At 60.5% G+C, this 51,003-nt stretch carries 76 protein-coding genes and 2 pseudogenes (2 of these 78 only partly in view); 4 read left to right on the forward strand and 74 right to left on the reverse strand.

The window, feature by feature from the left end:
• From DVR09_RS15525 to DVR09_RS15720, 40 genes are all read right to left on the reverse strand, one after another.
• Window positions 1-531, reverse strand: the 5' portion of a protein-coding gene (locus DVR09_RS15525; RefSeq protein WP_162815028.1) for a hypothetical protein. Its footprint begins 141 nt before the window's first position; only the first 531 of its 672 coding nucleotides appear in the window; it begins with the start codon at window positions 529-531; its stop codon lies beyond the left edge, outside the window.
• A 105-nt stretch (window positions 532-636) separates the two neighbouring features.
• Window positions 637-1,239 carry a DUF3820 family protein gene (locus tag DVR09_RS15530; protein WP_162815029.1) on the reverse strand — a complete coding sequence of 201 codons (603 nt, stop codon included), beginning with the start codon at window positions 1,237-1,239 and terminating at the stop codon, window positions 637-639.
• A gap of 201 nt (window positions 1,240-1,440) precedes the next feature.
• Complete coding sequence (locus DVR09_RS15535) at window positions 1,441-1,719, reverse strand: hypothetical protein (protein WP_162815030.1); 279 nt, start codon at window positions 1,717-1,719, stop codon at window positions 1,441-1,443.
• A 281-nt stretch (window positions 1,720-2,000) separates the two neighbouring features.
• The gene (locus tag DVR09_RS15540; RefSeq protein WP_115418179.1) at window positions 2,001-2,489 is read right to left on the reverse strand and encodes a hypothetical protein; all 489 of its coding nucleotides are present in this window, start codon (window positions 2,487-2,489) and stop codon (window positions 2,001-2,003) included.
• Window positions 2,490-2,539: 50 nt separating this feature from the next.
• Entirely contained in the window at window positions 2,540-2,887 is a 348-nt protein-coding gene (locus DVR09_RS15545; RefSeq protein ID WP_115418180.1) for a hypothetical protein, read from the reverse strand.
• A gap of 19 nt (window positions 2,888-2,906) precedes the next feature.
• Complete coding sequence (locus tag DVR09_RS15550) at window positions 2,907-3,470, reverse strand: hypothetical protein (RefSeq protein ID WP_115418181.1); 564 nt, start codon at window positions 3,468-3,470, stop codon at window positions 2,907-2,909.
• Between the two features lie 213 nt (window positions 3,471-3,683).
• Window positions 3,684-3,881 carry a hypothetical protein gene (locus tag DVR09_RS15555; RefSeq protein WP_115418182.1) on the reverse strand — a complete coding sequence of 66 codons (198 nt, stop codon included), beginning with the start codon at window positions 3,879-3,881 and terminating at the stop codon, window positions 3,684-3,686.
• Between the two features lie 65 nt (window positions 3,882-3,946).
• The gene (locus tag DVR09_RS15560; protein WP_115418183.1) at window positions 3,947-4,567 is read right to left on the reverse strand and encodes a cell wall hydrolase; all 621 of its coding nucleotides are present in this window, start codon (window positions 4,565-4,567) and stop codon (window positions 3,947-3,949) included.
• Window positions 4,568-4,843: 276 nt separating this feature from the next.
• Window positions 4,844-5,689 (reverse strand): hypothetical protein, encoded by an 846-nt coding sequence (locus tag DVR09_RS15565; RefSeq protein WP_115418184.1) that lies wholly within the window; start codon window positions 5,687-5,689, stop codon window positions 4,844-4,846.
• Between the two features lie 93 nt (window positions 5,690-5,782).
• Window positions 5,783-6,250 carry a thermonuclease family protein gene (locus DVR09_RS15570; RefSeq protein ID WP_115418185.1) on the reverse strand — a complete coding sequence of 156 codons (468 nt, stop codon included), beginning with the start codon at window positions 6,248-6,250 and terminating at the stop codon, window positions 5,783-5,785.
• A 53-nt stretch (window positions 6,251-6,303) separates the two neighbouring features.
• On the reverse strand, window positions 6,304-6,714 hold the full coding sequence (locus DVR09_RS15575; RefSeq protein WP_115418186.1) for a hypothetical protein: 411 nt from the start codon (window positions 6,712-6,714) through the stop codon (window positions 6,304-6,306).
• Window positions 6,714-7,091, reverse strand: a complete 378-nt coding sequence (locus DVR09_RS15580) for a hypothetical protein (protein WP_115418187.1) — start codon at window positions 7,089-7,091, stop codon at window positions 6,714-6,716. The genes DVR09_RS15575 and DVR09_RS15580 overlap by 1 nt, the downstream gene beginning before the upstream one ends.
• A 134-nt stretch (window positions 7,092-7,225) precedes the next feature.
• Window positions 7,226-7,714, reverse strand: coding sequence for a hypothetical protein (locus tag DVR09_RS15585; protein ID WP_115418188.1), 489 nt, complete (start codon window positions 7,712-7,714; stop codon window positions 7,226-7,228).
• A gap of 31 nt (window positions 7,715-7,745) precedes the next feature.
• A complete protein-coding gene (ybiA, locus tag DVR09_RS15590) occupies window positions 7,746-8,339 on the reverse strand; it encodes a riboflavin biosynthesis intermediates N-glycosidase (RefSeq protein ID WP_115418189.1) in 594 nt (197 codons plus the stop codon).
• A 699-nt stretch (window positions 8,340-9,038) separates the two neighbouring features.
• Window positions 9,039-9,458 carry a hypothetical protein gene (locus tag DVR09_RS15595; RefSeq protein ID WP_115418190.1) on the reverse strand — a complete coding sequence of 140 codons (420 nt, stop codon included), beginning with the start codon at window positions 9,456-9,458 and terminating at the stop codon, window positions 9,039-9,041.
• Between the two features lie 29 nt (window positions 9,459-9,487).
• The gene (locus tag DVR09_RS15600; protein ID WP_115418191.1) at window positions 9,488-9,841 is read right to left on the reverse strand and encodes a hypothetical protein; all 354 of its coding nucleotides are present in this window, start codon (window positions 9,839-9,841) and stop codon (window positions 9,488-9,490) included.
• Window positions 9,838-10,167, reverse strand: a complete 330-nt coding sequence (locus DVR09_RS15605) for a hypothetical protein (RefSeq protein WP_115418192.1) — start codon at window positions 10,165-10,167, stop codon at window positions 9,838-9,840. Before DVR09_RS15605 ends, DVR09_RS15600 begins: the two co-directional genes overlap by 4 nt.
• A 74-nt stretch (window positions 10,168-10,241) precedes the next feature.
• Window positions 10,242-11,678: a DNA cytosine methyltransferase gene (locus DVR09_RS15610; protein WP_115418193.1), complete on the reverse strand. Its 1,437-nt coding sequence runs from the start codon at window positions 11,676-11,678 to the stop codon at window positions 10,242-10,244.
• Between the two features lie 260 nt (window positions 11,679-11,938).
• Window positions 11,939-12,703, reverse strand: a complete 765-nt coding sequence (locus DVR09_RS15620) for a metallophosphoesterase (protein WP_162815031.1) — start codon at window positions 12,701-12,703, stop codon at window positions 11,939-11,941.
• 90 nt (window positions 12,704-12,793) lie between these two features.
• Window positions 12,794-13,177 carry a hypothetical protein gene (locus DVR09_RS15625; RefSeq protein ID WP_115418196.1) on the reverse strand — a complete coding sequence of 128 codons (384 nt, stop codon included), beginning with the start codon at window positions 13,175-13,177 and terminating at the stop codon, window positions 12,794-12,796.
• Between the two features lie 38 nt (window positions 13,178-13,215).
• Complete coding sequence (locus DVR09_RS15630; RefSeq protein ID WP_115418197.1) at window positions 13,216-13,437, reverse strand: hypothetical protein; 222 nt, start codon at window positions 13,435-13,437, stop codon at window positions 13,216-13,218.
• A 109-nt stretch (window positions 13,438-13,546) separates the two neighbouring features.
• Window positions 13,547-14,707, reverse strand: coding sequence for a deazapurine DNA modification protein DpdA family protein (locus DVR09_RS15635; protein WP_115418198.1), 1,161 nt, complete (start codon window positions 14,705-14,707; stop codon window positions 13,547-13,549).
• Window positions 14,708-14,796: 89 nt separating this feature from the next.
• Window positions 14,797-15,729, reverse strand: a complete 933-nt coding sequence (locus DVR09_RS17425; RefSeq protein ID WP_177822624.1) for a hypothetical protein — start codon at window positions 15,727-15,729, stop codon at window positions 14,797-14,799.
• 24 nt (window positions 15,730-15,753) lie between these two features.
• Window positions 15,754-16,653 (reverse strand): hypothetical protein, encoded by a 900-nt coding sequence (locus DVR09_RS15645; RefSeq protein ID WP_115418199.1) that lies wholly within the window; start codon window positions 16,651-16,653, stop codon window positions 15,754-15,756.
• A 119-nt stretch (window positions 16,654-16,772) separates the two neighbouring features.
• Entirely contained in the window at window positions 16,773-17,282 is a 510-nt protein-coding gene (locus tag DVR09_RS15650; RefSeq protein ID WP_115418200.1) for a Panacea domain-containing protein, read from the reverse strand.
• Between the two features lie 26 nt (window positions 17,283-17,308).
• Window positions 17,309-17,701 (reverse strand): hypothetical protein, encoded by a 393-nt coding sequence (locus tag DVR09_RS15655; protein ID WP_115418201.1) that lies wholly within the window; start codon window positions 17,699-17,701, stop codon window positions 17,309-17,311.
• A gap of 15 nt (window positions 17,702-17,716) precedes the next feature.
• Window positions 17,717-18,499, reverse strand: coding sequence for a ribonuclease H family protein (locus DVR09_RS15660; RefSeq protein WP_115418202.1), 783 nt, complete (start codon window positions 18,497-18,499; stop codon window positions 17,717-17,719).
• Between the two features lie 68 nt (window positions 18,500-18,567).
• Entirely contained in the window at window positions 18,568-19,032 is a 465-nt protein-coding gene (locus DVR09_RS15665) for a SocA family protein (protein WP_162815032.1), read from the reverse strand.
• Between the two features lie 3 nt (window positions 19,033-19,035).
• Window positions 19,036-19,446: a hypothetical protein gene (locus DVR09_RS15670; RefSeq protein WP_115418204.1), complete on the reverse strand. Its 411-nt coding sequence runs from the start codon at window positions 19,444-19,446 to the stop codon at window positions 19,036-19,038.
• 1 nt (window position 19,447) lies between these two features.
• On the reverse strand, window positions 19,448-20,695 hold the full coding sequence (locus DVR09_RS15675) for a macro domain-containing protein (protein ID WP_115418205.1): 1,248 nt from the start codon (window positions 20,693-20,695) through the stop codon (window positions 19,448-19,450).
• A gap of 173 nt (window positions 20,696-20,868) precedes the next feature.
• Window positions 20,869-21,222, reverse strand: coding sequence for a hypothetical protein (locus tag DVR09_RS17715; protein WP_234041652.1), 354 nt, complete (start codon window positions 21,220-21,222; stop codon window positions 20,869-20,871).
• 11 nt (window positions 21,223-21,233) lie between these two features.
• Window positions 21,234-21,389, reverse strand: coding sequence for a hypothetical protein (locus tag DVR09_RS17290; protein WP_162815033.1), 156 nt, complete (start codon window positions 21,387-21,389; stop codon window positions 21,234-21,236).
• A gap of 12 nt (window positions 21,390-21,401) precedes the next feature.
• Window positions 21,402-21,788, reverse strand: coding sequence for a hypothetical protein (locus tag DVR09_RS15685; protein ID WP_162815034.1), 387 nt, complete (start codon window positions 21,786-21,788; stop codon window positions 21,402-21,404).
• A 27-nt stretch (window positions 21,789-21,815) separates the two neighbouring features.
• The gene (locus DVR09_RS15690) at window positions 21,816-22,022 is read right to left on the reverse strand and encodes a hypothetical protein (RefSeq protein ID WP_115418208.1); all 207 of its coding nucleotides are present in this window, start codon (window positions 22,020-22,022) and stop codon (window positions 21,816-21,818) included.
• A gap of 13 nt (window positions 22,023-22,035) precedes the next feature.
• The gene (locus DVR09_RS15695; protein WP_115418209.1) at window positions 22,036-22,344 is read right to left on the reverse strand and encodes a hypothetical protein; all 309 of its coding nucleotides are present in this window, start codon (window positions 22,342-22,344) and stop codon (window positions 22,036-22,038) included.
• A gap of 18 nt (window positions 22,345-22,362) precedes the next feature.
• Window positions 22,363-22,935 (reverse strand): ImmA/IrrE family metallo-endopeptidase, encoded by a 573-nt coding sequence (locus DVR09_RS15700; protein ID WP_162815035.1) that lies wholly within the window; start codon window positions 22,933-22,935, stop codon window positions 22,363-22,365.
• A gap of 19 nt (window positions 22,936-22,954) precedes the next feature.
• The gene (locus DVR09_RS15705; RefSeq protein WP_115418211.1) at window positions 22,955-23,275 is read right to left on the reverse strand and encodes a hypothetical protein; all 321 of its coding nucleotides are present in this window, start codon (window positions 23,273-23,275) and stop codon (window positions 22,955-22,957) included.
• A 66-nt stretch (window positions 23,276-23,341) separates the two neighbouring features.
• Window positions 23,342-23,686: a hypothetical protein gene (locus DVR09_RS15710; RefSeq protein WP_162815036.1), complete on the reverse strand. Its 345-nt coding sequence runs from the start codon at window positions 23,684-23,686 to the stop codon at window positions 23,342-23,344.
• Between the two features lie 408 nt (window positions 23,687-24,094).
• Window positions 24,095-25,354 carry an ATP-dependent Clp protease ATP-binding subunit ClpX gene (gene clpX, locus DVR09_RS15715; protein ID WP_115418213.1) on the reverse strand — a complete coding sequence of 420 codons (1,260 nt, stop codon included), beginning with the start codon at window positions 25,352-25,354 and terminating at the stop codon, window positions 24,095-24,097.
• Window positions 25,355-25,491: 137 nt separating this feature from the next.
• Window positions 25,492-26,055, reverse strand: a complete 564-nt coding sequence (locus DVR09_RS15720; RefSeq protein WP_115418214.1) for a hypothetical protein — start codon at window positions 26,053-26,055, stop codon at window positions 25,492-25,494.
• 263 nt (window positions 26,056-26,318) lie between these two features.
• Between DVR09_RS15720 and DVR09_RS17985 the strand changes: the two are divergent.
• A pseudogene (locus DVR09_RS17985) lies at window positions 26,319-26,873 on the forward strand (hypothetical protein); the annotation flags it as partial.
• A gap of 440 nt (window positions 26,874-27,313) precedes the next feature.
• Here DVR09_RS17985 and DVR09_RS17815 read toward each other — a convergent pair.
• Entirely contained in the window at window positions 27,314-27,445 is a 132-nt protein-coding gene (locus tag DVR09_RS17815; protein ID WP_267899725.1) for a hypothetical protein, read from the reverse strand.
• Between DVR09_RS17815 and DVR09_RS17990 the strand changes: the two are divergent.
• Window positions 27,417-27,926 (forward strand): annotated as a pseudogene (locus DVR09_RS17990) (hypothetical protein); the annotation flags it as partial. The gene DVR09_RS17815 and the pseudogene DVR09_RS17990 sit on opposite strands and share 29 nt — an antisense overlap.
• Here DVR09_RS17990 and DVR09_RS15730 read toward each other — a convergent pair.
• Complete coding sequence (locus tag DVR09_RS15730; protein ID WP_115418216.1) at window positions 27,824-28,087, reverse strand: hypothetical protein; 264 nt, start codon at window positions 28,085-28,087, stop codon at window positions 27,824-27,826. The pseudogene DVR09_RS17990 and the gene DVR09_RS15730 overlap by 103 nt on opposite strands.
• Window positions 28,088-29,060: 973 nt before the next feature.
• On the opposite strand from DVR09_RS15730, the gene DVR09_RS15740 reads away from it, so the two are divergent.
• Window positions 29,061-29,372 carry a hypothetical protein gene (locus DVR09_RS15740; RefSeq protein ID WP_115418218.1) on the forward strand — a complete coding sequence of 104 codons (312 nt, stop codon included), beginning with the start codon at window positions 29,061-29,063 and terminating at the stop codon, window positions 29,370-29,372.
• Between the two features lie 65 nt (window positions 29,373-29,437).
• Here the strand turns inward: DVR09_RS15740 and DVR09_RS15745 are convergent, their stop codons facing one another.
• The 30 genes from DVR09_RS15745 to DVR09_RS15885 form a co-directional block, all read right to left on the reverse strand.
• Complete coding sequence (locus DVR09_RS15745; protein ID WP_115418219.1) at window positions 29,438-29,998, reverse strand: DUF4262 domain-containing protein; 561 nt, start codon at window positions 29,996-29,998, stop codon at window positions 29,438-29,440.
• A 92-nt stretch (window positions 29,999-30,090) separates the two neighbouring features.
• On the reverse strand, window positions 30,091-30,693 hold the full coding sequence (locus DVR09_RS15750; protein WP_115418220.1) for an NADAR family protein: 603 nt from the start codon (window positions 30,691-30,693) through the stop codon (window positions 30,091-30,093).
• Between the two features lie 393 nt (window positions 30,694-31,086).
• Window positions 31,087-31,398 (reverse strand): hypothetical protein, encoded by a 312-nt coding sequence (locus DVR09_RS15755; protein WP_115418221.1) that lies wholly within the window; start codon window positions 31,396-31,398, stop codon window positions 31,087-31,089.
• 332 nt (window positions 31,399-31,730) lie between these two features.
• Window positions 31,731-32,393 carry a hypothetical protein gene (locus tag DVR09_RS15760; protein WP_115418222.1) on the reverse strand — a complete coding sequence of 221 codons (663 nt, stop codon included), beginning with the start codon at window positions 32,391-32,393 and terminating at the stop codon, window positions 31,731-31,733.
• Window positions 32,394-32,690: 297 nt separating this feature from the next.
• Window positions 32,691-33,059, reverse strand: a complete 369-nt coding sequence (locus DVR09_RS15765; protein ID WP_115418223.1) for a hypothetical protein — start codon at window positions 33,057-33,059, stop codon at window positions 32,691-32,693.
• Between the two features lie 27 nt (window positions 33,060-33,086).
• Window positions 33,087-33,251, reverse strand: coding sequence for a hypothetical protein (locus DVR09_RS17295; protein WP_162815038.1), 165 nt, complete (start codon window positions 33,249-33,251; stop codon window positions 33,087-33,089).
• 171 nt (window positions 33,252-33,422) lie between these two features.
• Window positions 33,423-34,097, reverse strand: a complete 675-nt coding sequence (locus DVR09_RS15770; RefSeq protein WP_115418224.1) for a hypothetical protein — start codon at window positions 34,095-34,097, stop codon at window positions 33,423-33,425.
• Window positions 34,094-35,134 (reverse strand): hypothetical protein, encoded by a 1,041-nt coding sequence (locus tag DVR09_RS15775; RefSeq protein ID WP_115418225.1) that lies wholly within the window; start codon window positions 35,132-35,134, stop codon window positions 34,094-34,096. Before DVR09_RS15775 ends, DVR09_RS15770 begins: the two co-directional genes overlap by 4 nt.
• A gap of 13 nt (window positions 35,135-35,147) precedes the next feature.
• Window positions 35,148-35,546 carry a hypothetical protein gene (locus DVR09_RS15780; RefSeq protein ID WP_115418226.1) on the reverse strand — a complete coding sequence of 133 codons (399 nt, stop codon included), beginning with the start codon at window positions 35,544-35,546 and terminating at the stop codon, window positions 35,148-35,150.
• Window positions 35,547-35,650: 104 nt separating this feature from the next.
• Window positions 35,651-36,994, reverse strand: coding sequence for a hypothetical protein (locus tag DVR09_RS15785; protein ID WP_115418227.1), 1,344 nt, complete (start codon window positions 36,992-36,994; stop codon window positions 35,651-35,653).
• A 364-nt stretch (window positions 36,995-37,358) separates the two neighbouring features.
• Complete coding sequence (locus DVR09_RS15790; RefSeq protein WP_115418228.1) at window positions 37,359-37,757, reverse strand: DUF4326 domain-containing protein; 399 nt, start codon at window positions 37,755-37,757, stop codon at window positions 37,359-37,361.
• Window positions 37,758-37,804: 47 nt separating this feature from the next.
• A complete protein-coding gene (locus DVR09_RS15795; protein ID WP_115418229.1) occupies window positions 37,805-38,245 on the reverse strand; it encodes an HAD domain-containing protein in 441 nt (146 codons plus the stop codon).
• Window positions 38,246-38,269: 24 nt separating this feature from the next.
• Window positions 38,270-38,569 carry a hypothetical protein gene (locus DVR09_RS15800; RefSeq protein WP_162815039.1) on the reverse strand — a complete coding sequence of 100 codons (300 nt, stop codon included), beginning with the start codon at window positions 38,567-38,569 and terminating at the stop codon, window positions 38,270-38,272.
• Window positions 38,570-38,676: 107 nt separating this feature from the next.
• On the reverse strand, window positions 38,677-38,967 hold the full coding sequence (locus DVR09_RS15805; protein WP_162815040.1) for a hypothetical protein: 291 nt from the start codon (window positions 38,965-38,967) through the stop codon (window positions 38,677-38,679).
• A 160-nt stretch (window positions 38,968-39,127) separates the two neighbouring features.
• Entirely contained in the window at window positions 39,128-39,373 is a 246-nt protein-coding gene (locus DVR09_RS15810) for a hypothetical protein (protein WP_115418232.1), read from the reverse strand.
• A 63-nt stretch (window positions 39,374-39,436) separates the two neighbouring features.
• Window positions 39,437-40,486, reverse strand: a complete 1,050-nt coding sequence (locus DVR09_RS15815; protein WP_115418233.1) for an RNA ligase family protein — start codon at window positions 40,484-40,486, stop codon at window positions 39,437-39,439.
• 69 nt (window positions 40,487-40,555) lie between these two features.
• The gene (locus DVR09_RS15820) at window positions 40,556-41,128 is read right to left on the reverse strand and encodes an NUDIX hydrolase (protein WP_115418234.1); all 573 of its coding nucleotides are present in this window, start codon (window positions 41,126-41,128) and stop codon (window positions 40,556-40,558) included.
• 12 nt (window positions 41,129-41,140) lie between these two features.
• On the reverse strand, window positions 41,141-41,536 hold the full coding sequence (locus DVR09_RS15825; RefSeq protein WP_115418235.1) for a hypothetical protein: 396 nt from the start codon (window positions 41,534-41,536) through the stop codon (window positions 41,141-41,143).
• 1 nt (window position 41,537) lies between these two features.
• Complete coding sequence (locus tag DVR09_RS15830; RefSeq protein WP_115418236.1) at window positions 41,538-42,398, reverse strand: DUF262 domain-containing protein; 861 nt, start codon at window positions 42,396-42,398, stop codon at window positions 41,538-41,540.
• A 13-nt stretch (window positions 42,399-42,411) separates the two neighbouring features.
• Entirely contained in the window at window positions 42,412-42,915 is a 504-nt protein-coding gene (locus DVR09_RS15835; protein ID WP_115418237.1) for a Panacea domain-containing protein, read from the reverse strand.
• 200 nt (window positions 42,916-43,115) lie between these two features.
• Window positions 43,116-43,829: a hypothetical protein gene (locus DVR09_RS15840; RefSeq protein ID WP_115418238.1), complete on the reverse strand. Its 714-nt coding sequence runs from the start codon at window positions 43,827-43,829 to the stop codon at window positions 43,116-43,118.
• Window positions 43,830-44,042: 213 nt separating this feature from the next.
• Window positions 44,043-44,270, reverse strand: coding sequence for a hypothetical protein (locus tag DVR09_RS15845; protein WP_115418239.1), 228 nt, complete (start codon window positions 44,268-44,270; stop codon window positions 44,043-44,045).
• Window positions 44,267-44,761 carry a hypothetical protein gene (locus DVR09_RS15850; protein ID WP_115418240.1) on the reverse strand — a complete coding sequence of 165 codons (495 nt, stop codon included), beginning with the start codon at window positions 44,759-44,761 and terminating at the stop codon, window positions 44,267-44,269. Before DVR09_RS15850 ends, DVR09_RS15845 begins: the two co-directional genes overlap by 4 nt.
• 36 nt (window positions 44,762-44,797) lie before the next feature.
• Window positions 44,798-45,091, reverse strand: coding sequence for a hypothetical protein (locus DVR09_RS15855; RefSeq protein ID WP_234041628.1), 294 nt, complete (start codon window positions 45,089-45,091; stop codon window positions 44,798-44,800).
• Between the two features lie 35 nt (window positions 45,092-45,126).
• A complete protein-coding gene (locus DVR09_RS15860; RefSeq protein WP_115418242.1) occupies window positions 45,127-46,026 on the reverse strand; it encodes a hypothetical protein in 900 nt (299 codons plus the stop codon).
• Between the two features lie 67 nt (window positions 46,027-46,093).
• Window positions 46,094-46,825 carry a hypothetical protein gene (locus DVR09_RS15865; RefSeq protein WP_115418243.1) on the reverse strand — a complete coding sequence of 244 codons (732 nt, stop codon included), beginning with the start codon at window positions 46,823-46,825 and terminating at the stop codon, window positions 46,094-46,096.
• A 35-nt stretch (window positions 46,826-46,860) separates the two neighbouring features.
• Window positions 46,861-47,937: a hypothetical protein gene (locus tag DVR09_RS15870; RefSeq protein WP_115418244.1), complete on the reverse strand. Its 1,077-nt coding sequence runs from the start codon at window positions 47,935-47,937 to the stop codon at window positions 46,861-46,863.
• Between the two features lie 18 nt (window positions 47,938-47,955).
• Complete coding sequence (locus tag DVR09_RS15875) at window positions 47,956-48,327, reverse strand: hypothetical protein (protein ID WP_115418245.1); 372 nt, start codon at window positions 48,325-48,327, stop codon at window positions 47,956-47,958.
• Window positions 48,324-48,683: a hypothetical protein gene (locus DVR09_RS15880; protein WP_115418246.1), complete on the reverse strand. Its 360-nt coding sequence runs from the start codon at window positions 48,681-48,683 to the stop codon at window positions 48,324-48,326. Before DVR09_RS15880 ends, DVR09_RS15875 begins: the two co-directional genes overlap by 4 nt.
• A gap of 36 nt (window positions 48,684-48,719) precedes the next feature.
• Complete coding sequence (locus DVR09_RS15885; protein WP_115418247.1) at window positions 48,720-49,175, reverse strand: hypothetical protein; 456 nt, start codon at window positions 49,173-49,175, stop codon at window positions 48,720-48,722.
• A gap of 312 nt (window positions 49,176-49,487) precedes the next feature.
• On the opposite strand from DVR09_RS15885, the gene DVR09_RS15890 reads away from it, so the two are divergent.
• Window positions 49,488-50,120, forward strand: a complete 633-nt coding sequence (locus tag DVR09_RS15890; protein WP_115418248.1) for a response regulator transcription factor — start codon at window positions 49,488-49,490, stop codon at window positions 50,118-50,120.
• A gap of 1 nt (window position 50,121) precedes the next feature.
• Here the strand turns inward: DVR09_RS15890 and DVR09_RS15895 are convergent, their stop codons facing one another.
• Window positions 50,122-50,757 (reverse strand): alpha-ketoglutarate-dependent dioxygenase AlkB family protein, encoded by a 636-nt coding sequence (locus DVR09_RS15895; protein ID WP_162815041.1) that lies wholly within the window; start codon window positions 50,755-50,757, stop codon window positions 50,122-50,124.
• Window positions 50,758-50,820: 63 nt separating this feature from the next.
• Window positions 50,821-51,003, reverse strand: partial view of a hypothetical protein gene (locus DVR09_RS15900; RefSeq protein WP_115418250.1) — the 3' portion only. 87 nt of this gene lie beyond the right edge of the window; the window shows 183 of its 270 coding nt (coding positions 88-270); its start codon lies beyond the right edge, outside the window; the stop codon is at window positions 50,821-50,823.

Below are 51,003 nucleotides of genomic sequence, written 5' to 3' on the forward strand. Positions count from 1 at the left end.
GTCGCTGGCACCATGACAGCGCGGGGTGGCGCACTTGGTGAACACCTTCCACGAGCGGTCGTCATGGATCGGGCCGATGCTGAGGTTGCCGATGTATCCGAAGCTGAGGCCAAGGTCGGGATACTGGACAGCCAGTTCCTCGACCTGGGTGCGGAGGAGCGTAGCTGCGGTATCTTCGCTCAGCGAGAGCGCGTATTCACGCTCGACAACGGCGTTGAAGGCGGCGTTGAAGTAGTCGATGATCGTTTCGCAATCGGCATCGATCGTGAACTTGTTGCGCATCCCGATAGCGCTGGCCACCATCGGTGCAGCCTTGGCGCTGAGAGCCTTGTAGTGCTCGGGCATCGGGAAGTGATAGGGCGACGCGTAGCTGATCGCCTGGGCGAGGATGTTTTCGAAGGCGCAGGCCTCGCGGCCGGTGAACAGCGAATGCTTGTTGGCGATGAGGCGGGCGAGGTCCGACCACTGGACTTCGGCAACGCCGGTGTGGCCCTTGAGGGATTCGAGAACGTCGTTGGCGAAGTCGGTCATGATCTTTTCCTCTTCTGGATAATTCACATCTCCAGACGGGATGAATTCAGGATAAGCCCCGCTCCCCATTATAGAGGGAACGGGGCCGGAACTGTCGCGTGCGGTTCAGTATCCGCTGGCGCGCGCGATGTCGTAGAGCGACTTCTCGTCGCCCGGCAGCTTGCCCTGCGCGATGCCGTGTTCGTTCTGGCTGAAGCGGGTTCCGCTGAAGTGCCAGACGACCTTGCGGTGACCGGTGGGAAGGACTTCCCAGATGAGGATCTGGTCACGCTTGGGGCAGGGCGAGGAACGCACGAGTTCGCCAGCGATAGCATCGTGGAACTCTGCTTCCTCTTCGGAGACCGGCTCGATGGGGTATTCCGCATCGATAGCTGCCAGGGCGAGATCGAGCGTGTCGTGAACGTCCGAGAGCTTGCCCGTCGCGAAATCGCGGCGGTCTTCGAGGACGTAGACGGTCTCGGTATCGCTGTTGGTGATGCCGGCCAGGTGGTCACGGACATCGTCGAGACGGATTTCATCGTCGCGGCGCTGGTTGATGAGCGCGAGAGCGGCTTCAGCGATCTCGGCGGGCACGTCGACCTTGGTCGGCTTGTCTCCGCGCTTGCCAACCACAACGGGGTTGAGGAGCCAGCCGAGGTAGTCGTTCGGCACGGTGTCGAGGGCTTGGCCCTTGAACTTGCCGAATGGGAGGATGATCGATCCGGACATATTGAATTTCCTTTTCTCGGGAATCTCATGGATCACGATCAAAGGAGTTCATCTTTGCTCAGGCGCGAATGCGTCCTGGTTCAGATGCTCGCCCGAGGGCGTGCATGGCGACTTCATTGCCCGACGTCAGGGCAATGAAAAGGCCCGCTCAGCGACAAGCCAAGCGGGCCTCATTCGGGTTATCGGAGTGACCCGACGCAATCAGCCGGCGCAGCCGTCATTGAAACCGATTGCGCCGCCTACCAGCCGAATGGCGTAGGCGTCATAGAGGCGGACAACGTCACCAAGGGTGTCGATTTTCTCAGGACCGCCCATTGCCGGGCATTCAGCGCGAAGAGCGCTTGCGTCAGCATCCCAGCCCGGCGCAGCATCTTGATGCTGCCAAGCTTGGCCGCCAACGAGCGAAGCGATCAGGAGGGCTAGCGAAATCTTAAAAACGAACGGCATATTCTCTACTCTGGCAAACTTTGCCCAGCCCACTTCAATCTTCTGTATGTCCCTTGCCCCACGCACTAAGCCTGAAGCCCAGAACGACCTTTCTGGTATGTAGCCTTCTGCCCAATAACGCGTGACGAATCAACTTCGTGCAACCTCTACCTTCTTGCCGTTCGAACCTTCCCAGTTGGCACGACCTTTCGTTCTCGGTGGCCAATAAAAAAGCCCGCCCAAGGCTTGCCTGGGCGGGCTGACGATGTTTGTAGATGATAGCCGTCGGGCTATCGGAAATCGAGACTGATAACTGGATCCATGACCCAGCTTACTTAGGCAGCAAGCTGCTCCGAGCCAGCGTCCCCAGCCGCCGTATCCGCATCAGCGGATACCTGCTTTGCAGCTTCGGCAGGACGCTCAGCGTAGGCAGCAGCCGGAGGAATATAATTCCCGATGCCCGATCGGGCCGAAAACTCTTCCGGTGTCATGTCGACACACTGGATCACCGGAATGCAACCCGGGCCGCGCGAGGCAAGGGCCTCCTTGAGCCGCGCGAATTCTGCGTCGGAGTTGCTCGCCTTGGCGTAGATGAGAAGAACGATGTCGCTTTGAAGCTTTGCTTCGACCTCGAAGAGCCAGCGCACATCGGTAATGTCATGCTGAACCTTGAGGACATTGGCCGCACCCATGCTGGCCATGCCGATAGGGTCATTCCGGTCCATCTGGCAGAGGACGATAGTCTTCTGCTCATCGGCATCCGCGCTCGTGAAAGAGTGCAGGATAGCCTGGGCGATAAGGACTGAATGGCGGGGATTGTTCATGACGAAGTCTCCGGTGGGAGGAGGAATGAGAGAGGGAATTCGGCCAGCAGCTATGCTGCTTCGGAGAGCATCTCTTCGATGAGGGCCGATTGACGCTTGGTGGTTTCCGGGGTCATCGTTTCGATGACGAGACGGAAGCCGTCGCCAGCATCCTCGTAAGAGGGATAGCTGGTCAGGAGATCGCGGGGATTGCCACCGAGCTCCGCGAAGAACTTTTCGATCGAGGCCGAGGCGGCATCGCGCGGCTCGCCATGTGCGGCATAGCAATCGCCGAACTGATGCTCTGCCAGCTTCTTGAGGCCAGGAATGACCTTGGCCTCATCGACCTGCGCGAGGTCGATACCGATCGCAGGAGGCGTGTCGACGAGGAAACGATGAAGTTCGATGTGGATGTACATGATTGTCCTTGTCGGTCGCTTAGACGAGCTGGAGCTTGCTGATCTTCGGGTTGTGACGCGATTGGCGCGGCTTGGTCACATGAGCGTAGAAGGTCGCGTTCGGGTTTTCGTCGAAGAGCTTGATGTCTGCTTCGTCGAAGATGACCAGAGGCCCGCAGATGGCCTCTTCGTTCTGAACCGTGACGACGAGCATCTCGCCGGTTCGGACGTTCTGCCGATATTCGACCTTGATGATGCCGCTGATCTCACCGGGCACGTCGAGGCCTTGGAATATCTGGCGACGGCGCGGCGCTGCTCGAGCCGTATCGACGGGAGGAGTTGGGTCCTGCTCGTGCTTCATCGGTGTTTCGAATCCCTCGAAGCCACCGAAGATGCCCTCAAAGGCATTGGCGAAAGCATCCTTGGACGATGCAGTATTCGGTTTGAGGTAGGCCTCAAGGAGGTCGGACCATCGCACGCCCGCGGCGCGCATGGCCTTGTCGGCGACATTGAAGGCGACGTCGGCGCCCTGGTCACCACTGTCGATGCGTTCGAAGACCGCACGCAGCGTATCGGGCTTTTCGAGTAGACCGGCACTGGCCATTATTTCCTCCCATGAATTTCTCAACCTGATGAAGTCAGGCCATTGAGGAGCCCCTCACGCGAATGGTCGTGTAAAATCCCTGAGGATGCAACATCCTCAATCATCCAGAATTTCCCAGAGCGCGATTTGCTAGGGAATGAAGCCGAAGGCAAGGGAAAACCCTCACCCGGGGTGGGGTGAGGGTTCCTGAGTCCTGGGGTCGGGACTGATGGCTTAGCTCGGTTGAACCGAGAAGTAGCGGTGCTGCGATGCAGACTGCTGCGCTGGCTCAGCGGGCTGGATACAGCCGTTGTAGCTCTTGATCGCGCAGGTAGCGGTATCGAACTGGTGGTTGATCATCTCCGAGACGTGGCCGAGGCCTACAAGCAGGCCGCCAGCGAGGAGACAGGGGAGAATTGCACGTTCGAGCATTTTTCATCCTCTTTCTAGCTAACGATGAAAGCTCATCGAAATCTTCCCCTCCCTTGTTCGCTCCTTCAGCGATAGAAGATGTGCGTGCCCAGCTGCGCCTGACGGCTGAAAGCCGTGCGCCAGCGCGGAGACACGTAATCCGCGTGAAAATAGAGAGCCTCGGAAGCTGGAGTTTCCCAGAGGCCTTCACGCGCGATGAAGGAGATCGCAACCGCGCGCCGCCAGGCGAGAGTGTTGCGTGCAGGCGCAGGTATGCGGCCGTTGCGTACGAACGAAAACTGACTGGGCTGCGTTACGACAGCACAGATGGTGGAACGCCAGCCGCGGTGCTCGGCGCGGTTGAGGATGACCTCGGCCACAGCAAGCTGGCCAGTGAGGCTCTCGCCGCGAGCTTCGAAGTAGATCGCGCTGGCGAGACAATCGCCCTCAGCGGTGCGGATCTGGCGGCTGGTATGAACATCGACGAGTTCATCGAGCGAGGCAGGGACCGGGACGACCTCCATCGTGAGGGAGGCGAGGTCAGCCTGGTCGAGAGAGTTGGTGCCAGCGTCGAGCTGGTCAGCAATGATGGGCATCTGCTCCGCAGGAGCTGCGGCAGCAGCGTCAGAGAAGCCAGTGATGGAAATGGCCGAGACTACGGCGAGAGCAATCGAGAGAATTGCGGTGGGGACAGAAATCTTCTTCATTGGGCAAAGCCCCAATGCGGTCGACCGCTCGTCGGCAGGGGGTCAATGACCCAGCCACCGGGAGGAGCCGCCCGACTACGCTCCTGCCCGAAAATACGGCAGGCCGGCGCGGATAGCGGAGGCGGTTTGCCGTTTTCTTCAAACAACAGAACCTGCCCATTCGGTCTCAGCGAATGCATTAGGGAAATTATACAGGACGTCCCAATCGCTCACCACAGGCGAGCGAGGATTTTTCAGGGATGTATCAAGGGCTCAAAGTCAGCCCTGGAGGGACGTTCAATCCTCTACCAGTTCCGGCTCTTCGAGCAGGTGAGGGAGAGGTAAATCAGCAAGGCCCTTGAGGATATGCGAAAGGGCCGCGTCTTTGGGAAGCGTCTCTGGCTCAACGATGCAATCGTCCTCGTCGAGAGGCCCGAGCCAGTAGTGCATGATGCTCTCAGAAGCGCTGAAATGCAGCTTCACGACAGGCGGGAAGAGCTTGTCGATCGCGGCCTTGGTTTCAGGCGAGAGGAAATCGAACCGATGACCTCCGACGATCTGATGAAATTCAGATGCCGCGTAGGGCTTGCGCTGATTGACGCAGACGGTGAACTTCTCGTCTTCCGAGAATTCGATGTAGGCGTGGACGAGGGCGTTGAGCACACGAAATGCCTTCGTCTCCTTGCGGCTGACCTCGTCGAGGTAAGCCTGTCCGATATGGCCTTCAGCGGTGAAAGCGCGAGAGGTGAAGTCCTGCCATCGCTCGATTACATCGAGTACGTGGTCGAAGTCGCTTACGTCGAACTTCACCCCTTCAGGGATGACCTCATGGACGACGTAGTCGGAAATGGCATTGCTGTGGACCATCTTGCAGCGAAGAACAGGAGCGAAGATGCCGTCCATCTCGACAATTGAGACGCGCAGTTCGCGGTAAACGGGAACTGTGTCTCCAGAACCCGGGTCGATCTCGTCTTTGAGCGGCTGGCGATAGAAGGCCTCGTCGGATCCGTCGACGAAACCCTCTTCGGTTCGCTCGTCGTTTACGGTGGCGAACATTTCGCTCAGACGCTGGCGATATACTTCGAGATTGAACTCATCAATTCCGTGAAGGTATAGGAATGGATTAGGCGCAGTTTTCGCCATGAAGTTTGCCTATCATGCTGTTTGCCAACGCAGAACTCGGTGGCATTTCACATACTGAAATAGGCATAAAAAGGGGGGCTTGTATAGACCCCCTTAGCCATCTGCAGGATGGCGCGAAGAATTCATTGCGCGCCAAAGAGATGGGTGAACCGCATCACGGTAAGACCATAGGCCCTTGCGACGAATTCGTGGAGCAAGGGAGAGCAAGAGGCCAAGCTTGCCTTCAGGCCAGCCGTGACCGAGCCGGATCATCTGCCAGGAAAGCGGTTTCCCGTCGGTCAGGCAGCTGGCGAGGAGACGCTGGTAACGGTCGCGGCTGGGAAGCCAGAGGCGAATGGTGCGACCCTCAAGGAGGCGGACAAGCGCGGTTCGAGCCTCGCGGCCGCCCGGCTGGCGGTATTCCGGGGCATCGAAGCCCTTGAGGCGGATACGCTCCGTGCGTCCGCGATAGATGCCTTCCAGGCTATCGCCATCCACGACCCTGGTGACCTCCAGCCGATGAGGCCAGAGGGCATAGCCGATTGCAGCGGCGATCAGGGCGGGGATGACGTAGATGAGCATGATTTCCTCAATCGATCAGGTTGCGCTCACAGCATCCAGATCAGTGAATGCCATCAGGCTGCGATGTCGAGCGCCGGAGGTGTCTCCACATCCAGTTCGAGTTCTTCCTCGAAACCACCACCTTCTAGGTGACGTGCGCCGAGTGGCTCGCCGACGGGCGAGAACATCTCGAGGTCGGCAGTGAGGTCGGCTGGTGCGCGCAGGACGTAGGCCGCCTCTGCGTCGCCCATTGCCGTCTCGGCATCCTCCAGTGCAGCGTGCGGCACGAGCAGGTAACCGTCTTCGACGAGCTCGGGGAGCAAATCGATGTTGTGGTTGAGGAGGTTGCCGAAGGTGTGTTCCAGATCCTCTTCGGAGCCTTCAGCGGAGATGAGGACGATGAAGCTTCCGGTCGCCTTGGCGATCTGGACAGCGGTAGCCCGCCGGAAGCCCATCTCTTTCGAGCTGGTGGCGACGGCGGCCATTAGGCGACACCGTAATCGCGGTGTTCGTCGAAGCCAGCCGAGGCGAGGCAGGCCGACAGCATCGGATCAGCCTTCTGGGCCGGTGCAGCCTGGGGTTCGTCGTCGTTCTCGGCCGGAAGGCCTACGACGCGAAGAGTGCCGCCATCGTAGCGAACAGCGAGATCGACCGGCTGGCCGGCGTGGAGCTTGCCTTCGACAAGGTCGTGGCTGCGTCCAAAGGCCATTACGGTGCGGGTCATCGGTTCACCGTTGGCGGTGGAGACCTGAGCGCCCTTGAGGACGGCATAGGGGCCGTTCTTGCCGGTCCGGGTGTCCACGGATTCCGGGGTAACGGTTGCGACGAAGGTGGGCGAGAAGCGGCGTGCGGCGTTGGCCATGTCTTGATGTCCTTCTTCTGTGATTTTCGTCCTCCCAAGGAGGCTCACCCCTCAACCGATAGTCATTGAGGTCTTGAGCCCGAGCGCCCTTCAGCGCGCGGGCTGTCATTCGATGCCTGGCTAGGCCAAGGTCATCAGCAAGAGGGCTCGCGGAAGAAACCGCGGAACTTGGGATGGTTCAGGAGGCGGCCCTCGAATTCGATGCCACCCCAGTCCTGCTTCTTCAGCCAGATGCCAAGCAGATATGGCGCAAGGTCAATTCGCTCCGCGTGGATGAACTCCTCGGCTTCAAGCCGATAGTCTCCGTGAGGGTGCGCAGCATCGTAAGCGCCTTCAGCGCGGGGAGAGAGGCGATAGCGCTGGCGCAGGCGCCTCAGGTCCAGCACGAAGATTATGTTTGCGAACTGGCGGGCGAAGTAAGCGGATCGTGTAACGGAGATGCCGGTGCGTCCTTCGTGGGACCGCCCTTCGATATGGGCTGCCATCTTGAGAGGGTTGCCCTTGATGAAGCCGTCCTTGACGATTTCGTCACCCCAATCGGTAGAGTGGTAGACGACTGGCCAGCCGAGGTCAGACCACAGGCGGCCAGGGTGGAAGCGATGGCCAAGCGTCAAGCCGTGCATAGCGATGCCTCTTCGAGATAGGAGGCAGCGGTCATCGAGCGAACCGGCGACGCGGAGCGTAGCGCGAGCTGAGCTCGGCGCGCGCAATGGCGAGAGCTTTGCCGAGCAAGTTGCGGCCGCGCCAGTTGAGCGGATCTTCGATGCGCTCATCGCGCCAGTCGAGGCCGACGCCCCAGAGGCGGTCGCGAGGAGAGCCTTCGACGAGCACGCGCTCGCCCGTATCCAGCAGCTGCTTGCGCTGGGAAGGGTTAGCGGAGAAGCGAGCGATCGCGCCGGAAGCGACGATATCGACGCATGCCGCGTCCCAGACGTCGGCGAAGAACGGGGAGACATCACGGCCCAGGAGCTTCTGCTTCTTGGGGTCGGTCTCAGCGAGGATGGCACGCAGGCGCGTAGCGTCATCGAACATCCAGGCCTTCGCGGCCATCATAAACTGCTCGCCGCAGTTGAAACGATGGGCCTTGAGAAGACGGGTCAGCGGGCTGTCTTCAGCCGGGTGAGCAACGCCAATCCGGTCGAGCCGGGGGAGAAGCTCGGCGACAGCGGCTTCGCCTGGGAAGCTGGAACGGTTCCAGTTGGAAAACGGGCCGCCCCAGAAGAAGACGTGAGTGTCAGTCGAGCGCATTTTTCATTCTCCCTGATAATTCAGGGCCTGCAGAACCATGTGCAGTGATGCTGGAAACTTTGTCGCAACCTTGCCTTGAGAGATACCGCCCCAGACTGCCGCAACCTTTGACTTCGAGAGCCCGAGAATAGCGCAACACAGGAAGGAACAGAGCGACAGATCGTGCAGAGGATGAACCTCCAGCCCGCAGATCTCCCCCAACGGTCCCTCTTGAACCGATAAACCTAGCCACCAGAGCCGCAGGTGAGATGGGGCAGGTCGGATAACCTTGGAGCCCTTTCGTTTACGACAGGCATGAAAAAAGCCCCTCCCGAGGAAACGGGAGGGGCGTAAAAGTCGATGGATCGATGCCAAATGGCTACTGCAGAGACAAAGCAAAAGCGCCAGCTCTGCCCCTTGCAGCTTCTCAGGCCTACAAAGACCAAGCCCCGCGGTCAATCGTTGTTGTGGAACTTTCAGGATGTTTCGGGAGAAACCCGAAATGAACCGCCGGAGGGCCTCGGTGACTGCGTCGAGGTGCCCTCCGGCGTGTTCACCCCACCAAGCGGAAAGGGTTGGAACGGGTCGCGAAGCCTAGGCTACGCTGGGATCTCCGCCCGGTGGTAAGGTTCATCCTTGGTATTGGCAGCCCGATTCAGCGTCAATCGGAAATGTGAGGGCGCGCAGGATATTTCTGGATCTTTCCTGCGCGCTTCCCGATCAGTTTTCGAGGCTGGCAGCGTGGGTGAGAATGAAGCGCTGAGCGGCGGACTCGCTGCGTTCGGCGAGTTCCTCGATCATGGCGACAGTCCATTCCTCGCCGATAGCTTCGTTGAGCATGTCTTCCCAGCCCTTCACATCGGCAAGCATGGCCAACAGGACGAGGTGCATACGGCGGACGGGGCCGTAGCGGGGATGGTCGGGATCGTCGTAAACGCGAAGACCCGGCTTGCTCAGGGTGCTGGTCGAGAGGTTGCCAACGCCTTCGGTGGTGTAGACCGGCTTCCCGAGATCATAGGCCGCACAGAAGATGCCGCCATCTTCCTGGCGTTCGATGAAAGCGTCGCGCTCTGCATCGTTGTCGAAGAGATGCGGAACCGCGAGATTGCCCTGCGAGCCGGTGAGAACGATGGTATCCATGTAAATCCTTTCGTGGGTTGGAATGGCATTCAAAGAAGGGTTGCGAGTGCTTCGCTGAGCCGGGCTGCCCAATCGGGGAGCTTGGCCGAGAGAAACCCGCCTGTGAGACCGAGAAGCGTGTAGGCGAGGTATCCCCAACGGGGATGCCCGAAGGTCCGGTCGATAAGGTCCGGCTGGCGCGCTTGTTCGCGCCGAAAGGCCGGGTCTATCGCGAGGACGGTCTTGTAGGCATTCGCGAAGTCGCGCGCGCTCAATCCGATATCGGGATGGTCCTTGTCGATCTCGACAAAGCCCTCATTCTTCAGCGCGTCGGCTGGTAGATGTGCCGCGATAGAGGCGAAGGGTCTGAGAGCCCGGATGAGTGCACGCTCGTTCGGTGTCATTTGTCGGTCCAGAGGGTGCCGTCATCGGTGCCCTCAACCCATGAGAGTTTGCCGTCGCGGTAGTACGCGGTGACATTCGTGAGAAGCTCTTCGTCTGCAATTGGGCCTGAGCCGACGCGCCGGTAGACGAAGAAATCGAAGATGCCTTTGCCGTCGATAAGCTCTGCAGCTTGGCGGAAGAGAGCGAAATTCTCGGAATTGTCGTGAAGGTCGGTGTCTTCCCATTCGGGGAAGGGAAGATCCGATACAGCAACAGCATTAAGCGCAGGGCGTTTGGCGGCCTTTGCAGCCGAAAGGCCTCGGCGAAGCCCCGGTCGAATGACCACAGGTTTCGCCTTGGCGCTACGCTCGGCACAAGAACGAATGATCCGGCAGTCTTCTGGGCTGGGCCTGAATGCCATCATGCAGCCTTCAGCGCTTCAGGCTCATCGGCACGCACGCCCCGCGCAGCGTCGACCCATGCTTGGATGTGGCGCTGGATCGAGCGCATCACCATTTCGTGATGCGGACGGTCGATCGACTGACCGATGACTTCGGTCGCAATCGTTGCGCTGACCGCGTTGAGGTCGACAGCGTCGATGCCCAGGAGGTGCTTGAAGAGCGCTTCCGAGGGGAAGAGAAACTTGCCTTCCTCAGGCTCGATGACGATCGAGTCCTTGGCCATGCGGGCAATGCTCTTCACCGGGGTCGGCAGGTTCTTCGAGCTCGGCTTGATAGCGCGTAGCCGGCCGATCTCCTTGCCGTCGTTCAGCGACTTCGAGTGGCTGACATCACGGCACTGCGGCAGGAACGGCTCGATAACCGCCCACGGATTGATATTCCGCTCGGTTGCCGGCTCCTCGAAAGCGAAAGGCGCATCGAGCAGCGTGAAGACGACGTAGGCGCGCTTGCGCGAGGTCAGGCCGCCATAGTCACGCGCGTCACCGATGTGCTCGTGACGGGTGTAGCCCCAGCGACGAAGACGCAGGGAGGCGACCTCATAGGCCGCAGAGCCGATCATGCCCGGGACATTCTCGAAAACGACCACCGGCGGCGCAACGCGCTCGACGATGTTGAGCAGGTCGATGATCATGTCGGCCGTGGACGTCGCATCCTCGAGGTGGCGCTCCTTGAGCACCTTGGCCTTGAGGTTCGAGTGGTCATCGCACTGGGGCGAGGCGTGGAAGACCATCGGAGGCTTCTTCGCCATGGTCTCGCCGATGACGTCGAGCACACTGGTAGTCACGTCCTCGTTGAAGAGGGCATAGAGCGGGCCGGAATTGGCAAGGGCGGTCATAGCGCCCGTTTCGGTCAGGTCGGTCTTGTCGCGAGCTTCCTGAGGCCGCCATTCGAGGACCGCTGAGACGGAGAACCCCGTCTGGCGCATGGAATGGAGGTCGACACCCGAGGTGAGGGCAGCGAACACGCTGTTCGGCTCTGCGCGATGAGCATTGCTCAGCGCCTTCTCCGCGATCGTGAAGATGGGGGTGATGGTGACGCGATGGTTCTCGAAACGGACATGCACGCGGGTGCAGCCTTTCGGGAAGGCCTCGTCGATAAGCTTCTGAGAAGACACCTCAATTAGGTGCTCGAAAGGGTTGTTTTTCCGGCGCGGATAACTCCGGCCATACACCTTCTTCACCACGGGCGCGGCAAAGAGGTCAGTCACCCGTTCCACGGTGATGCCCTTGCCGGGGCCGAGGCTGCGTTCCACGACAGGATCGCCCTTCTCGAAGCCGAAGAGCGAGAGGAGGTTGGACGATACGGTGAGGATGCGTCGGCCACCTTTGTGGCGGAACGCAAGCTGCTTCGTCGCGATTTCAGGCACGTTGACGCGCACGAGGACTTCTTCCGCCATGCGGTTTCCTTTCTGCAAAACTGATTATGGACTGGACTTTAGTCAGTCCTCTTCAGGGTCATCCTGGAGGAGGCTGTCGCCGTGCACTGAGCACGTCCCGATAAAGATCGGCCCATCCTCGTCTTGAGCAACCGGTGATGTGTGGTCGAATTCTAGCCGGCGGCCGCAATGCCCACATTCGGGCGGCTGGTCACACATCAGCGTGATGGGCACCCCCGCGAGGTGAGCGGGGATGCCGTTGCTCTGGGTGGAGAGGGCGCTCATGCAGCCATCTCCGCCTGGTCGGCTTGCTGATCAAGCCGGTCGAGCCAAGCGTCCACATCGACGATGGTGAGATCTCCGCCGCGGAACGCGCCGGTGTCGATGAACGAGCAGTTCTGGTGCGTAAGCGCCTGGTGAACGATCGTGTGTCCGAAGAAGACATGGTCGATGCCACGGATCGGCTGGGGGACCGGGCGAGCGCTCTCAGGGTTGTCGCGCAGATGCTCGATACGGTCGATGCGGTGGCGTTCCCACATGCAGTGGGCCCAGGTGTCGTCATGTTCGGGATGGTCCGGCGAAGTGAGGACCTTCTCGAGCTGCGTCCAGCAGTTCGTCGGAACGTCGGCATGGACGAAGCCGACACGCCGGCCGCCAGGCGTGGTGATTTCCATGGCCACGGGAGCGTCCATGAGGGTTTCAGCCCAATTGCGACGCTTCTCGGGTTCGACGATCTGCTCGAACCAGATGCCGCCGGCCCTGTGATGGAAACCCTTGGCGCCGCGATTGACGGCATAGTCGACGATCTGTTCGTGATTGCCGAGGACACGGCGCACGCCGGCGCGGTCGCACCATTCGAGTGCCTGGTCGGAATGGGGACCGCGATCGACGAGGTCGCCGAGAAGGACCAGAACGTCTTGGTCTGGGTCGAAGCCAAGCTCATCGAGCTGGCGCTCGAGACGGTCGAAACAGCCATGAATGTCGCCGACCGTGAGGACGCGGCGTGCGCTGCTGAGATCGTGACGTTCGAAAGCGGGGCGAGTCATTTTCATATTTCTCCATTGCTCGCGAAGCGTTTCGCAAGCAGTCAAATTGGAGGAGTAGGGATCGCCGTAGGCGAGAGTGGAGACAGAGAGTTAGGAAGGAGCGCCGACAACAGCAGCCGTGATAAGGCTGCGTCGGCGAAGGGAGCATTGCTCCTCGTATTCCTTGATGCTCTCGCTCGTGATGCCCATTCGGGCAGCGACCACGGGATGCTTTTCGAGCAGCCATTCGTGGTCGTCGGGTTCGATATCGTCGAGACCGAACCAGTCGGCAGCGTGGAGATGAGTGCCGTGGAGTTTGTTCAGGTCCATTTCGGCCTGGCGACACTCGGGGTGGTAGAGGGCAAAGCCAAACTCACCATCGACCTTTCCTGCCCAGCTGACCGCGGAATCGCCGACTTGGACCGTTGTGGAGCAAGCAGCACAGGGGCGTGCCTTGCGTACGACTTTAACGGCAAGTTCGTTGATAAATTCCACGGTTTACAGCTCGGGCTTGAGGAAAGGGATGAGGGCGATCAGACCGCGCGGCGGACCATCGGCGGCGGGGCTACGGTGTTGAGACGGCAACGCTGCCGGGCGATACGGTCATCGCGCTTGCGGCTTTCCGAATTCGCCAAGTCTCGGAATTTGCGGCGGGCTGCAAGCAGGATCTGCGCTTCGTAGACCAGCCAGCCGAGCACGATGGTGCTGACGATGAAGATCATCACGATGGACGGGATGGAGGCAGGATTTTCCATAGGTCTTTCCCTTGGTATTCACGGCTAGAGTTTGTCCGTGTGAAAATTTTACAAGGTGGGAAAATCATCCACAATACGTGAGCCGGAAATCTTTATCGTCTGGGAAAAATTATGCTGCCATCAGAGCGAAAGGTTCGGAATCGTCGGCATCACAGTCGTTAATTTCGTCTGACATGATGGCGTAGATTGTGTGGTGGGAAACTGGCTCCGTAGGATCCATATCACCATCCTCAATCATCCTGCGCGCAATCGCGTAGGCTCGGTCGATATGAGCGTCGATTTCGCTCTTCGGCTGGCCCGGCGCGGCAGGCAGCGTAAGCTGCGGCTGCAACGGCTTGGGATTGGGCGCCGCCATGCGTGCGACCTGTCCTCGATACCACGCTTCCATGACTTCGCTTACGAAGGCATTGGTCTTGCTGAACGAGGGGTCATCACGGCGGCGTTCATTGGCGAGCTTACGCGCCCGCACGCCGTAGGCCTGGCTGTCGACCGAATAGACGCGGCCGTCGAGTTCGGCGACAGCTTCAGCGCCGTCGCTCTTGAGGCCGAAGAGGTGGAGCTGCACACCAGCCGGGAGGCGGGCATGGAGAGCCTCTACGATTGCGACGATGCCATCAGGGCCAGCCGTCTTGCGGCGGCACATGGATCCGACACCGATGACGCGCTCGTCGCCGACCATCGGTTCGATAGCATCGAAGCAGCGCAGATAGTCGTCGACGTTGCTGCCCTGGATGACCGGCATCAGGCGGTCTCCGATGCCCGCGTCATTTGCGAGCATCTGGCAGGTATAGTTCAACGCGATGGTGCGGGAGATCCGCTCCTGCACCTGATTGTTGTCGTGGGCGATCTCGGCCTCGACGCAATAATCGAGACTGGCGAAGCGGGTGAAGGGGAACTTCGTGCAGAGGCCGAAGATGTAATTCTCGGGCGACCACGGATAGTTGCCCTCGGTCGACATCATCGAGAAGCCGGCGCTGTCGAGCCAGAGCTCGGGCAGGGCATGGGCGTTGGCAAGCGAATTGAGGTTCCAGCCGCCCCAGCGGCGCATGCGACCCTTACGGCCGTGCTCGAGCGGCCCGGTGTTGCCGCGGGCGCGGTGCTCCGCCCACTGAGCGCGGCTATACTCGGTGCCTTTGGGAGCAGCGCCTTCGTCGATCCAGCGCGAGAAGGCGTTTGCGCTGACCAGGACAGGAGCCTGAAGGGCGATGGCCTTGTCGAGGAGTGGCCCTTTCGAGAGATAGGGCAGCCCGAGAACAACCTTGGTGGTCATGCCATTTCCTTCATCAGCAATGCTTCAGACTGCAGATGAGGGTCAGTCGAGCAGCAGGGCGGAAGCTCGGCTCCCGCCCTGCGACGAAATCATTCTTCCTCGTCACCCTCGTCATCATTGATGAAGCCGTTCTCTTCGGCGAGTTCCTTGATGATCTCGAAGGCTTCACCGTTAAGGCGGGTTTCGAGTTCTCCGGCCATCGAAGCGAAGCATTCTTCCGGGTCGTTGACGTTTTCCGGCATGCTGCAGGGGCCGAAGGTGAGAACGATGCTGCCATCGCCTTCGTCCGCAGGGGCGGCGAGCTTCACGCGTGCAGGATTGCCATCGGCGAGCTGCATGTTGTGGTCGTACTGGACCGAGTTCTCGTACTCGCTATCACCGACTTCATCGACGAGATAGCCGGTAGTTTCCTCTGCGTGCGCGTAGGCGAGCGCGAGGGGTAGCGTGGAGAACCGGTTCATCACATGGAGCACGTCTTCCTCTGCTGAACGATTGGCTTCCCAATCGCGCAGCGGGTAATTGTCACGGAGGAACTCGTCCGCCTTGGTCATAGCGTCCTGCTGGCTGGCGGCTTCGACGGCGACCTTGACGCGGATAACGTCGTAGCGATGGACGAAGTAGCGCTTGAGAGCCGGTTCATCGGCGCTGGGCTCTTCGGCCTGTTCCTCGATCTCCTCGCCGCCGGCGTCGATGGCATCTGTGATGCCGCGAACAATGAGGTCAGCTGGGACGCTGACTCGCGATCCATCGGCGCGCGCAATCTCGACCTTGTCGCCAGTCGGGCCGCCGAGCGCATAGTCACCAAAGGTGGTGGCGAAGCCAGCCGGCAGTTCAGTCTCCTGAACATAGAAGCGGCAGGGTACTTCGCCATCGAGAAAAGCTTCGAGGGCCTTGTCGTCGAGGGTTTCGTCGAATTCGATGCCGTAGGTGCTGGCAACGTCCTCAAGCGCATCGCGATAGGAGAGGTGGAGGTTCGAGGATGTCTCCTCGGGCGCGTTGTAGATGAGCGTGTAGAGCTTCATGAGAGAGCCTTTCAGGAGAGGGTATCAGTCTTCGTCGGAGCCAGCCGGGAAGAAGGCGTAGGTCGAGCCGGTAGCTTCGCCGAGGTCGCCGCCTTCTTCCTGCTCGTAGAGGTCGACAACGATGCCTTCTTCGTCGTGTTTGATCTTGATCGACACGCCCTTGACGCCGATCCACAGATTGTCCTGCGGGCGGCTCTTCCATTCAAGGTCAGGCGTTCCGTCGGTCTGCACGAGAACGGCATTGTCGACCGAGGTCATGGGCAGCAGGAGACAGACATCGTTGATGGCGTCGCGGTTGACCTGCTCGTCAGGGCTGACGACTTCGAGGTCGAGGAACATCTTGATGGCATCCTCATAGCCGGTGGCGAGGAAGGTCATCATGTCGTTGTCCGCGCCATAGCGGATCAGGTATTCGCCAGCGCGCTCGTCCTCAGAAGCGATCGGGGCGGAATCTTCCTCTTCCTCCTCGGGAGGGAAGTATTCGGCCCAGGCGTTGGCGATGTCCTTGTCGATCGATTCGCTGCTCGGACGCGGAACGGCATCCTTGCCGACCGGAATCCACATGAAGTGGCAGGTGCCGCACTTCTTGGCGTCGTTATCGCCAATCTGGATGTGGTAGCCACCATCGGAGGAGCAATTCGGGCAGATGGTGCCGCCGGTGTCGGTGAATTCGCGGATGACGTTGATCTCTTCTTCGAAGAAGGAGCCGAACGTCTTGTGCTCACCGATCCGATCGGCTTCCCAATCGTTGTCGTGCATCACCTGGATGCCGGCAAGGTCGATGGCCTGCTCGCGAGTATAGGCCTGCACGATAGCGCAGTAGGTGCCTGCTTCATCGCTTTCGGTGTAAACGCCTTCGAAGATCCAGGTCAGGAGCTTCGGAGCTTCAGCAGGTTCGGTGGCCTGGGGCAGAGCGTCGGTCATCGAGCAATTTCCTTTCAGTAGGGGCTTTGCGCGCAAAGTCGCAGCCCAACGTCTGAAGGACGCTGGAGGCAGGCGCGTTAAGCGCCTTGGCGACAGAGGCTGGGAAGTGTTGGGGTGGATCAGCCAGCTTTAGCCAGCTGGGCCTCCAGAGTAGACTGGTTCTCATTCTCAGCCCGACGGGCAGAGAAATAGCGCCGCAGGCGCCATTCGGGGATGGCATGGCCATGAGGAACGCGGAAGCGATGCGTGCGAGCCTCGTCCTTCCAGGGCGTGCCCTCGGCATGGCAGATGGAGCTCATATCGAGGGAGCTGAGACTACCGTAGGCGGCCAGAACCTTCGAGATGATGTCGCGTGCGTATTCGTCGCTTTCGGGGACGATCGGGCAGTCGAGGCCACCGGTAATCGGCTGGGCCATAGTGACAGGCTCCCGGCGCATGTGCCGCAGGTCATTGTAGAGCGAGGCGTAGATGGGGCCATAGCGCCACACCTGAGGAAGTTCACCGACAATCGACTTGCCGAAGGCGAGCGACCAGCCGTGGACAGCGTAGACGGCCTTGTTGAGCCACATGGCATCGAAGCCCGGGCGCATGCTGATGATGGTGTTGGCGATAGCGAGAGGAGAGTACATGGGGTGTCCCGGGAATGAGGGGGTGATTAGGCAGCAGCGGCGACAGGGCGCTGGGGCTCACCGTAGATCCACTTGATCATATCGACGGGCACGCTGCTGAGGACGAGGTTCTTCACATCGGCGTCGATGATGACGCGATTGCGGACGGTGTCTTCGTCCTGCACGTTCATGCGCAGCTCGAGTGCAACGGCGCCGGGCTTGTCGATGGCGACGAAGACGAGACCGGCATGGCCGGGGAAACGGTCGACGTGGTTCTCGTCAACGACGATGCCGCCGCGGCCGAGGTTCATGGCAACATCCATGTCGATCGTCATGATGCCCTCGTAGGAGGTTCCAGTCATGTCGTGCTCGCGATGAACCAGCCGGGCCTTCTCTTTGCCGCCGGCGTCGCGCGAATATTTGAGAGCGAGAGTGTTCATGAGGGTCTCCGTGGTTCAGGCTGCAGCGCGCTGTTCGTCAGCAGTGATGCCGAGGTCTTCGAGCATGAGGTAAGCGATCTGGAGATGCTTCGCCTTCTCGTCCTTCATGTGGGCATCCCACTGCGAGGTGGCGACCTGGTCCCAGAGGTCCGCCCGGTTGCCGGAACGGATCCACAGCGAGCGGGCAAGCTTCTGCGCAGCCTCATCGTAGCTGAGGTTGGTCAAGTCACGGGAGATGCGCAGTGCGGCTGGGGCAGGGGCCACAGGTTGAACGGTCGCGGGAGCGAAGCCATCTTCAGAGACCGCAGTGAGTGTGGCTTGACGAGGCCGTGTGAGAGGACTGGTCGGGACGCCAGTGCGGGCGGTGTTGTTGGCAGCGGCATCGACCTTGTCGTTGAGCGTGCCCTTGTTCTGGTGAGCCCTCACCCACTCGACGCGTAGCGGGCAGGAGATGCGGCTCTTGGCAGCATCGATCTGCTCCCAGAGCTGGGCGTGGGCGAGGCCGCCCTTCTTGCGCCAGCCCTTGGCCTTCCAGTTGGCCATCCATTCGTTGAAGCCCTTGACGACGTACTGGGCGTCGCACTGGATGAGCACATCGGCAGCGCGGTCTTGGCCGTCGATGCATTCGGAGACATAGAGGAGCGCCTCAAGAAGGCCGCGAACTTCCATCTCGCCGACAGTCGTGTCTTCTACGAAGTACGACTCGGTGGAAATTCCGCCGTCGATTTCAACGACAAAGGCGTAGGCGCCGGGGCCGGGATTTCCAATGCACGAGCCGTCGGTAGCGATGGTGATCATCGTTTTTCCTTCCTCATCAAGGTTTCACAGATTCCCTGATGAAAACCGTGAGGGCAGCTCCGCTGGCTTCAAGCTTGCTCGTAATAGTGAGCCGGCAAGCGCTTGGGACCGTAGTGCCAAGGGTCGATGCTCTTCGTCTTGGCGAACAGCGGAAGATCAATGACCTCGCCGCGATCGTTGGTCAGGCCAGGATAGGTCGAGTTGGCCAGCCGGATGACATCGTGGGTGCGCATCCCGCACGTCACGGAGATGACGTGGTCAAGCGCTTCGACATCCTCGTTTGAGAGGAAGGCAGGCTTGCGCCCGAGGAGCTGGTCAACCTTCTCGCGAATGCTGAGCATCGGGAAGAAGGGCATATCTTCGGCAGTCGGAGTGGGAGCGAAGGTCCACTCCAGGTCCGTGATCTGCTTGCCCTGGATAAGGCAGGACTTCCAGTCCGCAAGGAAGAGCAGGCACTTGAACTCGTTATCCAGAGCGCGGGTGCGCGCTCCGACATGAGCGATGTAGTGCATGGCCATGGCGGTCTTGCTCAAGTTCTAGGCTCCTTTGAAGGCTGATCCGTCCGCCGCTGCAGCGAAGCCTGCAACGAGCATGTCGACCAGTTCGGGGTATGTGCGGGGAAGGCTGGTTGCCTTGCGCCGGTGAAATGGATTGATCGCGTGGTCCGCGAAGCAATTCGGAACGGCTTGCAGGGGCCTGGAAGCCCTGTGCCAGCTGATCATCGAGGGTTTTTGGTCGTGTGCGTCAAAGTCGATCATGGCGCTCAGATCAATTCGGGAAATCACGGTAGTAGAATCCCTAGGAGATACATCCGTGCGGTCGAATTTGACGTCGTATGGGGCTAGAGCTTCCTGAATATCCCTCAGGAGCTGAAAGCGCTCGGCCTTGGTTTTGCAGGAGGTCACCGAAGTGACCTCCCGAGGCAGGGTGATGGGCAGAGACGCCATCTTAGCGCGCACCCATGGTGGTGCGCGCGTAGAGGCGGAGATCGAACTCGGCGAGAGCCTTGAGGACGATCGGCTCAACCTGAGCCCAGTCGAGGCCACCGTTGCCGCAGCCCGGTGCGGTCATGGCAATGGTGCGGATGCCGGCTTCGCGGGCCTGACGGGCCAACTCGGCAACGCCGGTGCGGACCCAGTCCATCTGCGAAGGCTGACGCCAGTGGTCCTTGGTCGCCAGACCGGCCCACTTGCGGCCATCCGGAAGGTCGAACAGGCGGCAACCGCCAGCCTGAAGGACGTTGTCCCGGCATTCGGCCTGGTAGGCCGGCATGATCGAGGGCCAGCGGTTCTTGAAGGCGAGGGCTACGCCCTTGCCCATGACACCAACGCAGTTGACGGTGTTCACGAGAAGCTCAGCGTCATCCTCGGTGATATCGCCGTCAACGTAAGTGACCGAGCCACCAGCGTCGTTAGCGGCGGCCGGAGCGGAAGTGTCCGACATCACGATGCCGAGGACGCGCAGGATCTCTGCGCGCACATCGGCGTCGTGGAGGTTGAGGACCGGAATGCCGAGGTCGTCGGCGACGCGAATGGCCTGACCGGTGCCACCCGTGGCCTGACCGTCGCTGGTCCAAGCGATCACGAACCGCGCAGGCTGGTCGAGCTTCGGACCAAGCACCTGGCCCATGTTTCGGGTGTGCATCTTCTGCGCACCCTGGGGCAGGCGGTCCCACGTCGGGTGGTACTGCTTCGCCATCGCTTCAGCGCGGTCGAAGAGATCGCCGGTGATGAGACGCTGCGGGGCGGGAGGGAACCGATAGCCGCGCTCGTGCTCGAACATGCGGATCTGCTGGAAGCGGCGAGCGTCGTACTTCGAGTGCGGGTTCTGCCCGAAGCCTTTCCAGGGAGCGAAGACTTCCCGGAGGCTGTTGCGCGAAGTGCCGAGCTCGAACGCAGTGTCGGCGCCGCCAGCGAAGCCGGAACGCATGGTGAAGCCACGGGCCTCAAGAGCGAAGGCGATTTCGGTCATCGTGGCGAGGATGCTGTCCGGCGTTTCTCGCGAGCCGATGCCTGCATAGGCGGCGTAGCCGTCGGGCGACGCGAGAAGATCAGCGATGAGACGGATGTCGAAGCGCGGGCGCAGCGGTTTGCCGCGGCGCGAGGCGGGAGCAGCGGAGCGTGTCGAAGCCTGGCGGTCACCGCCGATGGCCGGAGCCGAAGTCTGTGCCGAAGGTGCAGTGCGTGCGAAGGGCATGGAATTTTCCTCATCTGGTTATCGTCGCCCTCGACCCAGATGAGTTCCCCGGATCACTTTCGACTTTCTCTGCGCATCGGGTGGAACGAACTGGTGAAGTTCCACCCGATGGCTATTAGTCTGAGCGAAGCGCAGGAATTATGAAAGACCTGTTTAGGATATTTTTGCAGGGATTATGCGGCCAAGGGCAAGGGTCCAGAAACTTCCTCAACGAGGTTACGAGTTTCGAGGAGTTCGCCATCGGGCGAGATCAGCGCAAGGCCAGCCGCCCGCGCAGCGAAGTGCTTGCGGAGCATGCGCTCCAGTTCCTTGAACACATATTCGGCCTCGCCGTAGATGGGTGTTGCCATCGAGGCGGATTTCTCTTCCCGCGCGCGGTCGCAGATCGCGTGGACGTTCGAGGAGAGCGCGCTGGCCTTCGCGGTCGGATACGGCATGGCGCCGCACTGCACGAAGACGACATACTCGTCGCGTTGCTGGGCGACAGCGATCGCAGGCTGAAGGGCTGAGAGGATAAGGCAGGTCATGGGCGGTCCTTTCAGAATTCGCCTGGGTACATGGGAGTGTCAGGGGTAGGGCGTACCGAGTCCTCGGTGATGGCCCGAACCTTGATATTGATGCGAACACGACTGTCTTCGCGGCTGTCCTTGTCGCGCTTCTTCTTGAGAAGGGCGGGAAAGAGGCGGTGGAGCATGAGCGAGTTCCTTCAGAGAGCGAGCGTGAGCTGGCCGGCCTTTTGGGCGGCCTCCTGCGCGGTGACGGGGATGCCCACGACACATGCGAAGGTGCGCAGGTAACTCTTGCGTCCGCGGCCTTTTACGAGGCGCGGCGCGAAGCTGATGAGGAGGCGTCCGCCGCCGCTAATCAGCAGGGCCGAGGTCCGATTGACGAGATCGGGATCCTCGGGAGTGTTCTCGACGACTGCGTCGTGGAAGCGAACCTCGCCGGTGCCAGAGGTGAGGCGGGCGCGGAAACGAAGCGTGTCGCCTGCAATTTTGATGAGACCCTGGGGTTCGACGGCGAAATTGTAAGGCCGGCTGGCCGCAGTCTTGCGGGCAGCAGGGGCCAGCCGCGTAGCGCGCTGAGCGGTCATTTTCATCCTCCTGAGCAGTTCACCCGATCAAGAAGAGGTGTTGCTGCGCATCTCCTTCAGGAGGTCGTCGACGACTTGCTCGTCGCTCTCGATTTGCATGATGAGGCGATAGCTTCCCTGGAAGGGGAAGATCTCCGGATCATAGCCGAAGAGTTCGGGCTTGGCCTTGATGGCTTCAGCCTCTTCCAAGGTCATGTCCTGGCGTGTGCGATAAGAACCTGAGGTGGCGATCATATCCGAGTTCCGATCAAGCGGCTTGAGCGATGGGAGCGGGGAAGGGTAGCTTCTCCGCATCGGGAATGACGTTGGTCAGCCAGCAGGCGCGGATATACATCTCGTGATTGCGCTGGCGCAGGACGGCGTCGTAGCCGTCGGGTTTGGCATCGAGGCTCTTGAGGCGCTCCAGCCGCTCGATCTCGGCATTGACGTAGCATTCCATGAGAATGCCGCCGATTACCGGCCCGACACCGGTGCCGGGCTTGTCACGCGCTTCGCAGGAAGCGCAAGGCGTAGCATGGTAGGCCGTGAAGAACTCGCGGCGGGTCATGGTGATCATGGTGGAAATCCTTGAGGCTCAGGCGAGGACCGGCTCGGAGGGAGCAAGCGACGGGAGGTCGGGCATCAGGCTGGGGCGCTCGACAAGGTTGAGCGTCTTGGCGCGGATCTTCATTGTCTCGTCAGAGACTGCGAAGCGAGCTGCCAGGCTGGAGACCTTCGCGTCATCATCTGCATCGGGCAATTCGAGCCAGAGCTTGCGGATCGTGGCGGCCGGCATGAGCATCTGAATGGCGAGCTTGTTGGCCATACGCTCATAGGAGGAATCGAGCGGGCTGAATTCGTTCAGGCCCTCGCCGAGGTCTCCCCAGAGGTTGAAGGTGTGGCGGCCGAAGCTGCGACGGAAGTGGAACTTGTCGCGGTAGAGCAGGAAAATCGCGAGAGCATGTGCAGCGATGAGGCGCTTACGCTGGTCGCTTTCGTTGCGATTGACGAGCACAGAATAGCTGCCGTCGGCGAGCTGTATCCAGCCGGAGACGTGGCTTTCGACAGGAAGCTCGTGATAGCCGATTTCCAACTCCTCGAAGATGGAGGGGAAATGCGCGGGCGGCTGGCGCACATGGCGCATGACAACAGACAGGTCGGTTTCCATCGGATACTCCCTGGAAGGCTCAGACGATCGTGATGACGCCTGGCTGGAACTGGACAGGCTCAAGCATGGCGCAGGTGCCATCGGTGAGCATGAGTGTGACGGCGCCCGAATTCGTATCGCGCGCGATCAGGTCGATCTGGTGTTCGGCAATCGCGCCGATGTCGCCATAGAGGTGGAACTCGCCATCAGGCGTGAAGCTGCTTTTCACCTCGGTGGCAGGGACGAGTGCGACGACGCCATTCATGGTGACGACGAGTGCGTCGATGAAGCCCATCTCCATCTGCCAATGGAGAATTCCGAAGTCAGACGGGAGATGGGAGTGGTTTTCGGTGGTGTCCATTTTCTTCCCTCGTGGATTGCGCTTCAGATGCCCAAAGCCACTAATGAGGAGGCGGAGGCGGCCGGCCTAAGCCAGCCGCTCTGCCAGGTAGCTGTCACCGTCGTCGTTCGCGGCGCAGGTGGCAGCCTTCTGCTTGGGGCGTGGAGCCCCAAGCGCCTTGATCGTCCCGCCATCGAACTGAACGGCGAGCTCGACCGGCTGGCCCGAGGAGAGAAGATCCCGGACTTTTTCGACCGAGTGGCCAAATGCCATTACGGTGCGGGACTGAGGGGCCTGGCCCTCACGGAGAAACTCCGCGTCCGTACAGATGAGATAGTCGGCTCCAGTGCCGGATACCTTCGTCTCGATGGACGTCGCGGTGATCGTAGCCACGAAGACCGGAGTGAAACGGCGGGCGGTAGGTGCTGTCATGATATGCGTCCCTTCTTTTTCATCCTCGGTTGAGGGGTCACATCCCAAAATGAGGAAGGAAGACTGCTGGTCGGGCCGAAGGGCCCTGACCATTCGCGAACGCGAAAAACTCGCCCTTGGGCGAACAAAAGAGTGCAACCTCTCAACAAGGCAAAACCGATCCAGAAAACAGAACTCACCCCAGATTGACCTGAGCCTCGCCACCGGTCCCATGAGGACTTCTCGAACCTTCGTTACCGCCTTGACCTAGCCACCCTTTGTCGCTGGCCTTCAGAGTGCTTGTAGATACCCACCTCTCGGCCTTCGGCTGGCATAGGTAATTCTCGGCGTTTCGTGCGCCGTGACCAAAGAAAAGCCCCGCCGGCGTGAGCCGACGGGGCTTCGGTGTTGCCTAGGCAACTGTGATGATCAGGCGGCGATCTCTTTCGCCTCGTCGTTGGCGGCAGCGACCCGCAGGGGCTCTTTCTTGCCGCGGACGACGTCTGCATCGACGATGACCTTCTCAACGCCCTGCATTTCGGGCAGGTCGTACATCGACTTGAGAAGGAGGTCTTCGAGCGTAGCGCGCAGACCACGGGCGCCGGTCTTGCGCTCGATCGCCATCTTGGCGATTTCACGCACCGCGCCCTCGTCAATGTCGAGCGCGACACCGGACATGCCGAAGAGGGTCTGGTACTGGCGCACGAGAGCGTTCTTCGGCTTCGTGAGGATTTCGGTGAGCATATCCTCATCGAGGTCCTCGAGTGTGGCGATGACCGGCAGACGACCGATGAATTCGGGGATGAGGCCGAAACGAACGAGGTCGTCCTGGGTCTTCTTGGCGAAGAGCTCACCGGTCTTCTGCTTCTTGGCGTCTCCGATGGAATTGCCGAAGCCCATCGAGCGGGTGACAAGGCGGCTTTCGATGATCTTGTCGAGGCCGGCGAAGGCGCCGCCGCAGATGAACAGGATGTTCGAGGTATCGACCGCGATGGTCTGCTCCTGCGGGTTCTTGCGGCCGACCTGGCCGCGGACATTGGCGACAGTGCCTTCGATGATTTTCAGAAGCGCCTGCTGAACGCCTTCGCCCGAGACATCGCGGGTGATGGAGGGGCCGTCGCCCTTGCGGGTGATCTTGTCGATCTCGTCGATGTAGATGATCCCACGCTGGGCCTTTTCGACGTCGCCGTCAGCTGCCTGGAGGAGCTTGGTGACGATGGAGTCGACGTCCTCGCCGACGTAACCCGATTCCGTGAGGGTCGTGGCGTCGGTGATGCAGAAGGGCACATCAAGGGCCTTCGCGAGGGCGCTTGCGACCAGCGTCTTGCCCGTGCCGGTGGGACCGATGAGGAGGATGTTCGACTTCTGCAGTTCGACATCAGTCTTCTGCTGCGCGTGGTTCAACCGCTTGTAGTGGTTGTGCACCGCGACCGAGAGGACGATCTTGGCGTGCTCTTGCCCGATGACGTAGTCGTCGAGGAATTCGCGGATTTCGCGAGGCGAGGGCATCTCGCCATTGGCAGCGATGCAGCCCTTCTCGATCTTCTCGAGAATCTGGTCGTGAGCAAGCTCAATGCATTCATCGCAGATGAACACGTTGGGCCCGGCAACGAGCTGCTTCACTTCGTCTTGGCTGAGGCCACAGAACGAACAGTGCAGCTTCTTGGGGGTGGTGCCTTGCTCCGACATAAAAATCGCTTTCCTTCCAAATTTCGTTGGCCCTCGTGGGCCTAAACAATTCAACTTTGGTCAGTCGGATCATGCTCGATCCTGGCTGACAGGCGCCCGCGCGCGGGCAGTCGCTCAAGGGCGATAGCAGGTCGAGATTATGAGGATGTTTTCATCTCGCCGTTATCGACAGGGGTGATTATTCCTTGGGCCACCAGTTCATTATAGTCCCAGCGCCGCTGAATCTGGGCATCAAGGTCGATGAATTTCCAATTTCCCTCTTTGCCTCGATCATCATTCTGGATGGTGAAAGAGGGTGAATGGAAGATCGTGTTGAGGCCTTCCCAACCCAAGCACCAATAGACCGTGAGGTCTGTAGCTGGAGAGTGGAAGGCGTGGACCTGCGAGGCGATGTCGGGATTCTTGGCTCCATCGCCGAGCATCTCGAAGAGGATGCGTGGGTCTTTTTGGGAGACGGTCCGCCAAGAGCCTTCGATATTGAAAGCCCAGGTAGGGCTTTCCGAACCTGCGGCGAAGGTGGTCTGGCAAAGGAGGCAGCCAAGGGCATCGGGATGGTTCCGAGCAAGCGCGGCAAGTTCGGGCTCCTCGAGTTCGAAGGAGCAGTCTTCGGAAGCGAAGCGCCGTGCAAGCAGGCCCAATAGCGAGCCACGATTGTGGTTCGCGATCAGATGTAGCTTTGATGCGTCGATCTTGATGCGCACTGATTTTCCTCATCTCAAACACGAGCCCGAAACTTCTGAGGGTAATTCTGGATTGAGCAAAATTTATACAATCAGGGCTTTCAGAAGGTTCCTGAGGCCTCTAGGATGTCCCTGAAGAATTCTGGGGAACTTCCATGAAAGCATCGAAAATTCTCATCGCGGGTTTGTTGGCAAGCGTGGCTGCGCCGGTGATGGCGCAGGACACTCCCGCGTTCCGCGTCCCGCTCCAGCAACAGACCACAGGGTCGACTGCGGATCCGGCGATGAGTTGGGTGCAGGATGTTTCGTCGTGTTCAACGACTTGCGGCACGGGAACACGGACGACGTCCTACCAATGTCAGGACGTTACCCAGTTCGACTATACTGCGGGCAACTTCGGCCCTGCCGAGCCTGATGCGCAGTGCGTGACCGCGGTAGGGGCGAAGCCGGCGAACGAAAGCTCTTCGTGCACCGTGTATAGCGGCTGCAATTACGACTGGGTCGCGCCGCCCGAGAACGTGACGCCGATCGCGCTCCCGGGTTATCCGGTCGGCCGCGAAGGCTGCGGCCAGGTGCAGAGGTCGTTCTCGCCATATTGCGAGCGTAGCGATGGAACCCAGCTTGCGGCTGGCGATCACGCATTCTGCTCGAACGACCTTCCGGATTACAATGACGTGCGCGACGGGGTGCCTGGTGCGCTCGGGTACGACAGCACGGCAATCGAAACGAGCTCGTGCGTCGAGATCGACCATCATTGGGATATTGGAGCATGGGGGCCTTCGTCGTCGACTTGCTCGGCGACGGCGTTCCAGACGCGTCCTGTATCGTGCATCCGAACCTTTGACGGAACGACGCAGGCTGACGCGGAATGCACCGCTCCAAAGCCGGCTACAAGCCAGACCAATCCCGATTACAGCGGCTGCAGCTATGCATGGCAGGCGACTGGCTGGGGAAGCTACGATTCGACCTGTTCGGGAACTGCGAAGCGCACGCGCACCGTCTGGTGTCAGCGCAGCGACGGCACTGGGGTAGGGGATGCATCGTGCGATGCTGGAACCCGCCCGGCCGACACTGATACCAATGCGGTGTACAGTGGTTGCACCTACGGCTGGCAGACGAGCGGCTGGAGCGCATGGGACTCGACTTGTTCGACCTCGGCAAACCGCACGCGCTCGGTCTGGTGTCAGCGAAGCGATGGGACGAATGTCGCAAGCAGCAATTGCGATGCGGGGACGATGCCTTCCTCGTCGCAGACACAGGGCGTCTATTCGAGCTGCTCCTATAGCTGGCAGACCAGCGGCTGGAGCGCATGGGACTCGACTTGTTCGACCTCGGCAAACCGCACGCGCAGCGTGACGTGCTTGCGGAGCGATGGAACAACCGTGGGGAATTCGAACTGCGACGCAGGCACGCAGCCGTCCGGATCGCAGACGCAAGGCGTTTACAGTTCCTGCAGCTATGGCTGGACGGCGACGGGGTGGAGCGCGTGGGATAGCAACTGCTCGACCACGGCCAACCGGACGCGAACGGTTACCTGCCAGCGTAGCGACGGCGCGACGGTCGCGGACTCGAACTGCACCACTGCTAAGTGGGCTGAGAGCCAGACACAGGCGCGCTATGGCAGCTGTACTTATGGCTGGACGGCAACGCCGTGGAGCGCATGGGATAGCAATTGCTCGTCGACGGCAAACCGCACCCGCAGCGTTACCTGCCAGCGCAGCAATGGCGATACGGTCGCGGACTCGAATTGCACCACTGCGAAGTGGGCCGAAAGCCAGACACAGGCGCGTTATGGCAGCTGTTCGTATAGCTGGGTAACGGGCGGCTGGAGCGGGTGGAGTTCGACGTGTTCGTCGGGCGCGGTTCGCACGCGATCGGTGACCTGTCGCCGGAGTGACGGCTCGACGGTCAGCGATGCAAGTTGTGACGCTGCAACGCGTCCTTCGTCCTCGGATACGCAGGCCGTATATTCGGGTTGCTCGTACAATTGGGGCACGAATGCGTGGGGAGCATGGGACAGCACCTGCTCGTCGAATGCGAACCGCACGCGCACGATCTATTGCCGTCGTAGCGATGGCTCGAATGTGTCGTGGTCGAACTGTGACGCCGGAACGCGTCCGGCGACTTCGCAATCGCAGGCTGTTTACAGCAGCTGCACCTACAGCTGGGTTCCGGGCGCATGGGGAGCATGGGACAGCACCTGCTCGTCGAGCGCAACGCGCACGCGGACCAATGGCTGCCAGCGAAGCAACGGAGACTGGGTTGGCCAGGCCAATTGTGACGCCGGCACGCAGCCTTCGACCTCTCAGACGCAGGCTGTGTACAGCGGCTGCGGCTACAGCTGGAACACTGGCGCATGGGGAGCGTGGAGTTCGACCTGCTCGAGCAGCGCAAACCGCACTCGGTCGGTTACGTGCCGCCGGAGTGACGGGGCAACGGTGAGCGATAGCTCTTGTGATGCCGGGACGAGGCCTTCGGGGTCGCAGACCCAGGCGGTCTATGGCGGCTGCTCGTACAGCTGGAATACCGGCTCTTGGAGTGCGTGGAGCTCGACGTGTTCGTCCAGTGCCACTCGCACTCGTTCGGTGAACTGCCGCCGTAGCGATGGCACGAACGTCGGCGATGCAAACTGCACGACGACCAAGCCTGCAGGATCACAGACCCAGGCTGTTTACAGCGGCTGCGGCTATGCTTGGAATACCGGCGCATGGAGTGGCTGGAGTTCGACGTGTTCGTCGACTGCCATGCGCACGCGTTCGGTGACTTGTCGCCGAAGCGACGGCACGACCGTAGGCGACGCAAATTGCACGACGACGAAGCCCGCATCCTCCGACACTGGGGCACAGTATGGAGGTTGCACGTACGAAGGTGCCTATGGAACGTGGAGCGCGTGCTCTGGTGGAACTCAGAGTCGATCGCTGACTTCATGCACCCGCTCGGATGGCGCGAATGTCGCGCTCTCGAACTGCACGAATAATGGAGTTCCGGCATCGGAAACCCAGTCGTGTGGACCGTGTGGTAGCTGGGTGATCGAAGGACAGAATCCTTACAGCGCCGCGGAAGACCCGTCGATGACGTCGGTCCAGAAAAGCATGATCCAGCCGACGAAGGATAAATTCGAGGCACATCCCTCGAATTCGTCTTACACTTGGGTGGGTACGCAGATCCACAATGGCGTCTACGATATGGATTACGACGATGATCAATATACGCCGGATGCTGACCTTTGTTTGGTGGATGGTCAGCAGTTCTATTCGTACTTCGGCGGGATTTCAAACACCGGCGGGAGCCGAGGCGGTTATAACGGCGCAGCCTGGGGCAAGTGTGTCTGCGATTGAGCAGGCTAGGTGCCACAAAATAAAGGGGCCGTCGGCGATGAGTCGGCGGCCCCTTTTACGTCTGGTTAGTGAAGCTTCGTCTTGTCGCTTAGGAGCGGCTGAGGGAAGTTTTGATGGTCGTACTCCGCATCTGTGGGGAGACGACCTGCGGGATCAGGCCAAATCAGCTGCAAGCCCGTCACGCTGGGGCCATCGGATGTATTAGTGATGTCTCCATGGCCTTTGGCCTGGGCGCGCTTGGTAGCGAGGACCAAGTGCGAGGCCAGCTTGTCTTCGGCAATTAGGCCAAGCTGCACAGGCACGTTGAGGGCCTTCTCGACCGTCATGCCAGCTTCCGGCTGGAGGTCGAGTGTCTTAATGCGATCGATCACGAGATTGAGCATCATGCGGGCCGTGTCTGGGCCGAGGCTATAGAGCACGAGCTCTGGCCAGCCGAGTTCGGCCAAGCCGACCGTGTAAGAGAAAGTCTCAGAAGGGGAATCCCCAGCGATAAACAACACGGCGTGACCGTGCGCGGCGACCTTCTCGTCCAGCTGCTCGATGAACTCTTCCATTGCTTCTTCGCGGTCAGGCGAAGAGCATACAGGGCAATCGTGGTCGTCGTCGTGATTGTGGTCGTGAGGCATTGAGCATTCTTTCAGGTCGAGAGTGACAGCAATGAGGCGGAGCCGTTTTCGTTCGGCCCCGCCTCGATGTCCAGGGCGGCGTATGCAGCCCGTCAGCGCGCGAAGCGACGCGTAGGCTGGTCGAGGCCGCCGAAGCCCAGCTGAGCGTCCTCAAGGGGGCGTATAGGGGCCTCAGGGAAGAATGTCCCTGGTGGCAGCTCGAGGATGCGAGCGCCGGCGCGTAGCTGCATCAGCAGGATGCCGAGCATATTGCGGCCGACGTACTTGCCGTTGCGGGGCTGGGCGCCCCAAAAGGCATCGCGCATCGAGATCTCGATGATGTCGCGAGTGCCAGTGGCCGCCAGGCGCTCCGCATAGTCGTGGGCGCCGAGTTTGCGGGTGAGGACATAGGCCATGGCGTGGACTTTGACCTCCTGCCAGTCGGGCCGAGTTTCGCTCTTCCGCTCGTAGGCCACCTTCTTCGCGCCCATCATGAAGGGCGCGTTCCGGATCGCCTCCTGGTGGTCCGGCAGGTGCGGGAAGCGCATCGCTTGGTATTGCGCTTCGGTTCCACGCCAGTGGAGGCCGCGGTCGTCGTAGGGGTAGTGGCGATTCATGTTGCTGTGCTCGCCATATTCCTCGGCGACCTTGCAGAAGGCTGCCTGACCTTCTGCATCCCAGCTCCGTATCGGTTGGATCGTAAGATCAAATTCCATCGGGGCTCCCTTTCTTCCCTCGTTGTGTCATCCAGTGACCACGAGATCCAGAAACGAGAAAATATTTTTTCCAGAACTCCCCCAATCGGCTGAATTCTTCCTAAAAGGGAAGAAGGCAGGCTGGAAAGCCCGCCTCCGATGCGGATCTAGGAGCTGCTTCGGTTGCGACACCAAGAGGGTTAGCCAGCTGCAAAGCCGGGGGGCTTACAGTTGGGGGACTTCCCGCCGTGGGGGCATGGTAGGGGTTCTGGCTCGCTCTCAAGGATCGGCGTCGGTGCGAATTTCCCCTCGCGCCGACGCCGATTTCGTTTCGGCTTTCATGCATCGCTGGCACAAAAAGAGCCGCGCCAGGTGTCGTGGCGCGGCTCTCTTGTCTTGGCGTGTGCGAGGCGATTAGCCTTCAGCAGCCTGATCTTCGCGGACTTCGCCGATGATCTTCACGCTGCCGCCGTCGTACTGGACAGCGAGTTCGACCGGCTGGCCTTCGACGAGCATGTCGCGCACGGCGTCTGCCGACTTACCGAAGGCCATTACGGTGCGTTCCTGGGCCGGCTTGTCGCCGCGTGCCACGGTGGCGCCGGTCATCTTGATGTAGGCGGTGCCGGTTGCGCTGGTCTTTTCTTCGATCGAAGCGCCCGGGGTGATGGTCGCTGCGAAGATCGGCTTGAACGTCGACTTGGGTGCTGCGTTGGCTGCGGTGGTCATCTCTGAAATTCTCCTGTTTTCATCCTCACCTTGAGGATCGTTTTTCAATTCTTCCCGAGTGAGGTCCTTGGAGGTGCGACGCTGTGCGTTCGGGCCGCATGCGCGCGTGTGCGCTGAGACCGTCTTTTGACGGGCAGGACTCTTCTTCTCTGGCGTTGGGGATTGGGCGGCCGTCCCTTCGGGGGACAGGTGGCGCAACTGTACAATCCAAGGGGCGCTTATTGCGCTATGAAGCGCGTGCGACCCGAAGGGCTCGAGGCGTTCACGTATCGAGTTCTCAACTCAAAAAGGCGGCAAGGCATCTTTCTGGAGCCTGCCGCCTTTCTTTTGGCTTATGCGGCCTGATCGAGAAGGCCGTGAACCGATTGCTGCTCGCGAAGCGTGCAGATGTCTTCGAGGACCTGATAGGCAGGGAGTTCGAGGATCAGGTCGGTTATCCGCGCCGAGTCCTGTTCGTCGAGACCGGCGTGGAGCAGCGGAAGCATGACGTGCCCGTAGGTCTCAAGGACTTCGGCGTGGGCGTTGTCGAAGAGGAACTCTTCCTCCTCGGCCGGGCGTTCGGATACGCCGGAAATCATTTCCGCGACGATGCTCTCTGCAGCGACTTCGTCGATGTTGAAGAGCCACAGAACGCTGGAGATTTCATCGGACAAGGTCGCGATGTCGGCGGTGGTGACGGCAGCCAGGCTGGCGGCCGGCATATCGCTTTTCTCAGCCTTGGCGCGCGGCAGTCCGATGACCTTGATCGAGCCGCCGTCGTGCTGAACGGCAAGCTCAACGGGCTTGCCCGGTACCAGGAGGTTCTTCACCGCATCGTGCGAGCGTCCGAACGCCATGACGGTGCGCGTAATCGGGGCCTTGCCTTTGCGCAGGACCTGAGCGCCCGTCATGCGGGTGTAGTCGGCGCCTTTGGCGGTGCGGAGAGCTTCCACGGTTTCCGGCACGATGAGTGCGGGAAAGATCGGCTGGAAGCGGCGAGCGGTAGCGTTGGACATTGCAAACCTCCTGAATTTTCATGATCTCGATGGGATCGAGAACTCAATTTCATTCAGTGGTCTGGAAGTTCGGTCGGGCCTGCAGGGATGACCGAATTAGAGGCGCTATGCGCCAGTGCTCTTTGGAGGAGAGCCTGAAATAGAAAATCGCGGGGTGCAGACCTGAGACAGTTGGCCTGCTCCCCGCGATCGTAACTGGCTGGGACTGGAGATCCGCCAGAAGGGTTTAATCCGTGGGGCAACCCCTGCTTGGGATTGGAGAGAGGAGAGAGGCCTGCCCCACGGACTAACTGGAAATCACATGGTGGCGTGCGAAGGGGTTTCCATGGCGATGATGCTGCGGAGCTCGGGGCTCTGGCAGATGTTCAGCTGGTTGTAGCCTTCGTAGAAAACAGAGAGGAAGAGGTCGATGTTGGCGAGCGTCGGAAGCTTGCGTTCGACGCTGTAATAGCAGGCGATTGCGTCGTCGATATCTTCGAATACGACGATGGCGCCGCCTTCGACTTCGAGCTTTTCGCGCGCATCGGCATCGAGCATCGAGAGGGCGTTGTCGATCACGCCGCGATTGCCGTCTGCCAGGTCCGGATCCACGGTCACCAGCATATAAGCGCTCTTGCTGCTCTTGCTGACTTCAGCGAGGAATTCGGTGTGCGAAAATGCGTTCATCTTTACGACCCCTGTTGTTTGTGACGGCTAATAGTGTGAGAGGCCGTCAGCATTGATGACAAGCGAAAAATCGCCGGCATCGAAAAATTCTTCCGAATTGATTTTTACCCCCGGTTCCAAGCCCGTCCGGCTGGTTCCGATGGATGAGCAAATGTCCGAGAAAGCGCGGCGCTTCAAGGTTTTTTCGGCCACCTGTGGTTTGCACGACCCTTGGTTACCGGATATTTACTATGTTATTCGGAAGAGGACTTTCGGGGGATTTAGCAGGCGGTTTTCGGGTATTTGCGGGGAAGCCCTATGCGCCGGTTAACTAACTGGAAACCGTATAAGCACGAGGTTCGCATAGTTGGCGATGATGCTTAATCAGGCAGCCACAGGTTCGTGGAGCATCAAGACCTGCACATCATCCCATGACCAGCCGCTATTCAGAAGCCTGACTGCGATGAGAGCGGTGTCATCCATTTTCCAGGTTCGGCCGCCGGTGGGGTCTTCGACACCGTCGCGGTTCGGCTCGACGAAATAACCTTGAGGGGAGCTGCCGAGCTTGAAGGCCGCGACGAAATCGTCGGGTACATCCATGTAGGGGATCCAGCGCTCGTCGAATTCGAGTTCTTCTCCAGCGGCGCGAGCTTCGGCGAGGGCCGCATGGAAAGCAGAGGAACGGTCATGGATCAGTTTTTGGCCCGGATACCGGACTTCCCATTCATCGCGCGGGATGAATACGGCGCGGTCTATCAGCGCGGCCCGGAGTAGAGCTTCGATGCGGTCGCGCAGCTCGTCCTCGATCTTGACCGGCCCGTCCTTGCGGAAAGAATTGAGGTGGATGTGTCGGTCGTCCGGGTACTGGCCGTCGAGCTTCGCAAGGAAGAGGTTGTGAACCCGCTCATCTCGTTCAGAGATCTCGATGACGCACTGGTGCGTATCGGTCTTCTCATGCCAGGCGAGGGCCGCCTTCGAGGCTACGCCGAGGTAGGTGTCGTAGATCGCGACGATCGACCACGAGACAGGCGTGCCGGATACGGAGAGGTGGAAGATCATGCGGGTTCCTTTGCGGGTGCGAAGACGTCGGCGATTGCGTCAGCCAAGGCTGCACTGTTGCAGGCATAGAGGCCGAGATTGGTCATCGGGTTCAGTTCGATGGCGCGGATGTTGCCGGTGGTGGCATCGAGCGCGAGATCGAGGCTGTACATCATGTCGTCGCCGACCTCAGTCGCCCAGACCTGAGCAAACGAGCGGGCGAATTCGATATACCGGGCAACGATGTCGGGATTTCGTGTCACGCTCGAACGATTGCGCACTTCTTCAGTGCGCGGGTCGAACAGGTCGCCTCGGTTATCCAGAGGGGTGAAGGCTTCGACACATCCAGCGCCGGTGGAGACTTGGTCGCCGACGATGATCATGCGGTATTCGTGGGTAGGCTCGAAGACGCCCTGGATGAAGAGCACGCCCTTAGCGCCTTCGTGCTGGACGAGGAACCATTCAAGGTCACTGCCGCGAACGGTTTTGTACCAGAGGTCGTCTGCTTCGGCTGGCATGGTGAGGCGGCACGCCGATTCTTTGAAGCGCGTCTTGATGAAGACCTCGCGGTGGCCAGCATCGTGCATCTCTTTGAGCACGGCATTGAGCTGGTGGGTGTCGGCATCGCAGATATGGAAGTCACGGCCCGCCGCTTCGAGGAAGGCGGTTGCGGTTGGATAGGCGGAAACAGCGCGAACGGCTTCAGCGTTGTTCCCGACCATGTCGACGTCGTCGGGGAAGCTCACGCTATCCGACCCGCGCCACATGCCATACATGAAAGCAGGGGCCGCCCCCGGACGGCTCGGCACATACGAGGTGCAGTCGCCATGCATGCGGATACGGCTGTCGGCGTCGAGTAGACGAACCTTGCCGCCGCTGATCCGGTCTGCCTCATGGAGCATGATTGCATTCTCGGCCCAGTCCTCGAAGTCGCGGATTTCGGGCTTGGCATCAGGAGAGTAGCGCAGCCACGTCTTGAGGATGTGAGGTGCGCGCTCGGCCGCTTCGGCAGGGTAGCTTGCCGGACCATGCATGCGGTGGAGGTAGGACAGGGTCATCTGGGGTCTCCAATCAGCCGATGCGGCTCAGAACGTAAGCAGCCTGCTGCGGCGCCATATCGAGCTGGTCACAGGCGATCTGGCTACCAGCGCTGCAGTGCTGAAGAGTAGTCATGCGCTGGCTCTGGGCGCGGCGGGCCGAACGGCGGCTGGGCTGGTCATCACTGCGCTCGAAGAGCGGCTGGGCCAGCCGGCGCGTGTGCTCGATCTCGCGCTGCGCACGGCGAACCTTGCAGGTGGTGCGGGTGAGTCCGCGGTTGAGGTTGCAGAAGTCCACGTTCCGGGTTTCGACGACACCGATGACATTCGAAACAACGTCAACGACGGTCTCGAGGTCTCCGGCATGAGCAGGAGCAGCAGGGGCTGTGAATGCGATAGCTGCGGCAGCAATGGCGAAAATCCGGATACGCATGGCATTTCCTTTCTAGAATCACTTCGCCCTAGAAATCGGACATCATCCCGATTTTTCTTTCGGAGGGCCGCGCTCTATGGGCGGCCCTCCGACACGTCGCCTGGTCAGGCGTATGCAGGAGCCTTGGGGGCGGGGGCCTCAGGAGCTTCCTTCGGATTGGTGATCGTCGCGCGGTAGTAGGAATGAACGAAGCCGCAGATGCCATCGGGCGAATAGCCGATGTCTCCGGTGGCGAGTTCGCCATCCTTGGCGGTCATCGTGATGGGGCCGGTCTTCGCCGCGTCGTGGAAGGTGCCGGCATACGGATTGTAGGTGGCGATCGCAGCGTCGCTGAACTGCAGGGGCTTGGACAGGTCGAGGCCAATGAGGTCTTGCACCGGCATGATGGCGTAGAGCACGAACAGGAAGTTCTGCGAGCACGCATTCTCGACCATCTCTTGCAGCTTTTCAGGCGAGACCAGCCGCTCCGAACGCTTCTTGAGGCCGCGCATGAGGTCTTCGCCCTCGTTCCGGTTGCCGGAGATCTTGCGATAGTCCGCGATCGAGTATCCCATGCGAGAGAGGGGATACTGAAGCTCGGGGCCGACATGGAGGTCGGCGAAGTCTGCCCAGGAGCGGTTTGACGAGATCATCTCGTCGATGGTGTAGCCTTCAGCCTTGATGAGGAAGATAGCCTCGCAAAGGTCGAAGCGGTCGAGCAGGTCGCGGGGCGTGCTGTCGTCTTCGTCTTCAAGGGCTTCGCAGATGGGGTCCTCAAGGGCGCTCAGCCAGTCCTCGTCATCCAGCTCGAGGCCGAAGTCTTCGAGGTCCGAGTTGATGGCGTTGATGGTCTTCGAGACTTCACCGCGGTTATAGTCCCACCATTCCCAGCGGAGGTCGGTGCCTTCCCCGAAGTGCTCGTACATGGCCTCGTTGATGAGGCCCTCTTCGGATATCTCGTCCGACTTTGCGGCCTTGGCCTTCGCTTCAAGGATCTTCGCGCCGAGCGAATTGCCCTGGTCGAGACTCATCGACTTGGAGCTGCGGTCGGTCTCGTAGCGGGTGTAGTAGAGGCCGGAGCAGAGCTTCGCGACGAACTTCTCCCCGCGGTCGGTCTGCAGGAAGAGGTCGGGATTGCCGGCTTCATGCGGCAGGATGCGGAAGTCGTATTCGTCGAGCTCGACCATGCCGGAGGAGGCAAGCTCGGGCATGAGGACCTGAGCGGTGGCATCGACGATCTTGTGGCGGCGAAGGAGGTCGTGCTGGGCAAGCACGGTGGCGGCCGTCGTCAGCAGGCGAATGTTTACGCGCTTGATGGCCGGAAGGCTGTCGTTCTTCGACAGGACGTGACGGTTGGCAAGGCCAGCACCAGCCGCGAGCAGGTCGAGAGCCTGAACGTGCTTGATGGCGATATCCTCGCCCTTGAGGTTGGCGGCGAGAGTGCGGGCGGTAGCGGTAATGTCGGTCATGGATCGTCCTCTTGGGGCGCAGACAGGATCGCAGCAGGGGTGAACCTGCCGGGGATGCACGCGTTTCCCGCATCTGCGCCGCGAAGATGGGCGATGAATACGGTAGGTATTTAGAGAGCCGCCGGGGCGGCAAGAGACATCGAATTTCCCGTGAGCTTGCGCTCTGCATGCAGGAGGCTCCGAAGGGCCCTCGGCCGAATGCCGGATGAAGCGTCGCCCTTCGCGGCGCCTCATCGGGGACTCGTAACCTTTCCTCCCACATTCGGGAGGCATGAAACTGGTCAGGACAAATTGCCGTCCAGGCTATGCCCGCCCACCGTCTGAAGGTGGGCGGGCGGTTTCCATCCGGCGGATGGTTTCAGCGTCAGCGCGAGAAGCGCGTTGGTCGCTCCCGGAAGCCGAAGCTGGCTTGCCGGTCATCAGCTGGGCTCCAGCTGGCAATGACGAGGTCGTTGGGGTCCGCCTTCCAGGCGGCCAGCGCGCTATCGTCCATCGTGGCGACCTTCACGATGACGTGGCCATGACACATGGCCGGCGCGCAGAAGCAGACAACGTCGCGATCTGCGATCTCGTTGCGGATGCGCGAAACCAGCGCATCGTTCTGCTTCAAATCCCGCTCGTATGCTTCCACGACTTGTTCTCGTGAAAGCTTGCCGATCTGATGCGGGTTGCCGAACGGGGCATCTTGCCCGCGGCGACCGCGTCCGATGTAGACAGACCCAGCGGGCTGGCCGTCGCGGCGAAGGTTGAGCACGCGTCCCATAATTCTTTCCTCTCTATGGCTCCTTGCAGACCAAGGGACGAAGAGAGTTATCCTACGGTCAGGAGAGTAATCGCCTGATCGATATGGGCATCAGTAATGCCCACATCCTCATCCGGCTGGATGTGCTGCGGCTGGTGCTGGGCGAGCACAGGGAAGTCATCAAGTATGACGAACCTGGCCGGTTGGGCGCGATCGATGTGGTCGGCAATTTCCTGACCACGGATGGAGAGATCGTCGTCGAGATCGTCGAGGTCGAGCGCGGTCATCCAGCCAGCCGGACCTTGATAGAGGGCCGAGCGGGCAATGCCTGCATTGCTGAGCAGGGAGAGAAGGTCATCAGGGGATCGACGACGGGTCGATGTGATGACCAAGCTCGCGCGGGTCGATTGCAGCAAGCGGACCAGCCGAGCGGCGAAGCGGGCAGGGATGACATCCCGGTGCGCCTTGCGCGGGATAAGGACGCCATCGATGTCGAGATAGATAATCATGGCGCTTTCCTTTGCAGAGTGGGCTCAGGCCTTCTGCCACTCCTCCAGTAAGTCTCGGACTTCACGGCCAAGGGCGGTGAGGGTGTATTCATATCCCTCGCCGCGCTTTTGACCAGGCTCGCCGCCCCATTTGACGAAGCGGCCGTCGACGAGACGGTTACCTCGGAATCCGGCGGCATAGAGCAGGTTCATCCCGCTGCCAGTGGCGCCTTTGTTTTTCATCTCGGCGATGGTCATCCAAGCGCCGGGAGTAGGGGCGAGGGCTAGCAGGTTCCTGCGTTTTGCAGGGGAGAGAGCTTGGGCGAGAACCTTGGGGTCGGACATGAGCATGTATCCTATCAGGATGAAGGGGCTAGCACGAGAAAAGCCCCGCCATGAAGGCGGGGCTTTCCAAGAGCTGCGGGTGTCACAGCGCAGCTGGGCAGTAAGGCTTAGGCAGCCTTCTTGGCGTCGGCCTTGCCCTTGATGCGGACCGTGCCGCCGTCGAACTGGCAGATCACGTCGACCGGCTTGCCTTCACGGAGCGAGCGAGCGACAGCGCGGTTCTCGCGTCCGAAGGCCATCACGGTGCGCGTCATCGACGGGCGGCCCTTACGCTCGATGAGCGCACCGGGCATCTTGCTGTAGCGCACGCCCTGGCTGGTGTTGCCCTTGACGATTTCGTTCGGGGTCACGGTTGCGACGAAGGTGGCGCTTGCGACGGTCTTCTTCTGCTGCGGCATGGGGATAATCTCCTGAATTTTCATTGATCGATTTTGATCAATCCTCCTTCCTTGAATTGTTGGAAGAAGCTCCCGGGTGTTCAGGCAACCCGGGCATATCTGCTGACCTATAGGGCAGCAGTGGTAGCGTCCCCTCACTCGGAGAGGACGCAGGTATCCCTCACGATTTGGCGAAGCGGTTTTCCGCTTCCTGATCGTCCCTCGAAGCGATGTAGCCGGAATTGTATGCGGCGCCGGCCGCCATCTCTTCCGGCGCGTCGCGCTTCCCGTCGCGCTGGTCCTTGTATCCGCGGATGAAGTCCAAGCGGCACGGGTCTTCGCGCGAACCCCACTGGTCGGCAGCGCCGCTTGCAAGCTCGTCGACGCTCGGGCGGATGAGAACAGTAGTTGTGGGCTGGTCGGTCATGGAATGCTCCTTGGTGTATAGTGACATTATAGATGGTTGAGGCGGCGGCTGGCGGGCATCAGCTCAGCTCTTCTCGGCAAGCTGGTTCGGAGTGACTTTGGCAGTCCGCCAGTTATGGACGACGCCCAACTTGTTGTGGTCGGCCCGGACATACTTGCCGACGGCGCGCGGATAGTCTCCGTAGGAGAAGCTGCGGGCCAGCCGCAGGACGTATCCCTCCCAGCCTTCGGGATTGGGCAGGGGCAGGGCGCGGATGGTCTTCTCATCGAAGGTGCCGCGCCAGATGACATCGACGGGATTGATCTCGAGCAGCTCGAACCATTCGAGCGTGTCATCCCAGGAGAGACATTCGTTGCGCTCGTTCCAGATCTGGAAGCCGAGGAAGAAGCTCGGGAGATTGTCGTAGGCGATCGAATGCTTCGCGTAGAGGTCTTCCCCGCACACGCGCCAGCCGGGCGGAATATCGAACGAGAAACGGGCAGCTTCGGATTTCACCATCGCCTGGCTGTGATGCGGGCGGCCATCGGGCGACCGGGCATGCAGGCGGCCATCAGGGTAGATGGTCGTGTTGCGGCCATCCCACTTGGTGGTGATCACGACTTCCTCGCCCTCGAAGGCGGCAAGTGACTGCATCATCTTGTCGTCATCGTTCATCCCGGGCGACCACGGGAGGTGGTAGGTGCGGGGGAAGCGGATGAGGTCGGTGTAGAGGTCGAGAACCTTGCCCTGCTTGAGAACCTTCTGGACACTCTCGTCGAAGAAGAGTTCGCCGCGGATCCTTTGGCCGTTGGCAAGGATGGGGTCTCCCCATTTGGTGTACGGCTGGTCCGCGTAGAGGTGCTCCGGCAGGACGATGCGCTTGATGCCACAGGCGTCGCGCACTTCCTCGCAGGACACGACGGTCTGCTCGCAACGCAGGTGACAGGGCTCGCAGACGCTGGCGCCGTTATCGACGAAGTACCCACCCTTTTCCTGAGGAGCCTGGAAGAGGCGACGTTCGATGATGTGATGAGCATCATCGGCAGGTGCGCCGCACAGGACGCACAGGTGGTTGTCGCGTGCGAACACGGACTCGCGAAACTTGTCGCGAGTGAGGAGAACAGGCGGCTTCATGGCGCGGTGTCCCTGGATCAGATTGTAGAACGGCCTGCTACGCGGTGAGCGCAGCGGGCGGGAAACAGGCTAGCCGAGCATTTCCAATGCCTTCAGAGCCAATCGCTTCATTCGCACATTGTCGAATTTGGCGATGTCGTCGAGCGGCACCCATTTGGCCTCGACGACTTCCTCTTCCTGCGGCTGGATCGTCTCATCCGCAGAAGCCTGCATGAGGAAGACGAAGTCGTGATGGCGATGGTCGCCTTCACCCTTGGCAGGCTTGGCCGGGATCGCGTGCGTATCGATATCGAGCGGCGTGCTGGTCTCGCCGGCGATGGGCATGAGGCGAAGTCGGCTTATGCCCGTCTCCTCTGTCGCTTCGCGCAGCGCCGCATCCTGGAGCGAAGGGTCGCCCTCGTAATGGCCGCCAGGCTGGAGCCAGAGGTTCAGCGACTTGTGGTGGACCAAGAGGGCGGACCGCGTCGATGGGTCGACGATGAAGGCGCTGGCCGTGATGTGTCCGAACATCGTCTTGCGGTCGAGGATGGTAGCCGGACCCACCTTGAGGTGGTCGGTGAACGGCCGGATGCGCTCTTCCTCTTCGGGGAAGTGCTTGAGATAGGCGTCCGTCTGCGCCGTGATTTCGCGGATAATCGACATGAGGCGGCCCCTTTAAGCAGCAATCGCGGCTGCGTCAGCATCATTTGCTGCAGCCTTGGGAGTACGGGCACGGGAAGCGAAGGAGATCATGGCGCCTTCGTGCGGCTGGTTGCGGCCGATTTCGCTGGGCTTGGCGGTGCGCCAGCGGCCGAGTTTGTCGCAATTCTTGTCGGCACGCTTGTCATGCACCAGCCGCCCGGATTCCCAGAGCGAGAGGGCGATGTCGTAGGCGTGATGCTTGCGATCGCCGAGAGGCAGAATGTCGACAAAGTTGCGCAGCTGCTCCGCGGTAGGGATGATGGCGATGCTCTCAATGTGAACGACCGAGCTGACGGCTACGTGGCCGTTGGCAAGGTCATCGAGGCACTGGCCGAGGTGATGGCCGACAAGTTTGGGTTCCTGGCGCATATCAGCCCTTGTCAGCCTTCGGCGCGAGCGACGGGAAGGCGCGGGCCAGCATCGAGCGGAAGATGTGCACGCTGGTCATGCTCTCGTCCCAGTCGGTGGTCTCACCACCGACGTAATTGTCGAGGTCACGGTTGATCTCTTCGCGAGCATCGCAACCCGCTTCGATGATCTCGTCCGGGATACCGTTGAGAACGTATTCCGGATCGCGTGCCAGCATGGTGCGGATCTTGGCCTCGATGTCGTCGGCAGTGTCGCCAATGGCGGCGGCCGGCAGCGCACGCTGCTCTTCGGTATGGGCAACGCCCCCGAAGTTCATCAGGTCGTAGACGAGGCGCAGATAGTCCTCGTTGTCGCTGCGGAGGCGAATGAGGCCGATCTGGCGATGTCCGAAGTAGCGCTGTTCGACGACGCTGAGGTCGCTCCAGCGATGCTCGTTCTCGGTGCCGACGAAGATAGGGAATTCATCGTTCACGTAGCGCATGATGGACGTGACGCGCTGCTGGCCGTCGATCAGCCAGTTGTCGGTATGGACGAAGCGTCCGTTCTTAGTCGGGAAGTCATGGCCATTGTTGTAGGCGATGGTGCCCAGGCTAATGCCGAGATAGGCGCTTTCGACGAAGCGGACCATGCGCTGTTCGTCCCAGACGACGGGGCGCTGGAAGGGAGGCAGGAAGAAGCGCGACAAGCGCGGCTGGCTCATATCCCAGAGATCATGGTCGCCGCGGCCTTCCCGAATGGGAAAGGTATCCTCGGAGATGAGCATGTCGAGCATCATCGAGGAGATCTCACCATCAACGATAGGGAGAGGAAGGTGAGGGCGGTCGGCCTTCCAGCGGGCCTTCTGTTCGTCGGTGTCGTACATGGTCGTCCTCGTATTAGGCGGCGAGCGGGAGGGGGGAAGGATTCGGGAATTCGAATTCGCCGATCATGTCTTCCATCGGGATCTCGTATCCCTCGTAGGGGTCAGTCCGGAGCGGGGAGGGCGCGTAATAGCGCGACCATGCGCCACCGGGGCGTTGAACGATCTGCACATGTTGAGCAGAGGATGCGGAACGCAGTTCGCTTGCGACAGCGACCAGCACTTCCATCATAGTCGAAGTCAGGGCGTTCCGGTGGATGGGATGGCTGATTTTCTCAGCCAGCCGGGCTTTGTGATAGCTCGAGACGATAGGCCCCATAGTCGTCGCCTTGATGGCGTCGGGGAAAATGGGCGAGGCGGCACGGCCCAGGTGGACAGCCTGCGCGATGAAGAGCGCGCGGTGGACGGTCAGCGGGCAGGCGCAGACGCCCATGTGCTGCTGAAGCACCTGAACCGCGCCGAAGAGCGGGTTTGCAACCGGATGAGCTCCGGGAAGCAACGTCAAAATGCGACTGAGCATTCTTTCCTCCATGCAGTAATTGCATCTGGAGGAGTTCAAATCCCGAGGGTCTTCTTCCTTCGGGTTAAGTATGGGGAAGACGAGACGCCCAGCCCCGGCCAGCACTCATGTGGGTAGGGTGCGGAGGTCGTAGACTGGACGTCGCGCGCCCGTTGAATGAAACAAATGATACATTCAAGGGGGTGCTTTGACCCAGCTCCTTAAAGGGAGCCGGATCGAGGCAGGTGAGAGAGGAGCGAGACCAGCGCGTTAGCGCGAGCTCGTGCGCTCTCTTCGCCGCCGTCTTCGGCCTCATCGTCATTGGCGGACACGACAGCGAATTCGAATTCGTTCTGCTCGGCGTCGGTGACGAGGACCTGGAAGGTGGAGCCGTCGAACTGCGAAACCCGTGCAGCGCGATAGAGGGGCGGAAGCTGGGCATCTAAGGCCGCCGCGCAACGCTTGGCCAATGCGTGAGCTTCGGCTTCGTCGATGCTGGAATCGTCATCGCCTTCTTCGAACTCTTCGTCCCATTCTTCAGCGTCAACGACGTGGAAGGTGGCAACGGGCGTGCCGTCGCCGCGAGACAGAACGGTTTCAGGGCCGTGAGAGTCTACCTCGTGCGACTGGGCGTTGGTCACCGGGACCAGCCGGACGGTGAGGCCGGCGTGCGAGAAGGCGAAGACTTCGTCGGGGTCGGCGTCGCAGAGCATGGCGGAGAGATGTTCTGCCGAAGCGTGTTCGGCTGCCTGGTCGTCGATATATTCGTCGAGCAGGGTATCGCGAGCGCGGACCCAAGCGCTGCGGTCATCGCCGCAGCTGGTGTCGAGGTCGTCTGCGAGGTAGGTCTCGCTGAGCATGACGCCGTTGAATTCGAAGGTTGCGGTCCAGCCGAGGATTGTGATCGGGGCGAGGGTGGCAGTGGCATTGGTCATATCGGTAGCTCCGTAGATGCTCCAGGCTATCTGCGCTGGAGCAGGGGTAAGGCCCTGTGGAGCGGTCCGGTAGTAAATCCGGCAGGTCTGCCCGCGAGCCTGGGCTCGGTCGCGGCGTCCTGCTAAGCTGCCTAGTCCGCAGAGGCTCGTGAACCTCTTTCATTCCCCTCATGGGGAACACTAATCTGATCACAGATTATGCAATTCTGCTTTTCAGCTGGCGCTTTGCCGGCTGGGGTCGAAGAACTTGAGATCCGACCTGTCGCAGTCGGCGAGCTTGTCCATGAGGACGAGAGCGCCCGCGTCACGGTTTCCGTGAAGGAAGGTCAGATGATTGATGGCACGGGTCATCATGGTCTGGCCGACCTGGTCTCGTACGAAGCGGCCCTCGAGCATTTCGACGACGTCGGTATAGTCTTGGGAAGGGTCGCCGTAGTTCATCGGGTGGCGAGCAGAGCTTTGGCCCGCTGGACGGTGGGCGAGTTCTGGTGGAGGCGGTAGAAGTCGCAAGCGGGAGCCTCTGCCATTCGGCTGGCCGCCTCGGCCACCGAGGCTTCGTAGTTGCGCTCGGATGTGCCGACAGTGTCATCGTATTCGGCCTGAATGATAAGGCCGTTGATTAGAAGGTCGCGCTGTTCTTCCTTCTGCTTCTCGATCAGCGGATGCAGCTTGTCTGCAAGGTGGGCCTGAATGCGGTAGAGGCCTGCAAGGACTTGAGCGCGATACGCAGCAGCTTCGCGCCCAATTTCAGTCTTGAGAAGGTGATGCTCAGCCGGATCGGTGACTTCGATGAGGCAGCGGGCCGAAATGCCGCCATTCGCCCAGGACTGGCCCATGATGTAGGCCTGTTCACGCCGCTCATCGTCAGCGATGGCTGGAGTAGCCGCTGCGAGAGCGAGAGCAGGGGCGAACAGGAGGTGTTGGATACGCATGGATTCTCCTTTGGAAGGATCGGTAACGGCAGGGGGTTAAGCGGCCGTTTCGACTTCGAGGTCGTCGAGCTTGTCGCTCAGCTTGTTGATCTGGTCATAGTTCTCGCGGAAGTATGCGAGATGAGCTTCCCATCCCTGTCCCTCGAGAGTCTTGTAGGCGGCGGTGTGGTCGCCATTGAGGATGTAGAACTTCTGCATCTGGCCCCAGACCAGCGCGGTCGTGTCACCGCCGTAGATCCGCCAATCGCGGGAGTTGAAGCTGACGTAGAATTCGTCCGCCTCCGAGGTGATCTGGTTTGGGGTCGGCGGCATGTGAATGGCGTTCTGCAAAGGAGCCTCCATAAGAGGGGAGAATGTAGGGGCGATCAGCGCGGCTGGACGCCGTCGGCCAGCTTCCAGCGAATGCCCTCGACGGGGCTGTCGATGAAGCAGCAGGGGTGAGCCCCATGGCCGAAGCCCGGCCCGGCATCGATCATGACGAGGCCGCGCTCTTCGGTAAGCATGAAGTCGATCGACGCGCCAATTTGGTCGTCGGGTTCGCTGAGGCCCGGGAGCCAGGGGATGAGACCAAGCTCTTTGCGCTTGGCATACATCGCCGCGCCGTATTCGCGCGCCTGCTGTGCAGCGGCTTCCAGCTCAGGCGTGACATCGATGTCGCCTGCTTGGGGATAGTAGAAGGAGACAGCGCCGTCCTCGGCAGCTGCGCCGCCGAAGAAGACACGGAATTCGACCGGCCAGCCGTTCACGCGGACGGGGGTAAGGGTCGGGCGAGCAAGGATGGTGACGCTGGGCATCCCGAAGTGGATGTCCATGATGCGCGGGTCGTCGAGACTGAAGGTAGTTTCGAGTTCGAAGCTACCCGTCTCGGAGATTTGAGCCTTCACCCATCCGTGCGCGCAAAGATCGGTGCGCCAGAAGCCACCGGTCTTCGCGTAGTCGATAGCGGCGATCACCGAAGCGTGACGCTCGTCGTCGAGAGGCGCAGAGACCTGGTCCCAGTAGAAGAGGCCTTCGTTGAGGACCGACATGGGGATGTCAGCGATAAGCTTTGCTTCGACGGTGGGCACGCCTGCACGGCTGGCCACCTCGTTCCAGACCTGAAGCGACGCGGCGTGAACCGGGCCGGCCTGCTCGCCGATCTTGGAGGCGGGGACGGATTCCTCGGTGAACCTATCAGCGATCGCAGTGCGCGCTGCCTCTGCAGAGGCCATCGACGCTTCGATGCTCTGTCCGATGACGGACAGGTCGGGGAGAACTTGGTTCATCACATTTCCTTCTGGAATTGGGTCACATCTTCTTTTCAGAAGAGACCCACACAGCGCGCAGCGCTTTCTACGGCGCTTCCATCAGGTCGCGCAGCGGCTGGGGCAGGGAGGCGAGTGCGTCCTCATGAGCCGCGGCGATGGCTTCCAGTTCGATCTGAGGCTCAGGTGCGCCATGATAGCTCCTGGAGAAGGGGATGCGTCCTGCTAGATAGCATCGGTATATCCATGCGGTGCACAGGGCCGAGGCAGTAAACCACGGGCCGTGTTGGCCATCGTGCTCTGCGAGCAGTTCATGGTCGCGAGCAAGGTCTGTCAGGGCCGGATAGTCGTTGGACATATCGATGAGGCCAGCCGGAAGGAGGAAGTCTTTTCTGAACTTCGGGGTGCTAATCCCAGCGAGGCGTGCGCGGATCCACTTGAACTCGCGAGACGCATCGACGTTGAGGCTGTTCAGACGCAGCTTGTCACGCTTCTCGCCTGCTGTGCCTGGCCGATGCAGGATCGCAATCTGCGCTTCCAGAGCGTCGCCCGTTGCGGCTGGGTACTTGCTCCCATCTTCGAGGAGGAAATAGACGCTATCGTCGGCAATCACCCAAGAGAGGCCGGCAAGGTCGAGGCGCTCGCCGACATCAAGGGCGGCGTGAAGCTTCTTTGCTCGGCGTGCGGCATCGTGACGCTCTCGCTCTGCGCGGCGAAGGCGGCCCGGATTGGAATGGCGAAGGTCCGACGCTTCGCGTTCGGAACGCTCCTCGGCACGATTGAGCTCACTGCGGAGCTGGTCGATGTTGGAAATGGTCATCAGGGTCCTGAGCGATAGGAGCGAGGGAGAGCGATTCAGGCGGAATATCCTTCAGGGAGATAACCGCTCTTGATAGCTTTGCTGAGCCGTCTCTTGAGGTCAGCCTCATCGAGGCGTTCAGTCCAGGCGAGGAAAGCTTCAGGGCTGTCGAACTCCTTGCGCACGGCATTCATCAAGTGCTGCAGGGGAGGCCCGCTTACGCCAGTTAGAGCGGTCACGCGTTTGCCGTTGAAGAAGGCGCACGCGGCGGTGCGGCGCCGGAAATCCTCCAAGGCTGCCGCGTGCGCTTCGCGGGTGCCAGGGAATGCCTCGTAGAGGCGCTCAAGCCAGACGGCCCGGCTTCCTGCCGCCCTTTCGGCTGGCCATTCGTATCGGGCAGGACGCTGGCGCATCGCCTCGATGAAGTTCGGGTAGAAGGGGCGGTTCTTGACCCGCTGCCGCGCTCTGTTGGTCATCCTGTCCATCTCATAGATGGCGGGGTCGAAATAGCGGCCGGAGGAGATGAAGTCGTAGATAGCCTCAGGGTTGTCGAAGCCTGCGCGGTGGACGGCAGGGTCAAACCCGAGAAAGTCGAGCACCTTGTCGTGGTCGGTGCTGACGGGAACGCGCGATCCATCGGTGTCGGACATGAGGAGCATGAGCCCGTTCTGGCCATACCGCAGGCCCATCTGGCGAGCTACGCGCCCGATGTAGGAGCCGGTGTCATTCCACGAGAAGAAGGAGAGAGCGAAGTCCTTCAGCTCTTCGCTGGTGCGAATGAGATCGACCTGGAAGCTTTCGCCACTGCGAAAGGTCAGCGCCAGCGACAGGGTCGGGTCAGCGGCATGGGGCCGACGGAACATGATGTCGAAGCCCAGCCGCTCGGACAGCTGGTTGGCAATGAAGCGGTCACCGAGAGCCTCGACAATGTGGTCGGAGATTACGAAGTCGAGATCACCGTAGTCGGGCTTGGACCGGTAGGCGGGAATGAGCGCGGCCGGCGTATGCGGTATGTTCGCCGAGCGCTCGATTTCGTGGAGCGCAGGCAGAATGTCGGAAGCGAGAGCCAAGGCTCGGTCGGCAGGCAGGCGCATGGTATTGATACCGACGGCGCGGAAGATTGAGCCACCCATGATGAAACCCTTGTCTGATCAGGCAGCGAGTGCCTGGGGGAGATCCTGCCCGGCTGGCGGGCGATGTAGGTTGGTGATGAACCCGATGTCCCCGTAGGGAATGAAGCCGAAGGATCGGTAATATTCGCCGAGACGAGGCTCATCTGTCATGTGTTCGATCTCGATTGTCAGCCGATGGTTTTCGGCCAAGGCGATGACTGCATCAAGGACGGTTTTCCCGTTACCTTTGGTTGAGGGGTCGCTGGTCTCTCGGAAGAGACTTGGGACGTGAAGCAGTCCTGCGCAGGCATCGATGTCGATGCAGATGGAAACACCGAGGGTGGATGCCCAGGCGATGATCCGGTCCACTTCCGAGGTCAGAGTGGCGATCGTTTCGGAAGAGAGGGTCATGCGTCTTCAGGCGCCATGACGAATTCCGTCTCACCAGGAGCTTCGACCTGATGCCAGCCGAAATTGCAGCAGGTCCACCATGTGACGTTCTCGCCGTCATCGAGGCGGATCAGGTCGAGTTTCATGATCGAAGCGCCGCCATCCGGGGTGTGATGGTCGTCATCGACGTTCTGGTAACGCAGGTAGGTGAGGGCGAGAGCCTCTTCCGGGTCTGCTGCATCCACGCTGACCGCCTGGCGCTCGTCGTATTCTGCGACGGGCCCGACACGGTAGTTCGTGGCGCTGGGAAAGAGGATCTCGGCATTGGCCAGCATGCCTCGGCGGTTTTGCGTGAAGGGCGTTGCTTCGAATTTCATGGGAATTTCCTGCTTTCGGGTAGGCTCTACGCTGTCTCAGGCCAGCTCGGCTTCTTCGGCGTCTTCCTTGGCGGCGGGTTCATCAAAGGGCGGCGCGGTGTCGTCCTCGTCCTCGTCGCCACCGAATGCATCGGGTTTCGCTCCTTCTTCGATGACGGGGAATACGGGCATAGCGCGGCCGCCGGCGTTGATGGCATCAGGGAATTTGGCGAGCTCTGCTTCAGACAGGTTTTCCAGTCCGGAAATGAGGACGATGCGAGGGCCTTTGCGCTTGAGCAGTTCGACCTGGTCATCGGGGAGGGTATCGCCTTCGATATCGAGGGCGATAAAGCGAGCGCCTAGTTCGCTGGCGAATTTGCGGAAAGACGCCGCCAGTTCTTCGAGATTGCTGCTTTTCACGATCAGGGCATGACCAAGGGAAAAGGGCTTGCCCCATGCAGCTTTGACAAGCTGCCGCAGCTGGTTCTCGTTCTCGTAACGAGGTAACGCCATGTGATGCTCCTTTGGTCGTTGCAAGGTTCGGCGAAGCCGAACCAGTCGGACGAGAGCCGGGGATGCGCGGCAGCGCACTTTCATTCTTCCCCAGACTTCCACATTGTAGAGGAAGAATTTCCCTCACGTAAAACGGCAATCCGCCATCAGGCCAGCACCCCGCACGGTCCTCCTAGAACGGTGGATGCGTTGATAATTGGCAGAAAACTACCATTGAAGGGATTGAATTTGCCGTTAAGGACGTTGGCAGATTGAAATGGCACGATTGGTACTTACGCTCGTTGCTATGTTTCAAAGGATACGGAGGTCGCAGTGGATTCGAACTTGGTGCACATAGTTGATGACGATGAGCAAATTAGGAACTCGCTGCAGTTCCTCCTCATGACACACAAGTTGAATTCGCGACAGTTCACGGGCGGCCGAGACTTCTTGCGCGCCTTGCCCTCGCTGGAATCCGGCTGCATCCTTCTGGATGTTCGCATGCCGGACATGGACGGTCTTCAGATGATGAAGATGATGCGCCCATGTATCGAGCGTTTCTCGGTAATCGTGATGACCGGCCACGGCGATGTGGCGACCGCTGTCGAAGCGATGAAACTTGGGGCCATCGATTTCATCGAGAAGCCGTTCGACGAGGAAGCCCTGGTGCGAGCCGTTAAGGCCGCCCAGCTGAAACTCGGAGAAAGGATCGGCGACCTCGACGCGAAGAGGGATGCAGAGGACCGGCTGGCCGAACTGACGCCCCGTGCGAAGGAAGTGCTCGGTCATCTGATGGGTGGTCACAGCAACAAGGTCGTGGCCAAGCGCATGGACGTAAGTCCCCGGACCGTGGAAATGCACCGGTCGAACATTTTTCAAAAGCTCGGGGTGAAATCCTTGTCTGAGGCAGTCCGACTGGCCTGTATGGCCGGCTTCGTGCCCCAGACTGAGGAAGAGGCGGTCTAAGTCAGCGGGCGAAGCGGCCGCGCCGTTGGCCGACGATGTTGCGGAAGGTGATGTTCACTCGTCCACCGCAAGGAGCGTTGAGCTTCTCGACCCCGTGCAGCCAGTTTTGCTGAGTCTCACCTGCCATCACGAGCAGGCTTCCGGATGCGAGAGGCAGGCGAGTAGTCTGGCCTGGCCGCCCGCGCTTCGGCTTCAGCACGAATTCGCGGGTTTCTCCGAAGCTGAGTGAAGCGATCGTGGGGTTGCGCCCCAGTTCCGGCTCATCGTCGGCATGGAAGCCGACGCTGTCTCGGTGGCCACGGTACTGGTTGAGGAGAGCGCTGTTGTAGGTCTGCTGGGTGACCTCTTCGACCTTCCGCTTCAGCTCGAGCAGCAGTGCAGGCCAAGCGAGCGGAGCGAGGCTCAGACCGGAATAGGTGTAGCTCATTCCGGGGTCGCCGTACCATGCGGTGAGGCGGGGCTGCTTGAAGGTTTTCCCGTGGATCGTGATGTCTTCGTGCTTCCAGGAAATCTGGCGCACGAGATCATCGAAGATTTCGCCAGCGGAGCGGCCGAACTCCAGGTGCTCTTGGTAGCGGACATCCGCGCCCGGCAGGTTGAGCTTGACCAGTTCTTGGGAAGTGAAAAGCGATTGCATCTTGAGTTCCTTGTCTCGCAAGAGACCTCCACCTTGAAGGCCTACATAGCGATAAAACAAAGATCAGTGGACGATGCGGGGCGTAAAGCCTTTCGCGACGATGGCGCCATCCTTGTAGAGGAAGGGGCTGGCGTCCATCGCATCTTTCACTGCCTGGACTGCGTGGATCGTCCGCATGCAGTCCACTGTCAGCGCGGCAGGGCAGATCTCGGAGAGCTCTTCCTGCACGAACTGGCGTGCTTCTTC

Origin of the sequence: Erythrobacter aureus (assembly GCF_003355455.1) — a bacterium.
Taxonomy (GTDB): Bacteria; Pseudomonadota; Alphaproteobacteria; order Sphingomonadales; family Sphingomonadaceae; genus Qipengyuania; species Qipengyuania aurea.

What these genes read in the sequence shown, in the direction of transcription:
- DVR09_RS15530 (WP_162815029.1), bottom strand. Translation starts at nt 1,239, where the DNA reads ATGTCCGGATCGATCATCCTCCCATTCGGCAAGTTCAAGGGCCAAGCC.
- DVR09_RS15540 (WP_115418179.1), bottom strand. Translation starts at nt 2,489, where the DNA reads ATGAACAATCCCCGCCATTCAGTCCTTATCGCCCAGGCTATCCTGCAC.
- DVR09_RS15545 (WP_115418180.1), bottom strand. Translation starts at nt 2,887, where the DNA reads ATGTACATCCACATCGAACTTCATCGTTTCCTCGTCGACACGCCTCCT.
- DVR09_RS15550 (WP_115418181.1), bottom strand. Translation starts at nt 3,470, where the DNA reads ATGGCCAGTGCCGGTCTACTCGAAAAGCCCGATACGCTGCGTGCGGTC.
- DVR09_RS15555 (WP_115418182.1), bottom strand. Translation starts at nt 3,881, where the DNA reads ATGCTCGAACGTGCAATTCTCCCCTGTCTCCTCGCTGGCGGCCTGCTT.
- DVR09_RS15560 (WP_115418183.1), bottom strand. Translation starts at nt 4,567, where the DNA reads ATGAAGAAGATTTCTGTCCCCACCGCAATTCTCTCGATTGCTCTCGCC.
- DVR09_RS15565 (WP_115418184.1), bottom strand. Translation starts at nt 5,689, where the DNA reads ATGGCGAAAACTGCGCCTAATCCATTCCTATACCTTCACGGAATTGAT.
- DVR09_RS15570 (WP_115418185.1), bottom strand. Translation starts at nt 6,250, where the DNA reads ATGCTCATCTACGTCATCCCCGCCCTGATCGCCGCTGCAATCGGCTAT.
- DVR09_RS15575 (WP_115418186.1), bottom strand. Translation starts at nt 6,714, where the DNA reads ATGGCCGCCGTCGCCACCAGCTCGAAAGAGATGGGCTTCCGGCGGGCT.
- DVR09_RS15580 (WP_115418187.1), bottom strand. Translation starts at nt 7,091, where the DNA reads ATGGCCAACGCCGCACGCCGCTTCTCGCCCACCTTCGTCGCAACCGTT.
- DVR09_RS15585 (WP_115418188.1), bottom strand. Translation starts at nt 7,714, where the DNA reads ATGCACGGCTTGACGCTTGGCCATCGCTTCCACCCTGGCCGCCTGTGG.
- ybiA (WP_115418189.1), bottom strand. Translation starts at nt 8,339, where the DNA reads ATGCGCTCGACTGACACTCACGTCTTCTTCTGGGGCGGCCCGTTTTCC.
- DVR09_RS15595 (WP_115418190.1), bottom strand. Translation starts at nt 9,458, where the DNA reads ATGGATACCATCGTTCTCACCGGCTCGCAGGGCAATCTCGCGGTTCCG.
- DVR09_RS15600 (WP_115418191.1), bottom strand. Translation starts at nt 9,841, where the DNA reads ATGACACCGAACGAGCGTGCACTCATCCGGGCTCTCAGACCCTTCGCC.
- DVR09_RS15610 (WP_115418193.1), bottom strand. Translation starts at nt 11,678, where the DNA reads ATGGCGGAAGAAGTCCTCGTGCGCGTCAACGTGCCTGAAATCGCGACG.
- DVR09_RS15620 (WP_162815031.1), bottom strand. Translation starts at nt 12,703, where the DNA reads ATGACTCGCCCCGCTTTCGAACGTCACGATCTCAGCAGCGCACGCCGC.
- DVR09_RS15630 (WP_115418197.1), bottom strand. Translation starts at nt 13,437, where the DNA reads ATGGAAAATCCTGCCTCCATCCCGTCCATCGTGATGATCTTCATCGTC.
- DVR09_RS15635 (WP_115418198.1), bottom strand. Translation starts at nt 14,707, where the DNA reads ATGACCACCAAGGTTGTTCTCGGGCTGCCCTATCTCTCGAAAGGGCCA.
- DVR09_RS17425 (WP_177822624.1), bottom strand. Translation starts at nt 15,729, where the DNA reads ATGAAGCTCTACACGCTCATCTACAACGCGCCCGAGGAGACATCCTCG.
- DVR09_RS15645 (WP_115418199.1), bottom strand. Translation starts at nt 16,653, where the DNA reads ATGACCGACGCTCTGCCCCAGGCCACCGAACCTGCTGAAGCTCCGAAG.
- DVR09_RS15650 (WP_115418200.1), bottom strand. Translation starts at nt 17,282, where the DNA reads ATGTACTCTCCTCTCGCTATCGCCAACACCATCATCAGCATGCGCCCG.
- DVR09_RS15655 (WP_115418201.1), bottom strand. Translation starts at nt 17,701, where the DNA reads ATGAACACTCTCGCTCTCAAATATTCGCGCGACGCCGGCGGCAAAGAG.
- DVR09_RS15660 (WP_115418202.1), bottom strand. Translation starts at nt 18,499, where the DNA reads ATGATCACCATCGCTACCGACGGCTCGTGCATTGGAAATCCCGGCCCC.
- DVR09_RS15670 (WP_115418204.1), bottom strand. Translation starts at nt 19,446, where the DNA reads ATGGCGTCTCTGCCCATCACCCTGCCTCGGGAGGTCACTTCGGTGACC.
- DVR09_RS15675 (WP_115418205.1), bottom strand. Translation starts at nt 20,695, where the DNA reads ATGCCCTTCGCACGCACTGCACCTTCGGCACAGACTTCGGCTCCGGCC.
- DVR09_RS17715 (WP_234041652.1), bottom strand. Translation starts at nt 21,222, where the DNA reads ATGACCTGCCTTATCCTCTCAGCCCTTCAGCCTGCGATCGCTGTCGCC.
- DVR09_RS17290 (WP_162815033.1), bottom strand. Translation starts at nt 21,389, where the DNA reads ATGCTCCACCGCCTCTTTCCCGCCCTTCTCAAGAAGAAGCGCGACAAG.
- DVR09_RS15685 (WP_162815034.1), bottom strand. Translation starts at nt 21,788, where the DNA reads ATGACCGCTCAGCGCGCTACGCGGCTGGCCCCTGCTGCCCGCAAGACT.
- DVR09_RS15690 (WP_115418208.1), bottom strand. Translation starts at nt 22,022, where the DNA reads ATGATCGCCACCTCAGGTTCTTATCGCACACGCCAGGACATGACCTTG.
- DVR09_RS15695 (WP_115418209.1), bottom strand. Translation starts at nt 22,344, where the DNA reads ATGATCACCATGACCCGCCGCGAGTTCTTCACGGCCTACCATGCTACG.
- DVR09_RS15700 (WP_162815035.1), bottom strand. Translation starts at nt 22,935, where the DNA reads ATGGAAACCGACCTGTCTGTTGTCATGCGCCATGTGCGCCAGCCGCCC.
- DVR09_RS15705 (WP_115418211.1), bottom strand. Translation starts at nt 23,275, where the DNA reads ATGGACACCACCGAAAACCACTCCCATCTCCCGTCTGACTTCGGAATT.
- DVR09_RS15710 (WP_162815036.1), bottom strand. Translation starts at nt 23,686, where the DNA reads ATGACAGCACCTACCGCCCGCCGTTTCACTCCGGTCTTCGTGGCTACG.
- clpX (WP_115418213.1), bottom strand. Translation starts at nt 25,354, where the DNA reads ATGTCGGAGCAAGGCACCACCCCCAAGAAGCTGCACTGTTCGTTCTGT.
- DVR09_RS15745 (WP_115418219.1), bottom strand. Translation starts at nt 29,998, where the DNA reads ATGCCTCACGACCACAATCACGACGACGACCACGATTGCCCTGTATGC.
- DVR09_RS15750 (WP_115418220.1), bottom strand. Translation starts at nt 30,693, where the DNA reads ATGGAATTTGATCTTACGATCCAACCGATACGGAGCTGGGATGCAGAA.
- DVR09_RS15755 (WP_115418221.1), bottom strand. Translation starts at nt 31,398, where the DNA reads ATGACCACCGCAGCCAACGCAGCACCCAAGTCGACGTTCAAGCCGATC.
- DVR09_RS15760 (WP_115418222.1), bottom strand. Translation starts at nt 32,393, where the DNA reads ATGTCCAACGCTACCGCTCGCCGCTTCCAGCCGATCTTTCCCGCACTC.
- DVR09_RS15765 (WP_115418223.1), bottom strand. Translation starts at nt 33,059, where the DNA reads ATGAACGCATTTTCGCACACCGAATTCCTCGCTGAAGTCAGCAAGAGC.
- DVR09_RS15770 (WP_115418224.1), bottom strand. Translation starts at nt 34,097, where the DNA reads ATGATCTTCCACCTCTCCGTATCCGGCACGCCTGTCTCGTGGTCGATC.
- DVR09_RS15775 (WP_115418225.1), bottom strand. Translation starts at nt 35,134, where the DNA reads ATGACCCTGTCCTACCTCCACCGCATGCATGGTCCGGCAAGCTACCCT.
- DVR09_RS15780 (WP_115418226.1), bottom strand. Translation starts at nt 35,546, where the DNA reads ATGCGTATCCGGATTTTCGCCATTGCTGCCGCAGCTATCGCATTCACA.
- DVR09_RS15785 (WP_115418227.1), bottom strand. Translation starts at nt 36,994, where the DNA reads ATGACCGACATTACCGCTACCGCCCGCACTCTCGCCGCCAACCTCAAG.
- DVR09_RS15790 (WP_115418228.1), bottom strand. Translation starts at nt 37,757, where the DNA reads ATGGGACGCGTGCTCAACCTTCGCCGCGACGGCCAGCCCGCTGGGTCT.
- DVR09_RS15795 (WP_115418229.1), bottom strand. Translation starts at nt 38,245, where the DNA reads ATGATTATCTATCTCGACATCGATGGCGTCCTTATCCCGCGCAAGGCG.
- DVR09_RS15800 (WP_162815039.1), bottom strand. Translation starts at nt 38,569, where the DNA reads ATGTCCGACCCCAAGGTTCTCGCCCAAGCTCTCTCCCCTGCAAAACGC.
- DVR09_RS15805 (WP_162815040.1), bottom strand. Translation starts at nt 38,967, where the DNA reads ATGCCGCAGCAGAAGAAGACCGTCGCAAGCGCCACCTTCGTCGCAACC.
- DVR09_RS15810 (WP_115418232.1), bottom strand. Translation starts at nt 39,373, where the DNA reads ATGACCGACCAGCCCACAACTACTGTTCTCATCCGCCCGAGCGTCGAC.
- DVR09_RS15815 (WP_115418233.1), bottom strand. Translation starts at nt 40,486, where the DNA reads ATGAAGCCGCCTGTTCTCCTCACTCGCGACAAGTTTCGCGAGTCCGTG.
- DVR09_RS15820 (WP_115418234.1), bottom strand. Translation starts at nt 41,128, where the DNA reads ATGTCGATTATCCGCGAAATCACGGCGCAGACGGACGCCTATCTCAAG.
- DVR09_RS15825 (WP_115418235.1), bottom strand. Translation starts at nt 41,536, where the DNA reads ATGCGCCAGGAACCCAAACTTGTCGGCCATCACCTCGGCCAGTGCCTC.
- DVR09_RS15830 (WP_115418236.1), bottom strand. Translation starts at nt 42,398, where the DNA reads ATGTACGACACCGACGAACAGAAGGCCCGCTGGAAGGCCGACCGCCCT.
- DVR09_RS15835 (WP_115418237.1), bottom strand. Translation starts at nt 42,915, where the DNA reads ATGCTCAGTCGCATTTTGACGTTGCTTCCCGGAGCTCATCCGGTTGCA.
- DVR09_RS15840 (WP_115418238.1), bottom strand. Translation starts at nt 43,829, where the DNA reads ATGACCAATGCCACTGCCACCCTCGCCCCGATCACAATCCTCGGCTGG.
- DVR09_RS15845 (WP_115418239.1), bottom strand. Translation starts at nt 44,270, where the DNA reads ATGAACTACGGCGACCCTTCCCAAGACTATACCGACGTCGTCGAAATG.
- DVR09_RS15850 (WP_115418240.1), bottom strand. Translation starts at nt 44,761, where the DNA reads ATGCGTATCCAACACCTCCTGTTCGCCCCTGCTCTCGCTCTCGCAGCG.
- DVR09_RS15860 (WP_115418242.1), bottom strand. Translation starts at nt 46,026, where the DNA reads ATGAACCAAGTTCTCCCCGACCTGTCCGTCATCGGACAGAGCATCGAA.
- DVR09_RS15865 (WP_115418243.1), bottom strand. Translation starts at nt 46,825, where the DNA reads ATGACCATTTCCAACATCGACCAGCTCCGCAGTGAGCTCAATCGTGCC.
- DVR09_RS15870 (WP_115418244.1), bottom strand. Translation starts at nt 47,937, where the DNA reads ATGGGTGGCTCAATCTTCCGCGCCGTCGGTATCAATACCATGCGCCTG.
- DVR09_RS15875 (WP_115418245.1), bottom strand. Translation starts at nt 48,327, where the DNA reads ATGACCCTCTCTTCCGAAACGATCGCCACTCTGACCTCGGAAGTGGAC.
- DVR09_RS15880 (WP_115418246.1), bottom strand. Translation starts at nt 48,683, where the DNA reads ATGAAATTCGAAGCAACGCCCTTCACGCAAAACCGCCGAGGCATGCTG.
- DVR09_RS15885 (WP_115418247.1), bottom strand. Translation starts at nt 49,175, where the DNA reads ATGGCGTTACCTCGTTACGAGAACGAGAACCAGCTGCGGCAGCTTGTC.
- DVR09_RS15895 (WP_162815041.1), bottom strand. Translation starts at nt 50,757, where the DNA reads ATGCAATCGCTTTTCACTTCCCAAGAACTGGTCAAGCTCAACCTGCCG.